The organism is Telluria sp. ZT3P39 (assembly GCF_059685935.1).
Map to the genome: position 1 here is coordinate 1 of NZ_JCASIH010000018.1, position 57406 is coordinate 57406.

The window sequence follows — 57406 nt, forward strand, 5'->3', positions numbered from 1 at the left end:
TCAGGGGAAGAGTGTCGGCAAGCATTGGCCGCAGGTTAACAGAGTCGCCATGCGTTTACAACAGCCTGGACGTCAGCGGCATCTTAACTTAACGGCATTAGGGTCAGAGTCGAATTACAGGAAACTTTCGAGAGTTTCCAATTAATTCGACTCTGACCCTCATTGATTTTGAGGCCAGGATCGCCAGTTTGCGGACGTAGCGGCAATAAAAGAATCAGATCAATTGAGCCGACTAAATAATCGCGAGAATGACCTGAAATTGAAGCAAAAATAAAGAGGGTCAGAGTCGAATTACCGAGCAACTTTTAAAAGTTGTCAAACAATTCGACTCTGACCCCAATTAATTTTTGGATCAAGACCTTTTAGGCAATTAGGGTCAGAGTCGAATTGCGGGAAATTTTTGAAAGTTTCCCGACAATTCAACTCTGACCCCAATGGGTTAGAAGAAGTGGCGCCAGTCTTCGAGCCAGCCGGGGAAGGCGGCGGCTTCCATGGGGTTGGCGATGTGGTAGCCCTGGGCGTAGGTGCAGCCGAGGTTTTGGAGGAAGTCCCAGTCCTGGCGGGTTTCGACGCCGACGGCGACCGACATGCGGTCGAGGCTGTGCGCCAGGCTCAGGCAGGAGCGCAGGACGGTGCCCAGGGGGCGGCGCTTGGAGGCGCCGTCGACGAAGCTGCGGTCGATCTTCAGTTCGGTGAAGGGGATGCGCGCCAGCAGCTGGAGGTTGGAGCTGCCGGTGCCGTAGTCGTCGATCGCCAGGCCAAAGCCCATCATGCGCAGACGCACCAGACGTTCGATGAAATGCGGGTCGGTGTTGAGAACCGAGGACTCGGGCATCTCGAAGGTCAGGTATTCGGGCAGGATGCGGTGGCGGCCGATGCAGGCGGTGATCTGGCGCACGAACGATGGATTGGCCAGCGTCTCGGGCGCGAGGTTGATCGACATCGCGATCGGCAGGCCCTGGTCCTGGAAGGCGCGGCAGTGCTCGGCCGCCATCTCGATCATGCTCCAGTCGAGGAAGTCGACCCGGTTGTTCTGCTCCAGCGCGTCGATGAAGGAGCCGGGACCGAGCACGCCATGCTCGGGATGGCGCCAGCGCGCGAAGGCTTCCAGGCCTTTGACCTGGCCGGTGGCCAGTTCGATCTTGGGCTGGAAGAAGGGCTCGAACTGGCGCTTTTGCAGGCCGATGCCGATTTCCTGGAAGCTGAAGCGTGGGCCCGCAGGCCGCTCGTCCAGCTTCACCAGCGGCGTGTAGTTGTCGAGCAGGGGTTTGAGCTTGGCGGCCGTCACCGGCTTGGCGATCGACCCGAGCAGCTCGACGCCATAGGCCTGGGCCAGGGTCTCGACCGAGAACAGCAGGCTCGATGGCTGGGCGCCCGTGACCACCAGGCGTACGCCGCCGCCCATTGTCCCGAGGTTGCGGATCAGCTCCAGGCCGTCCATCCCCGGCAGCGCCAGGTCGACGATCGCGACGTTCACTTGCGGCGTGAAGCCCGCTTCCATGCGCTGCAGCGCCATGTGCCCGTCCGGCACGTCGGTGACGCGGCTCGCGCCCATTTGGCCGAGCAGCTCCACCAGCGTCCTGCGCTGGGCTGCGTCGGCTTCCGCCACCAGGAAATGCAAATGCGCGATGTCCATCTCTACTCCATTGTGTCAACCGCCAGATTACCCTGAAGGCCTAGCCGGCGTCTACGATTGAAGTTGGCGCAGCTGTTCGAAAAAACACACCGCGGCGCAGGCCGCGACGTTCAGCGACTCGACCTTGCCCGCATGCGGCACCGCCACCCGGTGCGTCGCCAGCTCCAGCAGATCGCCGGAGACGCCCTGCCCTTCATGGCCCAGCACCCAGGCCACCGGCCGGCGCAGGTCGAGCGCGTACAAGCGCTCGCTGGCATAGCCGCTGGTGGCCAGCACCGGCACGTTCGCCTCGCGCACCAAAGGCGCCAGCTCGATGTTCTCGAAGATGTCGAGCACGAAGTGGGCGCCCATGGCCGCGCGCAGCACCTTGGGCGACCAGCAGAAGGCCGTGCCGGGGCTGCAGTACACCTGCTTGATGCCGCTGGCGGCGGCGCTGCGCAGGATCGAGCCGACGTTGCCCGGGTCCTGCACGCCGTCGAGCAGCACGCAAGATTCGTTCAATCCGGGCGCTCTGGACGGCACCGGCGACTCGACCACGAACACGAGGTGCACGCCGTTCTCGACCTGGCTGATCGCGCCGAACATCGCATCCGGCAGTGCCGTGACATGGGCATGCAGGGCTTCGACGCGCTCGATGATGGCCGCGACTTCCGGATTGGCCAGCGCGTCTTCCGACACCACGCAGTGCTCGGGCGCGCCGCGCAGGTCCAGCCAGCTCTGGCAAAGGTGCACGCCGTCCAGCAGGCTGCGGCCGGCTTTTCTCCGCGCCTGCGAGCTGGTCGCGAGCGCCTTGAGCTCTTTATAGAACGCGTTGTCGCGTGAAGTGATGCTCTTCATGCGAACGCAAACATATCCTGCTGCAGCAGCTCGCGCACCGGCGCGAACGAGCGGCGATGCACCGGCGAGGGTCCGTGCTGGCGCAGGCGCTCCAGGTGCAGCGCCGTGCCATAGCCCTTGTGCTGGTCGAAGCAGTATTGCGGGTATTGCGCATGAAGCTGCACCAGCAGCGCGTCGCGCGCAGTCTTGGCAAGAATCGAGGCGGCCGAGATCGCGTGCACCTTGTCGTCGCCTTCGATGACGGCGTGGGCGCGCACGGCCATCGGCGGGCAGCGGTTGCCGTCGATCAGGGCGATGGTCGGCAGGGTCTGCAGCGCTTCCACCGCGCGGCGCATGGCCAGCATGGTCGCGTGCAGGATGTTGAGGGTGTCGATCTCTTCACAGGAGCATTCGGCGATGGCCCAGGCCAGCGCATGCTCCTTGATCAGCGGGGCCAGCTCGTCGCGGCGCGCCCCGGTCAGCTTCTTGGAATCGCGCAGGCCCTCGATCGGCCGCTTCGGGTCGAGGATCACGGCGGCGGCGAACACCGGCCCGGCCAGCGGCCCGCGGCCGGCTTCGTCCACGCCGCAGACGATGTCCAGGTCGGTGAACGGGCGCAGCCTCGGCGGCAGGCCGGGATAAAAATTGACTCTCTTTTTACTCATTTCTTTCGTCCGATCACGCGAAGGACCGCCTCCGCGCTCGCCTGTGCGCTGTTGCGCAGCAGGCTGTGGTGCATCTCGGTGAACCGCCGCGCCAGTTGTTCGCGACCGCTGGGGTCGTCGAGCTGTCGCCAGATGGCATCGGCCAGCGCCTGCGGGGTGGCCGCATGCTGAAGATACTCCGGAACGACGAATTCGCGCGCCAGGATGTTCGGCAGGCCGATCCACGGCTGGTAACCCATGTGCCGCATGATTTCCCACGAGGCCCGCATCACCTTGTAGGCAATCACCATCGGCTTCTTGAACAGCGCCACTTCCAGCGTCGCCGTGCCGGAGGCGACCAGCACCGCGTCGGCGGCGGCGATGCAGGCATGCGAGTCGCCGTCGATGAGCCGCACCGGCACGTCCGCCAGCCCGGCCGCGTTGACGATCTCGGTATAGTAGGCCTTCTGGCGCTCGCCCGCCATCGGCGCGATGAACACCAGGCCCGGGTCGCGCGCCGCCAGCAGTTTGGCGGCCGCCACGAAGGGCTCGGCCAGGTACTTCAGCTCGCCCATCCGGCTGCCCGGCATGATCGTGACCACGCGCGCGCCCGGCGCGACGCCAAGCGAGGCGCGCGCTGCCGCCACGTCCGGCGCGAGGGGAATCATCTCTGCCAGCGGATGCCCGATATACGTCACCGGCACGCCGGCGGCACGGTAGATCGCTTCCTCGAAGGGGAAAATCACCAGCATGTGCGAGACCGCGCGCTTGATTTTCTTGATACGCCCGCCGCGCCAGGCCCAGATCTGCGGGCTGACGAAGTGCACGGTCGGGATGCCCTGGCTGCGCAACTGCTCTTCCAGCCCGAGGTTGAAGCCCGGATAGTCGGCGCCGATGAAGGCCGCCGGACGCTCGAGCAGCAGTCGGTCGCGCAGGCGGTTCTGGATGCCCTTGATTTCGCGGTAGCGCGGGATGATCTCGAACAGGCCGCGCACGGTGAGCGTGTCCATCGGGACGTCGGATACCAGCCCCTGCTCCATCATCTTCGGTCCGCCGATGCCGTGAAAGCGTGCGTTCGGGAGGTGTGGGCGCAGGCCTGCCATCAGGCGCGCGGCAAGCATGTCGCCGGACACCTCGCCGGCGACCAGGGCCAGCGAAATCTCGTTCAACTGCGCCTCAGCGGACGATGCCACGGGTAGCCGTGCCGAGGAATTCGCGCATGGCGCGGATCTCTATAGCAGCCGCCGGCAGCAGCGTTTCCTGCTCCAGCAGGGCGGCCTTGGCTTCTTCCAGCGTCAGCCCCGAGCGGTACAACAGCTTGTAGGCGGCGCGGATGCCGTCGATCTGCTCGCGCGAGAACCCGCGGCGCTTCAGGCCTTCGATGTTCACGCCGCGCTGGCCGGCCGGGTTACCCGAGACCAGCACGAACGGCGGCACGTCCTGGGTCAGGCTGGTGTACATGCCGATGAAGGCATGCGCGCCGATCTTGCAGAACTGGTGCACGCCGGCGTAGCCCGACAGGATGGCGTGGTCGCCCACGTGCACGTGGCCGGCCAGCTGCGCATTGTTCGAGAAGATCGTGTGGCTGCCCACCTGGCAGTCGTGCGCCAGGTGCACGTAGGCCGAGATCCAGTTGTCGTCGCCCAGGCGCGTGACGCCTTCGTCCTGGGCGGTGCCCAGGTTGAAGGTGACGAACTCGCGGATGGTGTTGCCGTCGCCGATCTCCAGGCGGGTCGGCTCGCCCTTCCACTTCTTGTCCTGTGGCGCGGCGCCGATGGAGCCGAACTGGAAGAATGTATTGTCCTTGCCGATCGTCGTGTGGCCTTCGATGACCACATGCGGGCCCACCACGGTGCCCGCGTCGATCTTCACGTGCGGGCCGATGATCGAATACGGGCCGACCTCGACCGAGCTGTCCAGCTCCGCCTTCGGGTCGACGATCGCGCTCGGGTGAATCTTGCTCATCTTACAGCCCCGCTGCCGCTGCTTCCGGACCCTTCATGGTCGCCTCGGCCGCGCCACGGATCGTGCACATCAGCTCACCCTCGACCGCGACCTTGCCGTCCACGGTGGCCACCGCCTTGTACTTCCAGATGCCGCGCGAGACGCGCAGGATCTCGACTTCCATCTTGAGCTGGTCGCCCGGCTCGACCGGACGCTTGAAGCGCGCGTTGTCGATGCCGACGAAATACACCACCGAATTCTCGTCCGGCTTGACGTCCATGGTCATGAAGGACAGGATCGCGGCGGTCTGCGCCATCGCTTCGATCATCAGGACGCCCGGCATCACCGGCTTGTGCGGGAAGTGGCCGTTGAAGAATTCTTCGTTGGCGGTGACGTTCTTGATCGCGGTGATGCGCTTGCCCAGCTCCACGTCCAGCACGCGGTCGACCAGCAGCATCGGATAGCGGTGCGGCAGGTATTCCTTGATTTGGGTGATGTCCAGGGTTTTCAGGTCGTTGCTCATTTTTGCTCTGTTAGAGTTTTAATTGTTTTTTCAAGGGTGCGCAGCTTCTCGCGCATCGATGCCAGGTTGCGCACGATGACCGCGCTACGCTCCCACTCGGCGTTCTTGGCCAGCGGGTAGAAACCGGTGTACTGGCCCGGCTCGAGCACCGAGCGCGAGACCATGCTGCCCGACGAGATATGGACGTTGTCCCCGATCTCGAGGTGGCCCAGCACCATGGCGGCGCCCCCAAACGTGCAATGCTTGCCGATCCTGGCGCTGCCGGCCACGCCGACGCAGCCGGCCATGGCCGTGTGCGCGCCGATGCGGCAGTTGTGGCCGATCTGGATCTGGTTGTCCAGCTTCACCCCGTCTTCGATGACGGTGTCGGCCAGGGCCCCGCGGTCGATGGTGGTGTTGGCGCCGATGTCGACGTCGTCGCCGATGACCACGCGTCCGGTCTGCGGGATCTTGATGTACACGCCCGCCTCGACCGCGAAGCCGAAGCCGTCGGTGCCGATCACGGCGCCCGAATGGATGATGCCGCGCGCACCGATGATGCAACGCGCGTGGAAGGTCACGTTCGGGAACAGCTGGGTAGCGGCGCCGATGCGTGCGTCACGGCCGACGAAGCAGCCCGCACCGATGACGGCGTGGGCGCCGACGATGGCGCCGGCCTCGATGGTCGCATGCGGGCCCACATGGACGGTCGGGTCGATGGTCGCACTTGGGGACACCACGGCGCTGGCGTCGATGCCCGGGCTGGGCGGCGTGCTCGCCAGCGACTCGAACAGCTGCGCGGTGCGGGCGAAGTAGGCGTAGGGGTTGGTGGTGACGATGCGCGCGCCCTCGAAGGTCGCGGCAACCGTCGGGTCGTCCAGCGGCGACAGGATCAGCGCGGCGGCGCCGCTCTGGGCCGCGAGCGCGCGCAGCTTGCTGTTGCTGAGGAAGCTGATGTGGGTGGCGCCGGCGCTGTCGAGCGGCGCAATGGCCGTCACCTCGAGATCGGGGTCGCCCACCAGCTGTCCGCCGAAGCGCTCGACCAGCTCGGCCAGTCGGATGCCCATGTTGGTATGTCGGGTGTCGGTCAAAGTGATACGTGTCCTTGCTGGTCGGCCGGCTTATTTGTCCAGCAGCTTGAGGATCTTGTCGGTGATGTCGATGCGCGGGCTCGACCAGGCAGCTTCGGCCAGCACCGCGTCCAGGCGCTCGGCCTCGGCCACCTGCTCGATGATCTTGAAGGCGCGTGCCGCGATCGCGGCGCGCTCTTCGTTCTTGCGCTGCATGAGGTCTTCGGTGAACTCGCGCTGCATGCGCTGCACGTCTTTCTCCATGTTGAACAGTTCGCGCGCACGGCGGGTGCGCTCGACGTCGTTCAGGGCGGCCGCTTCGCCGTCGAATTTCTCCGACATCTGCTTCATCTTGGTGACCGTTTCCTCGACCGCCTTCTGGCGCCTGAGGAATTCGGCCTGGATGCGGGCATCGGCCGTCTTGGCCATCTTGGACTCGGTCATCAGCCGCTCGGTGGCCACGTAGCCGATCCGGCTCGGGGCCGGCTGGACCTGGGCCTGGGCCGCCACCAGGGGCGCCGCGCACAGTGCGGCGATCAGCAGTGTACGAGGCAAGGAGGCTATCAGCGTTTTCAAGATCATTCTCCGCAAATCGGTTGAAGCCGATGGTGGCCGGTCAGAAGCCGGTACCCATCTGGAACTGGAAGCGCTCGAGGCGGTCGCCCGTCAGCGCGTTCAAAGGCTTAGCATAACTCAACTTGAGCGGGCCGACCGGCGAAATCCAGGACAGGCCGATACCTGCCGAGTAGCGCATCTGGTCGAGGCGGATCTTCGACTGCTCCTGCCAGACCTGGCCGCCGTCCAGGAAGGTGAACCAGCGCAGGCTGCGGTCGGCGCCGCTGCCCGGGAACGGGAACTGCAGCTCGGCGTTCACGATGAGGCGCTTGGAGCCGCCCACGGCGTCGTAGTAGAACGGATCGACCACGCCCAGCGACGAGCTTTCGTAGCCGCGCACCGAGCCGATGCCGCCGGCGTAGAAGTTCTTGAAGACCGGGTAGTTGCTGCCGCCGATGCCCTTGCCGTAGTCGAGCTCACCGCGCAGCGCGAGCGTCATCCAGCGGGTGACCGGACGCCAGTACTGGTGCTCGTACACCATGCGGTAGTACTTCGAATTGCCCAGTGCATCGATCTCGAGGTTGGCGCGCTGGAAGCGGCCGCGGGTCGGCGTCACCGCGCTGTCGCGGGTGTCGCGGCCCCATGCCGCGGTCAGCGGGATGGCATTGGTCTCGGCCTTGCCGATACCGCTGGCAGGACCGCCGTTCTGCGCCACGAAGGTCTGGTAGATCTGCGGCGAGGTCTGGTCGGTCTCGATCTGGGTGCGTTCCAGGCCGGCGCCGAAGTAGACGGTGTCCGATTCCGAGAACGGCACGCCGAAGGTCATGGTGCCGCCGGTCTGGCGCACGGTGTACAGGCCCAGGTTGATCGCCGGCGGACGCGAGGTGCGCAGGTAGAGCTGGAAGGCGCGCGAGATGCCGTCGTCGGTGAAGTACGGGTTGGTCTGCGAGAACGCGATCGTGCGGTTGTACTTGCTGGTGTTGAGCTCCAGGCCGATCGTGTTGCCGCTGCCGGCGAAGTTGGCCTGCGAGATCGACGCGGTGAAGGTGAACTTCTCCGACTGCGAGAACGCACCGCCGATCATGAAGTTACCGGTCGGTTTTTCTTCGACGATCATGTTGACGTCGACCTGGTCCGAGGTGCCCGGCGACTCCGGCGTCTCGATCTTGACTTCCTTGAAGTAGCCGAGGCGGTCGACGCGGTCGCGCGAGAGCTTGACGCGGTTGGCGTCGTACCACGAGCTCTCGAACTGGCGGAATTCGCGGCGGATCACTTCGTCGCGCGTCACGGTGTTGCCCGAGATGTTCATGTGGCGCACGTAGGCGCGCTTGCCCGGATCGACGAAGAAGGTGAAGGCCACTTCGCGCTTGTCGCGGTTGATCTCCGGGTTGCCGGTGACGTTCGCGAAGGCATAGCCGAAGGTGCCCAGGCGGTCGGCGATCAGCTTGTTGGTCGCTTCCATCGCTTCGCCCGAATAGGTCTTGCCCGGCTGGAGCAGGATCAGCTGTTTCAGCTCTTCCTCGCGGCCGAACATCTCGCCTTCGAGCTTGACGCCGGAGACGGTGTACTGCTCGCCTTCGGTAACGTTGATGGTCAGGTAGATGTCGCGCTTGTCCGGGGTGATCGAGACCTGGGTCGATTCGACGTTCGCTTCCAGGTAGCCGCGGTTCAGGTAGAACGACTTGATGTTCTCCAGGTCGCCGGTGAGCTTTTGCTTGGAATACTGGTCGGCTTTCGAATACCAGGTCAGCCAGCCCGACTTCGACAGCTGCAGCAGTTCAAGCAGCTGCTTGTCCGAGAACGTCTTGTTGCCCACAAAAGTGATGCCCTTGATCTTGGCGACGTCGCCCTCGTCCACGTTGAACATGATCGTCACGCGGTTGCGCTCGATCGGGGTAACGGTGGTCGTGATCTTCACGCCGTACAGGCCATGCGACAGGTACTGGCGCTTGAGTTCCTGCTCGGCGCGGTCGACCGAGGCCTTGTCGAAGATCTTGGTCTCGCCCACGCCGATTTCGCGCAGGGCCTTGACCAGCATGTCTTTTTCGAATTCCTTGGTGCCGGTGAAGTCCACCGACGAGATGGCCGGACGCTCCTCGACCAGCACCACCAGCACGCCGTTTTCTTCTTCCAGGCGGATGTCCTTGAAGAAGCCGGTCGCGTACAGCGCCTTGATGGCGGAGGTGGCCTTATCGTCGTCGAAGGTCTCGCCCACGCGCACCGGCAGGTAGCTGAACACGGTGCCCGCTTCCGTACGCTGGATACCCTCGACGCGGATGTCCTTCACCACGAACGGGTTGACGGCAAGTGCGTTGCCGGCGCAGAGAGCCAATACGGCTGCGCCAATCAAGCTGCGGCGGATGAACGGCAGGGCAAAACGATCAGGTTGTGAATTCATTGGCTGGATCTGTGGGTCAGTCATTGGACAACATTGCATATTGTTTTTGCCGGCGGGCGCGCTGCAGTTAGGGCAACTGCTAGAGCAACCGCACCAGGTCATTGAAGACGGCGAGCGCCATCAGCACGAACAGCAGGCCGACCCCGAAGCGTTGTGCGAATTCTCCCACTCGCGCAGGCAGGGGGCGCCCGGTCAAAACTTCCAGCGAATAATACAGTAAATGACCACCATCCAGAACCGGAATTGGTAACAAATTCATTACGCCTAAGCTAATACTAATAAATGCAATGAACTGCAAATAAGTGGCCAGGCCGACCCGCGCAGTCTGTCCCGCATAGTCGGCAATCGTGATCGGGCCGGTGACATTCTTCCAGGAGGCTTCCCCGGTAATCATCCGGCCGATCATCTTGAGGGTCATGGTACTGGTTTCCCAGGTGCGCTCCACGCCCTTCACGACGGCGTCGACCGGGCTTGAGGACACCGTCACCATCTCGACCGGCTGCGACAGCAGTACCTTGGCCACGCCGCGGCCGCTGGCCTTGTCAAGTTCCGGAGTGACCGTGACCTGCACGATGCGTCCGCCGCGCTCGACCTCGATCGGGACCGCGCGCGCAGCCGAGGCGCGCATCATCTCGGTGAAGGCCAGGCCGTCGTCGACCGGTTTGCCGTCGGCGCTGCGAATCAGGTCGCCCGGCTGCAGGCCGGCGCGCTCCCCTGCCCCGCCCGGCATGACTTTTTCGATCCGCGCCCGCGCGCGCCACAGGTCCAGGCCGAGCGCCTTCATGACGTCGGCTTCGGCATCGAGTCTGGCAATGCTCGCTGCCGGGATCACGGCGTGATAGCTTCCGCCGCCCTGGGCGCGCAGCTCGAGGCGCGCGTCGCCCTTGTCGACGGTGGCATGCACCAGTTGCCAGCGCAGTTCGCTCCACGACGCAACCGGATTGCCGTTGACGGCAACGACGGTGTCGCCGCCGCGCACGCCGGCCTGCTGGGCCACGGTTCCTTGCGGCGCGGTACGCAGGCGCGCCGAGGGCTCCTCGACGCCGTGCATGAACAGCGCGGCCATCAGGACGATGGCGACCAGGAAGTTCGCGATCGGGCCGGCGGCCACGATGGCGATGCGGCGCCAGACGCTCTGGTGGGTGAATTCGCGGTGCAGCTCGGAGTCGTCCTTCGGCGCTGTTTCCGGGTCGCGGCTGTCGAGCATCTTGACGTAGCCGCCCAGCGGCAGCATGGAGATCGCCCACTCGGTCTGGTCGGGACCGAAACGGCGCGACCACACCACCCGGCCCATGCCGACCGAAAAGCGCAGCACCTTCACGTTGCACAGGCGGGCCACCGCATAGTGGCCCAGCTCGTGCAGCACGATCAGCGGGCCGAGGGCCAGCACGAAGGCCAGCACCGTATAGATCATGCCCATGTCCTTACCCCCGCAGTTTGACGATGAAGCCGCGCGCGGACTCGCGCGCCCGCGCATCCTGCGCCAGCACCGCCTCCATCGAGGGCGCCGGGCCGTGCGGCACGGCGTCCATCACGCGCGCGATCACGCGGTCGATGTCGCGGAAGCCGATCTCGCGGTCGAGGAAGGATTGCACGGCGACTTCATTCGCCGCGTTGAGCAAGGCCGGTGCCGTGCCGCCCGCGCGCAGGGCGTCGAAGGCCAGCGCCAGGCATGGGAAACGCTGGAAGTCAGGCTGGTAGAACTGCAGCGCGGCCATTTGCGTGAGGTCGAGCTGGGGCACGCCTGACGCGATCCGCTCGGGGAAGGCCAGCGCGTGCGCGATCGGGGTGCGCATGTCCGGGTTGCCCAGCTGGGCCAGCACCGAGCCGTCCACGTAGGAGACCATCGAGTGGATCACGCTTTGCGGGTGGATCACGACTTCGATGAGGTCGGCCGGGGCGCCGAACAGCCAGTGGGCCTCGATCACTTCCAGGCCCTTGTTCATCATCGTGGCCGAGTCGACCGAGATCTTGCGGCCCATGACCCAGTTCGGATGCTTGCAGGCCTCGTCGGGCGTGACCTCACCTAAAGTCTCGACCGCGCGATTGAGAAAAGGGCCGCCGGAGGCGGTCAGCAAGACCTTGGCCACGCCGGCCGCCTGCGGATCGCGGGCGTAGTTCAGCGGCAGCGACTGGAAGATCGCATTGTGCTCGCTGTCGATCGGCAGCAGCGTCGCCTTGTTTTCACGGACCGCGTCCATGAACAGCTGGCCGGACATGACCAGCGCTTCCTTGTTCGCCAGCAGGACCTTCTTGCCGGCACGGGCCGCGGCCAGTGCCGGGGCCAGGCCGGCGGCGCCGACGATGGCGGCCATCACGGTATCGACCTCCGCACACGAGGCGACGTCGCACAGCGCCTGCTCGCCGTACTCCACTAAAGTCGGCAGGCCGGCAAGCAGCTGGGCCAGGCGCTGCGCGCTTTCCGCCGTACCGACCACCGCGCGCGCCGGCTTGAAGCGGCGGCAGGCGTCGGCGAGTTCTTCCACGCGGCCATGGGCCGTGAGCGCATACACGCTGTACTGCTCGGGATGACGGGCGAGCACGTCGAGGGTCGAGGCGCCGATCGAGCCGGTGGCGCCCAGGATGGTGATGCGTTGCATGGTTGCTTCCTTACTAGAGCCAGGCGCCGATCAGGGCCGCCAGTGGCAGGACCGGGACGAGCGCGTCGACGCGGTCCAGCACGCCGCCGTGGCCGGGCAGCAGGTTGCTGCTGTCCTTCATGCCGGCGCGGCGCTTGAGCTGGGATTCGAACAGGTCGCCGACCACGCTGGCCGCGACGATGAGGATGAGTACCGCGATCAGCGCCCCCCAGCCGAGGCTGGCCTGCACGCGCGCGGCAAAGGTTTGCGCCATCAGGTCGCTGCCCAGCACGATGCTCAAGCAGGCGATGACCAGCACCGCGATGCCCCCGCCAATCGCGCCTTCCCACGACTTGCCCGGCGAGATCGACGGCGCCAGCTTGCGCTTGCCGAAGGCCTTGCCGGAGAAGTAAGCGAAGATGTCGGCGACCCAGACGATGGCCATCACCGACAGCAGGTAGAGCGGCGAATACGAGAACAGGGTGACGATCGCGGCGAAGCAGCCGACCACCGCGATGGCGTAGACCAGGCTCAGGAAGGTGTTACCGGTGCTGTTCAGCGGCGGCAGGCCGAGCTTGAGCGAGGGGGCGAAGCGCAGCGCCCAGACCAGCACGCTGATGGCGAACCAGAAGGTGGTATTGGTGCTGGGCGAGACAAAGAAGGCGTAGACGAAGGCCGCGGTCCAGAAGGCTGCGATCACCGGCGCCATTTTGGTGCCCGGGTTGAACAGGCGGAAGCATTCCCAGATCGCCGCGCCGAAGAAGGCTGACACCACCACCGCGAAGGCCATGAAGTTGTTGAGGTACAGGACCGGCAGCAAAACTGCCAGCAGCACGAGCGCGGTGAGGATCCGGGTTTTGAGCATCGGGTGTCTTATGTGGTGGTCTTTTTGGCGACCTGGTCGCCGGTCTGGCCGAAACGGCGCTCGCGGTTCTGGAAGGAGCCGATGGCGTCGTCCAGCGATCCCTTTGAAAAGTCTGGCCAGAAGGTCTGGGTGAAGTAGAGCTCGGAATACGCCAGTTGCCACAGCAGGAAGTTGGAAATGCGCTCTTCCCCGCCGGTGCGGATGAACAGGTCGGGTTCGGGCGCATAGGCCATGGCCAGGTGCGGCGCCAGCATCTCTTCGGTGTACTCAAGCACGCCAGGGTTGGCCGCCACCATCTTGCTGGTGGCCTGCATGATGTCCCAGCGCCCGCCGTAGTTGGCGCAGACGCTGACCGTCAGGCGGCTGTTGTTGGCCGTGCGGCGCTCGGCCGCGGCGATCATGTCCTGCAGCTTGGCGTCGAAGCGGCTGAGGTCGCCCACGACTTTCAGGCGGATGTTATTGGCGTGCATTTTCGACACTTCGCGCTCGAGCGCCGTGACGAACAGGCGCATCAGCAGCGAGACTTCTTCGGCCGGGCGGCGCCAGTTTTCCGACGAGAACGCGAACAGGGTCAGATATTCGACGCCGCGTTCGACGCAGGCCTCGACGACGCCGCGCACCGCCTCCACGCCCTTGACGTGGCCGGCCACGCGCGGCAGCAGGCGTTTGGTCGCCCAGCGGCCATTGCCGTCCATGATGATGGCGATGTGGCGCGGTACGGCGAGCGCTTCGGGTACGGCTGTGGTCGAACTTTTGAACATTGGTGCATCCAGCAGGGCTGAGGGCGGTTGGCTGAACCAGGGCCGCCACAGCCGGTCTTAAAAGGGACTCGGACCGGCCGCAGCAATGCCGGGGCCGGTCCGCCTTGGCGCTCGCGCGCCAGGTGTTACACGGTCATGATGTCTTTTTCTTTGTCGGCCAGCAGCTTGTCGATCTCGGCAACGAACTTGTCGGTCAGCTTCTGGATTTCGTCGGACGAGCGGCGCTCGTCGTCTTCCGACGCGGCCTTGTCTTTCACCAGCTTCTTCACGGCTTCGTTGGCGTCGCGGCGAATGTTGCGCACGGCGATCTTGGCATCTTCGCCTTCGTTCTTGGTCAGCTTGACCATTTCCTTGCGGCGCTCTTCGGTCAGCGGCGGGGTCGGCACGCGGATCATCTCGCCTTGACTCGACGGGTTCAGGCCCAGGTCGGAGTCGCGGATCGCGCGTTCGATCGCTGCGGCCATCTTCTTTTCGAAAGGCTGCACGCCGATGGTGCGGGCGTCGATCAGGGTCAGGTTGGCGACCTGCGAGATCTGGGTCGGCGAACCGTAATAATCGACCATCACGGAGTCGAGGATGCCGGCGTGGGCGCGGCCGGTACGGACCTTGGCCAGGTTGGCACGCAGGGTCTCGATGGACTTTGCCATGCGCTCCTGGGCGTTTTTCTTCACATCAGCTAAGGACATGCTGCTCTCCTGTTTTTCTTGATTCAAAAGGTTCAACTACATTCAAACTCAGACGTGTACCAGTGTACCTTCGTCTTCACCCATCACCACGCGGAGCAGCGCACCCGGCTTGACGATCGAGAACACCTTGATCGGCAGCTTCTGGTCGCGGCACAGCGCAAACGCGGTGGCGTCCATCACCTGCAGGTGCTTGGAGATCGCTTCGTCGAAGGTGATCGATTCGTAGCGGGTGGCGTGCGGGTCCTTGTTCGGGTCGGCGCTGTAGACGCCGTCGACCTTGGTCGCCTTCAGGACGATTTCGGCCGAGATTTCCGCGCCGCGCAGGGCAGCGGCGGTATCGGTGGTGAAGAACGGGTTGCCGGTGCCGGCGGCGAAGACGACGACCTTGCCTTCCTCGAGGTATTGCAGGGCTTTCGGGCGCACGTAAGGCTCGACCACCTGCTCGATGGCGATGGCCGACATCACGCGCGCGGTGATGCCCACATGGCGCATCGCGTCGGCCAGGGCCAGCGCGTTCATGACGGTGGCCAGCATGCCCATGTAGTCCGCGGTGGCGCGATCCATGCCCTGGGCGCCCGGTGCGACACCGCGGAAGATGTTGCCGCCGCCGATCACGACCGCCACTTCCACGCCCAGCTTCGCCACTTCCGCCACGTCGGCCACCATGCGGTCGATGGTCGCGCGGTTGATGCCGAACTGGTCGTCACCCATCAGCGCTTCGCCAGACAGTTTGAGGAGGACTCGTTTGTAGGCTGGTTTTGTCATGATGAAGCGGCTCCTAAGTTGTGTTCGTATTCGGGTCTGACCGGCGCTGGTTTGCTGGTCTCATCTGTGTGCGACAGATGGGGATGGGTGGTGCGGCTGCGTCTCGACCCGCGGCGAGCCAAGGCCCGCGCACACCACCCACCTGCAAAAACGGGCCTTTCGGCCCGCTGTTGATTACTGCTTGTTGGCAGCCATCTGTGCTGCGACTTCTGCTGCGAAGTCGTCTACCTTCTTCTCGATGCCTTCGCCGACGACGTACATCGTGAACGACTTCACGGTGGCGCCTGCGGCCTTGAGCATCTGCTCGACCGACTGCTTGTCGTTCTTGACGAACGCCTGGTTCAGCAGCGAGACTTCTTTCAGGTACTTCTGCACCGAACCGTCGATACGCTTGGCGACGATCTCGGCCGATTGCGGCTGCTTGCCTTCGGCAGTTGCCTTGTCGGCATCTTCCTGGGCTTTCAGCTTGGCAACCGAACGCTCTTTTTCGATCATTTCAGCAGGCACCTGGTCCGACGACAGCGACACCGGCTTCATGGCCGCGATGTGCATGGCGACGTCCTTGCCGACCTGCTCGTCCGCGCCTTCGAACTCGACCATCACGCCGATGCGGGTACCGTGCAGGTAGGACGCCAGCTTGCCGGTGGTCTCGAAACGCTGGAAACGGCGAACGGTCATATTCTCGCCGATTTTACCGATCAGTGCCGTACGCACGTCGTCGAAGGTTTTGCCTTCGTGCGGGATCGCGGACAGGGCGGCGACGTCGGCCGGGTTCTGCTCGGCGACCAGGCGCGCGGCCAGGTTGACCATGGCCAGGAATTCTTCGTTCTTGGCGACGAAGTCGGTTTCGCTGTTGACTTCGACCAGCGCGCCGACGTTGCCGGAGATGTAAGTGGCGACCACGCCTTCGGCGGTCACGCGATCGGCTGCCTTCGATGCCTTGCCGCCCAGCTTGACGCGCAGAATCTCTTCTGCACGGCCCATGTCGCCATCGGCCTCGGTCAGTGCTTTCTTGCATTCCATCATCGGCGCGTCGGTCTTCGCGCGCAGTTCACCCACCATCGCTGCAGTAATTGCTGCCATGTTGTTTTCTCCTAATTTGGTGTAGAAAGTGCGGTCGTCCAGCGGACAGCCACACGATGTTTGATTGCTGAATCTTGTACTTAAAAAAAGGGGGGCTCGTGCCACGGCTCGGCGCCCCCTTCGATCTCACGGCAGGACTGGCCTGCCGCTCAATTATGCTTGCTCGGAAACTTCGACGAAGTCGTCGCCGCCGGCTGCCTTGACCATCTCGGCAACTTCGTTGGTGGCGTTGGCACGGCCTTCCAGGATCGCATCGGCAACGCCGCGTGCGTACAGGGTGATGGCCTTCGACGAGTCGTCGTTACCCGGGATCACGTGGGTGACGCCTTCTGGCGAGTGGTTGGTATCGACGATGCCGATGACCGGGATGCCCAGCTTGCCGGCTTCGGTGATGGTGCCCTTGTGGTAGCCGACGTCGACGACGAAGATCGCGTCAGGCACGCCGCCCAGGTCCTTGATGCCGCCGATCGACTTTTGCAGCTTGATCATTTCGCGCTGGAACATCAGGCCTTCTTTTTTCGACAGCTTCTCGACCGAACCGTCTTCGATCTGGGCTTCCATTTCCTTCAGGCGCTTGATCGAGGTCTTGATGGTCTTGAAGTTGGTCAGCATGCCGCCCAGCCAGCGCTGGTCGACGTAAGGCACGCCGGCGCGCTGCGCTTCAGCAGCGATGATGTCGCGGGCCTGGCGCTTGGTGCCGACCATCAGGATGGTGCCGCGGTTGGCCGAGATCTGCTTGATGGTCTTCATCGCATCCTGGTACATCGCCATGGTCTTTTCCAGGTTGATGATGTGGATCTTGTTGCGATGACCGAAGATGAACGGTGCCATCTTTGGGTTCCAGAAACGGGTCTGGTGGCCGAAGTGAATACCGGCTTCCAGCATTTCGCGCATAGTAACGGACATGAATTTCTCCAGGGTTAAGTCTTGAATGTGGCCAGTCACCGTTTAGGCACCCTTTGTCGGCCACACTCGCGATTTCATTTAAAAAGATGTTTTTTACAACATTGCTCGATGCGAATATGAGCAACCCGAGATTCTAGCGGGATTTAAGTTTGTTATCAAGCGCGGCGTGGGGCCGATTGCTGATAATGCGTTTACCCGTAGGGTGGGCGGCTTTGCCGCCCGCGCGTTCAAATCCAGCATGAACGGGCGCGGCGTTCATTCGAGCGATGGTTGAACGCGCGGGCGGGGGACCCGCCCACCCTACAACTGCAACAACATCCCTTATAATGACGCGATATTGCACAGGCAACTGTGCCCCACTTTTTTTGCATACGACATCCATTATGTCCATCTCCATCAAGACCCCTGAAGAAATCGAAGGCATGCGCCTGGCCGGCCGCCTCGGCGCCGAAGTGCTCGACTACATCACGCCTTTTGTAAAGCCCGGCGTGACTACCGGTGAGCTCGACCGCCTGTGCCACGAATACATGAGCAACGTGCAGGGCACGACCCCGGCGCCGCTGAACTACGCCCCGCCCGGCTACACCCCCTACCCGAAGGCGGTCTGCACCTCGGTCAACGACGTGATCTGCCACGGCATCCCGGGCGACAAGGTGCTGAAAAGCGGCGACGCGCTCAACATCGACGTCACCGTCATCAAGGATGGCTTCCACGGCGATAACAGCCGCATGTTCCTGGTCGGCGAGCCGTCGATCCTGGCGCGCCGCCTGTCCGAAGTCACCTATGAATGCATGTGGCTGGGCATCGCCAAGGTCAAGGCCAGCGCCCACCTGGGCGACATCGGCCACGTGATCCAGCAGCACGCCGAAAAGAACGGCTACAGCGTGGTGCGCGAATTCTGCGGCCACGGCATCGGCCGCGTGTTCCACGAAGAGCCGCAGGTGCTGCATTACGGCCGTCCGGGCACGCTGGAAAAGCTCGAGGCGGGCATGATCTTCACCATCGAGCCGATGATCAACGCCGGCCGCCGCGAGATCAAGGAAATGCCTGACGGCTGGACCATCAAGACCAAGGACCGCAGCCTGTCGGCGCAGTGGGAGCACACCGTGCTGGTCACCGAGACCGGCTTCGAGATCCTGACCCAGTCCGCCGGCACCCCGCCGCCGCCCGCCATCGTGCTGCCGCTGCTGGAGCAAAGCGCCGCGGTCGCGGCTTGAGTCAGCCAGGTCATGGGACAGCCTCTAACGGTCGACGGCTCGCGCACGCACCTGCGCCAGCGGCTCAAGGCCGAGCGGCAGGTCCTGATCGACGCCTTCCACCAGGACGGCAAGCCTGAAAAGCTGCTGCGCGGGCTGAGCGCCTGCGTCGACGGCGTCCTCGCCGATGCCTGGCTCGCCGCCGGCCTGCCCGCGGGCTCCGCCCTGGTGGGCGTGGGCGGCTACGGGCGCGGCGAGCTTTTCCCCTACTCCGACGTCGACCTGCTCATCTTGCTGGGCCAGCCGGCCGATGCGATCACCCAGGCCAAGCTCGAGTCGCTGGTGCAGCTGTTCTGGGACCTGGGGCTGGAAATCGGCCACAGCATCCGCACGATCGACGAATGCCTGGTGGAGTCCGCTGCCGACATCACCGTGCAAACCAGTTTGCTGGAAGCGCGCCTGGTCACCGGCGACGCGCCCCTGTTCGCACAGTTGCAGGCGCGCTACCGCGAAGCCATGGACCCGCAAGCTTTTTTTCGCGCCAAGACCGCCGAGATGCGCCTGCGCCATGCCAAGTTCGAATACACCGCCTTCTCGCTCGAACCGAATGTCAAGGAAAGCCCGGGCGCGCTGCGCGACCTGCAGGTGATCCTGTGGGTAGCCAAGGCCGCGCGCCTGGCCGAATCCTGGAGCCAGCTCGCGCGCGGCAAGTTCATCACGCGCACCGAGGCGCGCCAGCTGATGGAGAAGGAATACGCCTTCAAGGACATCCGCGTGCGCCTGCACCTGCAGACCAATCGGCGCGAAGACCGCCTGGTGTTCGACGTGCAGACCCCGATCGCCAAGACCTTCGGGCTGGAAAACCATGAGGGCCGGCGCGCCAGCGAATTCCTGATGCAGCGCTATTACTGGGCGGCCAAGACGGTCACCCAGCTCAACACCATCCTGCTGCAGAACATCGAAGCCCAGCTGTTCCCGCGCCCGTCCTCGGCGGCGCCACTCAACGCCTATTTCAACGAGGTGAACGGCTTCATCGACATCGCTGCGGGCGACATCTTCGAGCGCCATCCGCCGGCGGTGCTGGGCATTTTCGTGGCGATGACCGAACGCCCCGACATCAAGGGCATGACGGCGCGCACCATCCGCGCGCTCTGGCATGCGCGCAACTGCATCGACGACGCCTTCCGCGCCGACCCGTTCAACAAGGCCCAGTTCCTGCGCATCCTGCAGGCCCCGAGCGGCCTGGTACACGCGCTACGGCGCATGAACGACATGGGCGTGCTGGGGCGCTACCTGCCGGCCTTCCGCAGCATCATCGGCCAGATGCAGCACGACCTGTTCCACGTCTACACGGTGGACCAGCACATCATGATGGTGGTGCGTAACCTGCGCCGCTTCACGATGCCCGAGCACGCGCACGAATACCCGTTCTGCAGCCAGCTGATCGCCAATTTCCACGACCGCTGGCTGCTGTACGTGGCCGCCCTCTTCCACGACATCGCCAAGGGCCGCGGCGGCGACCATTCCGAGCTCGGGATGATTGACGCAGAAGACTTCTGCCGCAGCCACGGCCTGTCGCAAGCCGATACCGAACTGGTGGTCTTCCTGGTCCAGCAGCACCTGACCATGTCGACGGTGGCGCAAAAGCAGGACCTGTCCGATCCCGACGTGGTCCAGGCCTTTGCCGCCCTGGTGAAAGACGAGCGCCACCTGAGCGCGCTCTACCTGCTCACGGTCGCCGACATCCGCGGCACCAGCCCCAAGGTGTGGAACGCCTGGAAGGCCAAGCTGCTGGAAGACCTGTACAAGACCACGCTGCGCGTGCTGGGCGGCGAGCCGCACAGCGCCGACCGCGAGCTGCGCGTGCGCCAGAAGGAAGCCCTGGCCACGCTGCGCCTGTTCGGCCTGGCTGCCTCCGCCCACGAAGCGCTGTGGCAGCAGCTCGACGTCGCCTATTTCCTGCGCCACGACGCCTCCGACATCGCCTGGCAGACGCGCGCCCTGATCGACAAGGTCGACAGCTCCCGCCCGGTAGTGCGCGCGCGCCTGGCGCCGATCGGCGAAGGCCTGCAGGTGGCGGTCTACATCAAGGACCAGCCGGACCTGTTCGCGCGCATCTGCAGCTATTTCGACCGCAAGAATTTCTCCATCCTGGACGCCAAGATCCACACCACGCGCCACGGCTATGCGCTCGATACCTTCATGGTCACCGAGGAAAACTTCGCCGGCAGTTACCGCGACATCATCAGCCTGATCGAGCACGAACTGTGCGCCCTGCTGCTCTCGCAGGACCCGCTGCCGCCGTTCAGCCGCGGGCGCCTGTCGCGCCTGTCGCGCACCTTCCCGATCACGCCGACCGTCGACCTGCGCCCGGACGAGCGTGGCCAGTTCTACGTGCTGTCGGTGGCGGCGAATGACCGCACCGGCCTGCTGTACGCGATCGCCAGCGTGCTGGCGCGCTACCGCATCAACCTGCACACCGCGAAGATCCTGACCTTGGGCGAGCGCGTCGAAGACGTGTTCCTGGTCGACGGCGCGGCCCTGAACAACCCGCGCGTCCAGGTCCAGCTCGAGACCGAGCTGCTCGATGCGCTGAAAATCTAGCCTCCCCTTTTTACTCCTACTTTTTACTGTTTCCCGATGACTGAACCGCTCCGCCTCTCCAAACGTATGTCCGAACTCGGCCTGTGCTCGCGCCGCGAAGCCGATGAATGGATCGCCCGTGGCTGGGTGCGCGTGGATGGCCAGGTGGTCTCGGAACTGGGCAGCAAGGTGCTCCCTGGCCAGCGCATCACCGTCGAGCGCCAGGCCGCTGCCGAGCAATCCAAGCGTGTGACCATCCTGATCAACAAGCCGATGGGCTATGTGAGCGGCCAGGCAGAAGACGGCTACACGCCGGCGGTCGCCCTGATCAAGCCCGAGAACCGCTGGCCGGACGACCCGTCGAAAGAACAGTTCCATCCGACCCAGCTGCGCAGCCTGGTGCCGGCCGGGCGCCTGGACATCGATTCGGTGGGCCTGCTGGTGCTGACCCAGGACGGCCGCATCGCCAAGCAGCTGATCGGCGAGACCACCTCGGTCGAGAAGGAATACCTGGTGCGGGTGCAGTACACCAAGCCGGGGAAGCTGCCGGACACCGACCTCAAGAAACTGTGCTTCGGTCTGTGGATGGACGGGAAACCCCTGCTGCCGGCCAAGGTGCGCTGGCAGAACGACGACCAGCTCAGCTTCACGCTGAAGGAAGGCAAGAAGCGCCAGATCCGCCGCATGTGCGACATGGTCGGGCTCAAGGTGGTAGGCCTCAAGCGCGTGCGCATCGGTAAGGTCAAGCTGGGCGACCTGCCGGTGGGACAGTGGCGTTACCTGCTGCCCGAAGAACAGTTCTAAGCCCAGGCAATCCTGGCACAACGCCGCGGCGCCGCGATCGAACGGTGCATCAGGTAGCGCGTGCCCGGCAGGTAAAGCGAGCCGGCAAACGCCAGGTCGCGCCACCAGCCATTGCCATCCAACTGGAAGCACGGCGTCAGCGCGCGGCTGAGCGCCTGGTAGGCGCGCACCGTGCGCAGGCGGCCGGCGCTGTAACGCTCCAGTCCCTTTACAGCTCCGTGCTGCGCCACGTTCGTGGCCAGCGCCAGCGCATCCTGCACCGCCAGCGTACTGCCCATGCCCAGTTGCGGGCTCATGGCATGCGCCGCGTCGCCGACAATGGCGATCGGCCCTGCCGCCAGGCGCTGAGGGCGTGCGTGGCAATACGCGGCGAAGGCGAACTGCTCGTGCGAATGGATGCGCTCGACAAGCGGCCTTGACTCCGGCCAGAGGGCCAGCAGCTCGCGCTTGAAGTCCCCGATGGGAGCCGCGCGCCAGGCGCCGACCTGGTCGCGGTGCAGGCTCCAGAAAAACGAGACGCGCAAGGCGTCCGGCAGGCGCTCGGTCGGCATGATGCCGAACATGCGGCGCGTGCCGCCATAGCGTTGCAGGAGTTCGGTGGGCGCGTGCCAGGACGGCAAATCGATCATCGACCACAGGGCGCCCCAGGCATACGGCGTCGCAGCCGTCGCCAGGCCGCATTGTCCGGGCAGACTGGAGGTCGCGCCGTTGGCGATGACGACGATGTCGAATGCGCGCGCCGCCCCGTCCACCTCGATGATGCCGCGCGCGCCCTCCTCCCGCACACCGGCGACGTCCGCGCCGAAATGCAGGCCGGCGCCCAGGCGCAGGCATTCCTGCTGCAGCACCTTGCCCAGCGCCGAGCGGCTCACGGCGCGCGCCCCTTGGCCCCGATAAGCGATGTCGACCAGCTTCCAGCCGCGGTGGTTCAAGCCCACCAGCCGTTCGATCGGCAGGCTGGCCGCCTCGAAGGCCTGCGCCACGCCCAGGTCTTCGAGCGCGGCCACGCCTTGCGGCAGGATCAGGACGCCCGCACCGAGCGTGGCCAGCGACGGATGCTTTTCGAAGACCTGCACCTCATGGCCGCTCCGGGCCAGGGCGATGGCGGTGGCCAGGCCCGCGGTGCCGGCGCCGACGATGCCGACACGGCAGGGCTTGAGGTTCGATCGCTGCATCCCGGTTCTCCATACGAAGGCGTCGCGACAGCCGCTTGCCTGCAGCTCTACATTATAGGCGTGCGGCGTGCGGTGCTGGATGTGAGCGGACGCAGGAGCGCCGATGGCGCGCAGATCATCCGGTGGCGGCTCAATAACGCGACTAACCGACAGCGGATCACTGATCCGAAGGTAGCGCCTTCACCTCCTCACCCGTTGGAGGATACAGCGGATGAGTCATACCGCAAGACGGCAACTGTCCATTGCCACCAACTCTATTGACCGGAGCACTTGATCTTTTGTTTGACGTGGTTCAACTGACCTCGCGAAACTAAATTCCTTTTCAACAGCCCAACTAAGCTTGCTGGATGACAGTTAGGGAATCGAGATCACATGCCTGAAATCATACGTATGGGGGACGCTACTAGCCATGGCGGGAAAGTGATCGAGGGCTCCCCTATCGATATTTGTATGGGCAAACCCATCGCTTTCATCGGACACAGAGTGCAATGCCCGAAATGTAAACGTGTCTTCCCAATTGTCGAGGGTGCTCCCACGACAACTTTTTACGGCAAAGGCGTCGCTTTAGCCGGCATGCATACGGCTTGTGGCGCAGTTCTCATAGCGAGTCAGTTTTCCGACATTGTGGAACTCGGGGGTGGTGGCGCTGCAGCGAGTAATGCCTCCAAGGGCGCAAGTCCGGTTGCCGTCAGTCCTGCTGCGTCTGCCAGCATCAACGCCGCATCGGCGACAGCAGATACTGTCGAGCGCCAATTCGACGACAGGTTTGTCTTGCAGGACGCCGAGACTGGCGAGCCGATTGCCTTCGCCGAATACGCTATTCGACGTGCATCCGGCGAGATCGAACACGGCACATCTGACGGCGACGGTCGCACCCATCTACTTTCCGCAACGGCGGCGGCCGAAATCATCGAGATCTACGTTTAGAGGAGAATATGGGACCCGACACCGTCACTTCGCCAAGCGGAAAGACGCTGCAGCGGCGCACATCGAGGACAACCACCCCGAAGGAAAGCAACGAAGCTAAAATTATCCGCATCAGGCAGGACAAGGCTACCCGTCTCGCGGAAAACGAGGCCTTGCTCGCCAACCGCAATATAAATGCCTTTTTGAAGGCGATTGCCGAGGCGGAGGGTGGTGGCTACGATTTCAAGTATGGCGCCGTGAAAGGAAAGAAGAAGGATCCTTGGCGTTTCTCCGATTACTCTACCCATCCCGGCCCGGGCTTCGGAGGGCGCACCACAGCGACTGGCATGTACCAGATCACCATTGATACATGGCGTCAACACGGCGGCAAAATGGGGCTGACGGACTTCTCGCCGAAAACGCAAGACTTGATCGCGATCGAAATCATTCGCTCAGTGGGCATGGTCGACAAGATCAAAGCTGGCGACGTGGCCGGTGCGATGAGTCCTGTCGCGAGAAAATGGGCTGCTTTACCCAAGGGTCCGGGTCAGGGCAATCACTATCCGGCTCAGCCCTTCGAGAAGTACGAAGTTTTTCTTCAAAATTACCACTCCGCTGGAGGGACAGGCAAATGAACTTAACCCGCCTCCTTGTCATCACAGTCGCCGCAATGATCGCATTGCCGGCAAACGCCGCGGACCCCATACGACCCGTTGCCGAGAACCAGTCGGAAAAAACACCGAGCATTTCAAACTTGCGCCTGAAAGTTGGCGAGTCATTCCTTGAAGTGCGCTCCCGACTGGTGAGCTTTGGATGGAAACCGGCTCGAATGCACAGCAATGACGCTTATGAATACGATGGAGCAGAAAAACGATTGGCCGAGCGTGGATTCCTCGAAGTGGACTCATGCTCCTTCGACGCCGGAGCAAACTGCATCCTCTACTATCGAAAAGCTGCGAAGTGCTTACGGCTCGATACTGTAGGCGAGCAGGTAAACTTCATGAAGGTTACACGTTGGACAGGCGAGTGTCCGTCAGATGCGAAATAAGCTTGGCTATAGACACGCTGAATGGAATTAGCCTGACTTCTAATTGTGAGACGTAATCCTAGCCGCGCCTGCGGTCGGCGAGGAACTGCTGCGCGCGCGGATGCTGCGGATTGGCGAAGAAGTCTTCCGGCGTGGCGCGCTCCAGGATGCTCCCTTCGCTCATGAAGAGCACCCGGTCCGCGACCTCGCGCGCAAAGCCCATCTCGTGGGTGACGCAGACCATCGTCATGCCGCCCTGCGCCAGCGAGCGCATCACCTGCAGCACTTCACCGACCATTTCCGGATCGAGCGCGCTGGTGGGCTCGTCGAACAGCATGATCGGCGGGCGCATGGCCAGCGCGCGCGCGATCGCCACGCGCTGCTGCTGGCCGCCCGACAGCTCGCTCGGGTAGGCATCGCGCTTGTGCGCCAGGCCCACCTGCTCGAGCAGGCTCATTGCATGCTCGCGCGCTTCCTTCGGCGTGGACCGCTTCAGGTTGACCGGCGCCAGCGTGCAATTCTCGAGGGCGGTCAAGTGCGGGAACAGGTTGAACTGCTGGAACACGAAACCGATCCCCGCGCGCAGCGCATTCACGTCGCTACCCCTGGCATGGATGTCGCGGCCGTCGATGGCGATGCTGCCGCCATCGATGTCTTCCAGCCGGTTGAGGGTGCGGATCAGGGTGGACTTGCCCGAGCCGGACGGCCCGCACAGCACGACGACTTCATTCTTTTCCACGCGCTCGCTGACATCCACGAGCGCGTGGTAGTCGCCGTACCATTTGTTGACTTTATCGAGAACGATCATCGAGGGCTTTCTTTTAAGCGAGCTGCGTGTCGACCCGCAGGGCGCGGCCTTGCAGGCGGCGCTCGGCCAGGTAGGCCAGGCGGGACAGGCCGAAACAGAGGATGAAATAGGTCAGCGCCAGGATCAGGTAGACCTCGACCGCTTGCGTGAACACCAGGGTGTTGACCTGGGTGGCGATGAAGGATACTTCCGACAGGCCGATGATGTAGCCGAGCGAGGTAGCCTTGATGGTCGAGACCAGCTGGCTGACGATCGACGGCAGGCCGTTACGCAGGGTTTGCGGCAGCACGACGAGGCGCAGCGCCTGCGGGTAGTTCAAGCCCAGCGAGCGGGCGCTTTCCAGCTGGCCCTTGGGCAGCGCGCGCAGCCCGGCCGCGACGATTTCGGCCAGATAGACGGCGTCGAACAGCACCAGCACCATCAGCATCGTGGTCGCCTGCCCCGTCTTGACGCCGGTAACGGCCGGCAGGAAGAAATAGGCCCAGAACACCACCAGCAGCAGCGGCACGGCGCGCACCACCTGCACCAGCGCGCCCACCGGCCAGCGGATCGCGCGGTGGCGGCTGACGCGCGCCACACCCAGCACCAGGCCGAGCGGCATCGCCAGCAGCAGCGCCGCGCCGGACAGCAGCACGGTGAGCGTCAGGCCGCCCAGCGGGCCGTCGGGATACTGGCCGACCAGGAAATAGAGCCAGTAGGTATCGATCAATTCGAGCACAGTGTCCTCATGCCGGACGCACCGGATAGCGCCGCTGGAACAAATGCGCGGCGAAGGAAATCAGGAGCGACACCGTGAGGTAGGCCAGTGTGGCAAAGGTAAACGCTTCGACGCTGCGAAAGCTTGCGGTTTCCACGCGCGCGGCCTGGTACATCATCTCGGCCGCGCCGATGACGGTGGCCACGCTGGTGTCCTTCCACAGGTTGACGGTCTGGGACAGCAGCGGCGGCGTGGCGGCGCGCAGGGCCTGGGGCAGCAGCACCAGGCGCACCGTGGCCAGGCGTCCGAGGCCGAGCGACCTGGCCGCCTCCAGCTGGCCGGGCGGCACGGCGCGGATACCGCTGCGGATGTCCTCGGCCATGTGCACGCCGCTGTAGAGCGACAACGCGATGACCGCGCACACCGCTTCCGGGTTGTGCGCGTACAGGAATTCGCGCGCGGCGTCCGGCAGCAGTTCGGGAAAGGCGAAATACCAGAACAGCAGGTGCGCCAGCAGCGGCACGTTGCGGATGCCTTCGACGATGGCGGCACCCGGCACGCGCAGCAGCGCATAGGGGGCGGTGCGCATCAGGGCCACCAGCGCGCCGAACGGCAGCGCGAACGCGAAGCTGGCGGCGGTCAGCTGGAGCGAGAGGACGAGGCCCTGCACCAGCCAGTCGTGATACTGGCCGGACTGGATGATGGCGGGATCGAAGAACGGCAAACCGGTGGTCCGAATCTACAGGTCAGATCTTGTCGGTGGTGATCTTGAACTGGCGCTTGGCGATGTTGGCACGGGTGCCCGGGCCATACCATTTATTGAACAGCTGTTCGGCCGCGCCGCTCGCTTCCAGTTCGCGCAGGGTCCCGTCGACGACCGCCTTCAGGCTCTTCTCGCCCTTGCGCAGGCCCATCGCAATCGACTCGGTCCCGATGCTGGTCGGCAGGATCGTGAAGCCCTTGGCGGCCGGCCCCAGCTTGCCGTAGTCGGCCAGCAGCGAGGATTCGTCGTTCACGTAGGCGACACCCTTGCCCTGGCGCAGTGCCTGGAAGGCCTGCTGGGTGTTTTCGAAGGTCACCACCTCGGCACTCGGCACGGCCTTGCGGATATTGGTTTCCTGGGTGCCGCCGCGGACCGTCACCACCTTCTTGCCGGCCAGCTGGGGCAGCGCGGTGACGCCGCTGCCGGCGCGCACCATCACCTTCGAGCCGGTGACGAAATGGGTCAGCGCGAAGTCCACCTGCGACTCGCGTTCCTTGTTGTGGGTGAGCGTGGCGGCCAGCACGTCGACGTGGCCCTGCTGCAGTTCCGGGATGCGGCTCGATACCGACATCTGCCTGAACACCGGCTTCACGCCGATCTTCCTGGCCACCGCGGTGGCCAGGTCGATCTCGTAACCGACCAGCTGGCGCGACTTCGGCTCGATGAAGCTGTTTGGCTCATCCGTGCCCAACACGCCGAACACGATCTCGCCCTTCTTCCTGATGTCCGCGAGCTGGTCGGCATGGGCCGCGCTTGCAAGCAGGTTGGCGGACAGGGCGACGGCGCCCAGCAACAGATGACGGCGAGTGAACATGGGATTCTCCATACGGCGAAATAGCAATCGAACGAGTATATGGCAAGCCTCGCCTTGCACGAACGATCAATTTGCCATAAGAAAATGCCGTCTCGACTATAAGGACCGGCCCCGGCCCACCGTGCGCCAGCCGTCCCATGATAAAGTCATAACAAGCTCATGGATTGAACGCGGAGACACAATGCTGGTCGTCACATACAACGTCAATGGCATCGGCGCCCGCATCGGCGCCCTGCTGGAATACCTCGAAGAGCGCCAACCCGACGTGCTCTGCCTGCAGGAGCTCAAGGCCCCACAGGAGAAATTCCCCGAGCAGGCCATCCTCGATGCCGGCTACCACGCGATCTGGCATGGCCAGAAAAGCTGGAACGGCGTGGCCATCCTGACCCGCGAAGGCCCGGCGCAGGAACTGCAGCGCGGCCTGCCGGGCGACCCGCTGGACGAACAAAGCCGCTACATCGAGGCGGCCTACCAGGGCGTGCTGGTGTGCGGGCTCTACCTGCCGAACGGGAACCCGGCGCCGGGCCCGAAATTCGACTACAAGCTGGCCTGGATGGAGCGCCTGATCGCGCGCGGCGAGGAACTGCTGGAAGCAAAAGTGCCGGTGGTGATGTGCGGCGACTTCAACGTGATTCCGACCGACCGCGACGTCTACAAGCCGGAGCGCTGGGTCACCGACGCCCTGTTCCGCCCGGAGACGCGCGCCGCCTTCGAGCGCCTGATGTCGCAGGGCTGGCTTGATTCGCTGCGCAGCATGCATCCGGATGAGACCATCTATACCTTCTGGGATTACTTCCGCAACGCCTTCGGGCGCGACGCCGGCCTGCGCATCGACCACCTGCTGCTCAGCCCTTCCCTGGCGCCGGCCCTGCGCGCCGCGGGCGTGGACCGCTTCCAGCGCGCGAAGGAAAAGCCGAGCGACCATGCGCCGACCTGGGTCGAACTGGACCTCGATGCCGTCGTGCAGCCGAAGGGCAAGCGCTGACCGGAAGTTCCACTACCAGAGCGCGGTGCGGTACCATGCGGGTCCCTACATAAGCTGCTTCGACCCATGCTCACGCCCGAACAATTCCTTGGCTTCCTTACCGCAGCGATCCTGATCACGCTCTCGCCCGGCCCGGATAACATGATGGTGCTGGGCGTGGGCATCGCCAAGGGCCGCGCGCGCGGCATGGCCTTCGGCCTGGGCTGCGCGCTGGGCTGCCTGAACCACACGCTGCTGGCCGTGGTGGGCGTGAGTGCCCTCATCGCGGCCTCGCCCACGGCCTTCACCGCGCTCAAGGTCGCGGGCGGCCTGTACCTGATCTGGATCGGCATCCAGGCCCTGCGCAGCCGCGGCGGCGCGCAAGTCGCGGCCGGCGTCCCGGACGAATCGGCGCGCCAGCTGTTCTTCAAGGGGCTGCTGGCCAATGCCATCAACCCGAAGGTGGTGCTGTTCTTCCTGTCCTTCCTGCCGCAGTTCGTGGTGGCCTCGCGCGGGGATGCGAACTGGCAGATCGCGTGGCTGGGCCTGAGCTTCACGTTGCAGGCGGCGGTGCTGTTCGGGCTGCTGGGCTATTTTTCGGGATCGATCGGGCAGTGGCTCAATCGCACGCCGCGGGCGGGCATGTGGCTGGATCGGGTGGCGGGGGCGATTTTCGTGGGGCTGGGACTGCGCCTGATCGTGGCACGCTGAGACGCATCCTTCAGCCCGCGCCCCTGATCCGTCGTACCCACGAAGGCGAGAACGACGGTTTTCAAGCTAACGAACCTGGTCCTACAGCGTGATGCTGACCTTGCCAGATAGCTGCTTGCGCGCCGCAACCGGCACTTCGAGCAGCTGGTGCTTGCCGTTCCAGACGAATTTCACGGCCCGCCCATCGACCGTCACGGCGCGCGGCTTGACGCCCACGTTGTGCACCTTCAGCGAGAAGCCGCGTTCCTGCGGCACCGAGGCCTTGCCGGTCTCGGTCTGCAGCTGAATTTCCAGCGTGCCGGATGCGAACCTGCTCGCGAAGCGCACGATCTCGTACTTGCCCTTCTCGAAGGCGTCGGCGGTCTCGCCGTCGTCGTCGTACATTTTGCCGGTGCTGGCGGTGACCGACGCGTCGTGGTAGTAGTGCAGGTCGATACTGCGCGTCGAATAGTCGCGCGTGCTCTGCACGACCTTGGCCATCGGGATGAAGGCGCCGGCGCGCACGAACACGGGGATGTGCGCCTCCACCGGCTTGACCACTTCCAGGATGCCGCCGAGGTGCTTTTGGCCCGTGTGGAAATCGAACCAGACGCTGTCCTTGACCGGGAAGCGCACTTCCTGGCGCGTCGCGCCAGGTTCAGTCACCGGCGAGACCAGGAAGTCGCGGCCCCACAGGTAGGTGGACGACAGCGTGGCCGCGTCGTCTTCCTCGAACATCACGGGACGCATCAAGGGCGTGCCGGTCTGGTTGTTGTCGAAGGCGAGCGTGTAGTTATACGGCAGCATGGCATAGCGCAGCCAGACCGCTTCGCGGGCCAGCACCTTGGTACGCTCGGAGCGGAACACCGGCTCGGGCGCCACGTCGTCTTGCGCATGCGGGCGGAACACCGGCTGGAACACGCCGTACTGCAGCCAGCGCACGTACAACTCGTCGTCCAGCACCGCATTGGCGAAGCCGCCCAGGTCCGAGTGCATGTAGGCCAGGCCCTGCATGCCCATCTGCAGCGAGATCTCCATCTGCGATTGCAGGCCGCCCCAGCCGCGGTTGACGTCGCCCGACCACGGGATCATGCCGAAGCGCTGCGAGCCGGAATAGCCCGCGCGCATCAGGATGAAGGGGCGCTCGTCCGGGAAGTTCTTCTTGTAGCCGTCGAAGATCAGGCGCGCCCAGTCGTGGCCATAGATGTTGTGCACTTCATCGGCGCCCTTCTCGGCGTTGGCGCCATGGCGCACCCAGGATGGATGCACTTCCGGTTCGCCCAGGTCGCCCCACCAGCCGGCCACGCCGCCGTCTTTCAGGCCCTTGTAGATGTCCCAGAACCAGTCGCGTCCTTCCGGGCGGTACAGGTCGACGATGCCGGTGTTCCCGAAATAGAAATCGTATCTGGCCGGCTGGCCGTCCGCACCTGTCGCCAGCGCCTTGCGCGCGGCCGCCTCCTCCCAGCGCTTCGACGTGGTCAGGATGAAGGGCTCGGTGATGACGATGGTCTTCACGCCCTTCTTCTTGAAGTCCGCCATCATCTTCTCGGCGGTCGGGAAGCTGTCGCGGTCCCAGGCCAGGTTGCCCATCGTGTCCTTGACGGTCTTCCCGAACCAGAACAGGTCGAGCACGATGGCATCCAGTGGAATCTTCTCGTCGATGAATTTGTCGACCACGGCGCGGGTCTGGGCTTCGGTCTTGTAGCCGAAACGGCTGGCGAAGTTACCGAAGGCCCAGCGCGGCGGCAGCGGCTGGCGTCCGGTCAGGGCGGTGTAGTTCGCCATCACGCCATCCCAGGTGTCGCCCGCGACCACCTGATAGGTCTTGCGCCCGCCGATCACCTCATAGCGCAGGCTGCCGTCCTTGCGGCTGTCGAAGTCGAGGAAGCCGGTCTGCGGGTTGTCGAAGTGGATCGCGTATTTTTTCGAGGACAGCGCGACGGGAATCGTGAAGTTCAGCAGCTTCGAGGTCGCGCCGTAGCCGTAGTCGGCGCGGTTGTACAGCTGGAAGCGGTTGCCGCGGCGGTTCATGCCCACTGCGCGCGCGCCGGCGCCGTACAGCGCTTCGTTTTCATCCAGCGCGAATTCGATGGTTTCGAACTTGTCGCCGCGGCTGTAGCCGCCCTTCTCGGCCACCAGCGGCTTGCCCTTGTACAGGTAGCTGATCCTGAACGGATTGCGGTCGACCACCACCGTGATGCCGGCGGTAGCAAATTCGACGCGCCTGTCGTCGACCTTGAAGACCGGACGCACGTTGACCGGCGCCAGTACCACCGCATGCGAGGACGGATCGAGGCGCTCGCCATTCGGAATAAAGGTGGTTTCGACCACGTTGGCCGAATACGGCTTGATCAGGTAGCGGCCGTCGTTGGTGACCAGTTCCAGCGTATTGTTCTTGTGCGACACCTGCTCGAGCCGCCGGTCGGCGTTCTGGGCAAGGGCGAGCGGGCTGGCGAGCAGGCACAGGGCCAGGCGGACGAACGGTGCAGTGGTCATGGAATCCGGTGGTCGAGAGTTGTCGAAAGAGGCTAGCCAGAAGCATGCCAGAATTCCGGCGCACGAAACAGGGGCCGTGTAACAAAATTACATAAGCACCTGGCACCCGCCGGCCACTGTCAAGATTGCTTCTTCCATGCGGCTCGCGTAGCATCGCGCGGTCGCCGGGACACCGGCAGAGAAAAATAATCCAAGGGAGACCAATGAAGAACGACATTCCGCTGGCGGCTGGCCAGGGAGTGAGCCAAACGCGCTCATTCATGACCGTGGCGCTGATCGAACTGTGGGAGCGTTTCGGCTACTACGGCATGCAGGCGCTGATCGTGTATTTCATGGTGCAGCGCCTCGGCTTCGAGGACAGCCGCGCCAACCTGGTATGGGGCGCGGCGGCGGCCCTGATCTACGTGGCGCCGGCCATCGGCGGCTGGATCGGCGACCAGGTGCTGGGCACCCGCCGCTGCATGGTCCTGGGCGGCTTGATCCTCACCCTCGGCTATTGCCTGATGGCGGTACCGACCACCAATACCTGGATGACCTTCTCGGCGCTGGGCGTGATCGTGGTCGGCAACGGCCTGTTCAAGCCGAACACCGCCAACCTGGTTCGCAAGATCTATGAAGGCGACGACTCCAGGATGGACAGCGCCTTCACCCTGTACTACATGGCCGTGAACGTCGGCTCGACCTTCTCGATGCTGGCCACGCCCTGGATCAAGGACTACGTCAACGCCACCTACGGCGGCAACCTTGGCTGGCACGTGGCCTTCGCCGTGTGCAGCGTCGGCCTGACCATCGGCCTGCTGACTGTTGGCGTGCTGCGCAAGAGCGTCAAGCATATCGGCTCGCCGCCGGACGCCCGCCCGCTCGACAAAGCCAAGCTGCTGGCCGTGCTGGCCGGTGGCGTGGTGGCGGTGGCGGCATCGGCCGTCATCCTCGAATACCAGGACCTGGCGCGCGCCTTCGTCTACATTGCCGGCATCGTGGTGCTGGGAATTTTCTTCCACCTGATCCGCAGCAGCGCACCGAGCGAGCGCGCCGGCCTGATCGCCGCGCTGGTGCTCACCCTGCAGACCGTGTTCTTCTTCATCTTCTACCAGCAGATGTCGACCTCGCTGTCGCTGTTCGCTCTGCGTAACGTCGACCTGGAGTTCACGGTACTGGGCAGCCACCTGTGGACCTGGTCGCCGGCGCAGTTCCAGGCGCTCAACGCCATCTGGATCATGGTCCTGAGCCCCGTGCTGGCCCTGATCTACACCCGCGCCGGCAGCAGCGGCAAGGACTTGTCGATCGCCGCCAAGTTCGCACTCGGTTTCGCGGTGGTGGCGGCCGGCTTCTTCACCTATGGCGTGGCCGGCCAGTTCGCAACGAACGGCCTGACCTCGTCCTGGATCATGATCGCCGGCTACGGGCTGTATTCGCTGGGCGAGCTGCTGGTGAGCGGCCTGGGACTGGCGATGATCGCGCGCTACGTGCCGGCGCGCATGGGCGGCTTCATGATGGGCGCCTACTATGTCGGCGTCGGCATCTCGCAATACCTGGGCGGCGTGGTGGCGAACATCGCCAGCGTCCCGCGCGACATGGTCGACCCGCTGCAGACGCTGCCGGTGTACACGAACCTGTTCAACAAGCTGGGCATCGCGGCGATCGTGTGCACGCTGATTGCGCTGGCGGCGCTGCCGCTGATGCGCAGGTTGACGGCGACGCACCACGCGCACCAGTAACACGTAGGGTGGGCGGGGTAATTTCGGGCAATGCCCGGAATTACAAACGCCCGCGCGTTCAAATCCGGTCGAGAAGAAGCGACGCGATTTTTCACAGGATGGTTGAACGCGCGGGCGGCGAAGCCGCCCACCCTACGGTAAGATGGCGGATCAGATTTTACGGATACCGGCATGCTCACCCCCCACGCCCTCCAGGTAGCCCAGCGCGTCCACGCCATCGAACCCTTCCGCGTCATGGAAATGGTCAAGGCGGCCAATGAGATGAAGCGCAGCAGCATCGACGTCATCAGCATGAGTGTCGGCGAGCCCGACTTCACCGCGCCCGAGATCGTGGCGCAGGCCGCGATCGACGCCATCCGCGGCGGCATCACCCAGTACACCGACTCGCTCGGCCTGCGCGAGCTGCGCGAGGCGATTGCCAAGCACTACGCCGCCGTGCATGGCCTGGACATCGATCCGCGCCGCATCGTCGTCACGGCCGGGGCCTCGGCAGGGCTGCTGCTGGCCTGCGCGGCGCTGGTGGCCGAGGGCGACGAAGTGCTGATGCCCGACCCCTGCTATCCCTGCAACCGCCATTTCGTGTCCAGCTTCGGCGGCAAGCCGGTCTTGATTCCCGCGTCCAGCGAGGACCGCTACCAGCTCAGCGCCGCCCACGTCGACGCCCACTGGAGCGCGCGCAGCCGCGGCGTGCTGGTCGCTTCGCCCTCGAACCCGACCGGCACCTCGATGACTCCTGGCCAGCTGCGCGACATGCTCGCCGCGGTGCGCCGCCGCGGGGGTTTTGCCATCATCGACGAGATCTACCAGGGCCTGACCTACGACCACCAGCCCGTCAGTGCGCTGGCGCTCGACAGCGAGGTCATCACCGTCAACAGCTTCTCGAAATACTTCAGCATGACCGGCTGGCGCCTGGGCTGGCTGGTGGTGCCGGACGCGCTGGTGCCCACGTTTGAAAAGCTGGCGCAGAACCTGTTCATCTGCGCCCCGACCGTGGCCCAGCAGGCAGCCCTGGCCTGCTTCACTCCGGAGGCGCTGGGCATTTATGAGGAACGCCGGCGCGAATTCCAGCGCCGCCGCGATTACCTGGTGCCGGCCCTGCGCGAGCTCGGCTTCCAGGTGCCGGTGATGCCGGACGGGGCCTTCTACGTGTATGCGGACATCAGTGGGCTACAACATGCGCACAAGGACGACAGCACGGCGTTCGCCTGGTCGCTGCTGCGCGAGGCCCATGTGGCGATCGTGCCGGGCGACGATTTCGGGTTTGCGGCGCCGAGCCGCCACGTACGGTTCTCGTACGCGACGCGGCTCGAGCGCATCGAGGAAGCGGTAGCGCGCATGGCGCGCGTACTCAAGTAACAGGGATGGCTCAGGCGCCCTGCCGGGCTTCGCGCACTTCGCGCGCCTCGGCCACCAGTTCGAGCAGGGCATCCGGCGCCGCGGGCTTGACCAGGTAGCGGTTGAAGCCCGCTTCGATCGCGCGGTCGCGGTCTTCGCACTGGCCGTAGCCCGACAGCGCGATGGCGAAGGGCTGGTCGCCCTGCCGGGTGCTGCGCAGCTGCTCCATCACTTCCAGCCCATCGATGCCCGGCAAGCCGATGTCGCAGATCACGATATCGTAGGGCCGCGCCTGTGCGGCAGCCAGTCCGGCATGGCCGTCATAGGCGACCATCACCTCGTGGCCGGCCAGCTCGAGCAGCGCGCGCAGGGTGTCGCAGGCGTCCACGTTGTCTTCGATGAGCAGGATGCGGCAGGCGTCTTCGGCTGCGCTGGGGCCCGCCGGCACATCGAGTGCGGGGGCGTCGGCGCAGGACAGCGGCAGGCGCACCGTGAAGGTGCTGCCCTGCCCCTCGCCGCGGCTGGCGGCGGCTACTGTTCCGCCATGCATGCTGACCAGGTTGCGCACCACGTTCAGGCCGATGCCAAGGCCGCCTTCGGAGCGCGCCAGCGAGCGCGGGCCCTGGATGAACAGGTCGAAGATTTGCGGCAGCATCTCGGCCGAGATGCCGGTGCCGTTGTCGCCCACTTCGACCACGACCTCGTCCCCGGCGCGCCAGGCGCGCAGCACGATGCGCCCGCCGTTGCCGGTGTATTTCGAGGCGTTGCCGAGCAGGTTGGCAAACACCTGGGTCAGGCGCACCGGGTCGCCTTCGATGGCCAGCGGCAGCTCGGGCAACTCGACCTCGAGCTGCTGGCCGCGTTCGCGGATGCGCGGCGCGACCGTTTCGACGGCCTGGTCGAGCGCGGCGGAAAGCGCCAGCGGGCGCACCGCCAGCGTGATCTTGCCGCTGCTGATGCGGGCGGCGTCGAGCAGGTCGTCGAGCAGGCGCGCCATGTGGTCGACCTGGCGCCGCACCACGCCGGCCACGTGGCCCAGCTGGCTCGTCGAGCCGGAGGCGCCGATGCTCTGCAGCAGGCTGGCCGACATGGAGAGCGGCGCGAGCGGGTTGCGCAGCTCGTGCGCCAGCATGGCGAGGAATTCGGTCTGGCGGCGGTTGGTGGCTTCGGCCAGCTCGCGCAGCGACTGCGCGCTGACGGTGGCCATCACCAGGTTCTCGTTGGCCTCGCGCAGCTGCGCGATCTGGCCTTCGAGTCGGTCGCGTTCGCGCACCAGGATGCGGGCATGCGAGAGTTCGGCCTCGAGCACCGCGATGCGGTGGTGCAGGTCCTGCTCGCACAGCAGGCCGCCAAGCGTAGGTTCGTCGTCCATCAGGAAACGTTGTTCAGAGCCGGCAGTCGATTCATCGTACGTTCCCATGACGTGAGCTCATTCGCCCGAATTCGCGTGGTCGGCGCGTCCGAACAGGATCCCGTTGACGGGGGCGGCGATCGGATCGATGTCGATGCCCTCGTTGGTAATGCGGTATTCGCGCAGGTCGGGACTATGGCTGCTGCCGCGTACCTTGACCACCGCCATGTAGCGGCGCACCTGGCCATCCGCCTCGGCATAACGCATCGCCACGATGGCGTCCGTGATATAGGACATGTCGCCGCGCGCAAAATTCATGTTGCGCGTACGCTCGTCCAGGCCGATGGTGAGCAGCACGGTTACGCCGCGCCTGGCCAGGCTGCTCAGCATGCGGAACACCCCTTCGCGCAGGTTGCGGATGCATTCCGGCGCCAGGTAGAGCGGCACTTCGGACAGCGAATCGATCACGACGCGACGCGCGCCGGTGCGGTCGATGGCCGACAGCAGCTCGTCTTCGAGTTCTTCCATCGTCAGGTCGAGATGGCGGCTCTCGACCACCGTCACCTGGCCCGCACGGATCATCGCGGCCATTTCGGCATTGCGCAGGCGCGCCGTGCCCTTTTCGAAGGACAGCACGACACCGGCCTCGCCACTGGCGACGCCGGCCTGGAGGAAGCGCGTGCCCATGATGGTCTTGCCGCAACCGGTCGGCCCGACGGCCAGTATCGAATGGCCTTGCGGCAGGCCGCCGTGCAGCAGGTCGTCCAGGCCCGGGGTGCCGGTCGCGATCCGCTTCGGATCGGTATCGACCGGCGCGCCTTCGTGCAGGTCGGCCGCCAGCGGCGGCAGCAGGCGTGGATAGATGCGCAAGCCGTCCGAGGTGATGCGGAAGGTGTGCGAGCCGCCCATGTGGGCCTGGCCGCGCATCTTGACCACGCGGATCTTGCGCACCACAGCGTCGCCTTCTTGCTGCTGGCTCATGGCCAGCATGCCGTCGGCCACCGTCATGATCGGATTGGCCTCGACCTCGTTCTGCTGGTATTCGCCGATCAGGAAGGTGGTCGCCATCCAGCTCGTCATGCGCGTGCCGAGCTCCTGCACGAAATACTGCAGGTCGCTGGCGCCCTCGCTGCCTGGGCGGCCGGTCTGGATCACGGAACGGAAGGAATCGACGAACACCAGGCTCGGGGCGAAGTCCTCGACTTCCTTGGTGATGCGTTCGAGCACGCCGCTGAAGTCGCCCGCGCGCAGGTCGGCGGTGAGGTTGACGTAGCGGATCGAGGTGCCGACCTTGTCCATGTCGAAGTAGGAATACTGCTGCTGGTAGCGCAGCATCTTCAGCGGAGGCTCGCCCAGCACCGTGAAGAACAGCGCGCGCCGGCTTGGGCCGGCCAGCGCGAACATGATCTGGTGGGCCATCGTCGTCTTGCCGCAGCCCGGAGCTCCGCTGATAACGTTGAACGAAAACTCGTTCAAGCCGCCGCCCAGGAGAACATCCAGCCCCGGTACGCCCGTTGCCAATTTCCCCAAGGTCACTTTATCGGTCATTTATTTCTGCTCCTGTACATTCGTCGGCTCGTCAGCACTGCCTGTCGCTGACGCGAGCAGGCGCTGGGTCAGCGCCTCTCCGATGAGCGTTGCGAGTAGTTGGGTGAAGGTCTGCAGCAAGCTGCCGTTGGCGGCGGCGGCCCGTCCCGACTCGACCGCAGCGAGGCGTTCGGCCAGCAGGTCGAAGAGCTGCTCGGGAGACCGGCAAGGCTGTGGCGGGGCCAGCCAGGCGTGATCGGGACCGACCATGTGGACGGCGCGCCCGAACAGGGCGCAAAACCCGCTCTCGCCGATCAGCGGACAAAGCTGCAGCGCGATGCGCCGCCAGGGCTGCAATAATTCGTCGCTCCCCGGGGTCAGGTCAAGCGCGCCCTTGCTGGTGGTCATGTCGTCGTCAAGGAACAATGAATACGGATGGTGATTGCCGCTGCGTGTCGCTCGGCCCCCGGCCGGGGGCACGGGTGGCCGCCAAGGCAGGCCGGTCCATCGCGGATTATACCTTGCCGACAAAGCAAATTGTCTTTTCTGCCAACAACAATCCGGAAACATGTTCATTCGTGCCAATTTGCGACATCCCCGCTAAGATAGGTATCGCCGAGCAATGTTGCTCATTGAAACGCGGGGAAACCATGATTAAAGAATTGGGCGCCGTACTGCCGACAGCTTGTGTACTGCTGAGCCTTGCCATTTCTCCTGCGGAAGCAGCCACGAGCGCGGATACGCGTTTCAAGATAATCTACACGAAAGAGTGGAAATGGCGCGTCACGGAACGGCTCGCCCGAGCCGATGACGACCGCGGCGTGAGCGCCTCGATGGCGCGGGTCGATGCACCTGCGCAGGACGCGCGCCGGCGCTACTGGGAAGGCATCCTGAAGGAACTCGACGCGATCCGCCCCGCCGACCTGTCCCCCGGCGAGCGGGTCAATTTCGCCGTCTACCGCGCCCAGGTTGCCTCCCTGCTCGACGCCCAGCGCTTCCGCGAATACGAGCAGCCGGTCAATGCCGACAGCGCCTTCTGGACCGACGTCACCTTCGGCGCGCGCCGTCCGTTCAAGACGCTCGAGGATTACCGCAACTACCTCAAGCAGCTGGCCGCCCTGCCCGGCTATTTCGCGCAGGAGACGGACAACATGCGCGCCGGGCTGGCGCGCGGCTTCACGCCGCCACGGGTCACGCTCAGCGGGCGCGAGGTCGCACTGAGCTCGATCATCGATGCGAAGACGCCGCAGGAGACGGTGTTCTTCACGCCCTTCAAGACCTTCCCGGCATCGGTGCCGGCGGACGAGCAGGAGGCCTTGCGGGCGCAGGCCGCCGCGCTAATCCGCGATGCGGTGCAGCCGGCCTACCGCAGCGTGCTGGCCTTCTTCCGCGACGAATACGTGCCGAAGGCGCGCACCACGCTCGCGGCCACCAGCATGCCGGGGGGCCAGGCCTATTACCAGTCGAAGATCGTCGAGTTCACCACCACCAATCTCAGTGCGGACCAGATCCACAGCATCGGCCTGGCCGAGATGGCGAAGATCCGCGCCGAAATGCACGGGATCATGAAGAAGGTGAAGTTCGAGGGCGACCTGCCGGCCTTCCTGCAATTCCTGCGCACCGACCCGCAGTTCTATGCCAAGACTCCGCAGGAACTGCTGATGCGCGCTGCCTGGACCGCCAAGAAATTCGACGCCAAGGCCGACCAGTATTTCGGCTACCTGCCGCGCCGCCGCTTCGCGATCCTGCCGGTGCCCGATGACCAGGCCCCGTTCTACACGGCCGGCCGCGGCGGCCCGGGCAGCTATTGGGTCAACACCTACAACCTGCCGGCGCGCGCGCTCTACAGCCTGCCGGCCCTGACCCTGCACGAATCGGCGCCGGGCCACGCCTTCCAGATGCCGGTGGCGCAGGAACAGAAAGGCATACCCAACTTCCGCCGCGCCTACATCTCGGCCTTCGGCGAAGGCTGGGCGCTGTACGCCGAGCGCCTCGGCACCGAGATGGGCATCTACGAAACGCCGTACGAGGAGTTCGGCATGCTCAGCTACCAGGCCTGGCGCGCGTCACGGCTGGTGGTCGATACCGGCATCCACGCCAAGGGCTGGACCCGCGAGCAGGCGCAAAGCTATCTGATGGAAAACACCGCGCTGTCGAAGCACGAAGTCGAGACGGAAGTGGACCGCTATATCTCGTGGCCGGGGCAGGCGCTGTCGTATTACCTCGGTCAGATGGCGATCCAGGAAGCGCGGGCGCGGGCGGAGAAGGCGCTGGGGGCGAAGTTCGATATCCGGAACTTCCACGATACGGTGCTGCAGCTGGGATCGGTGCCGCTGCCGGTGCTGCAGCAGCGGATCGATGTGTTCATTACGGAAGGGGGCAAAAGCCCTTACCCGAAGGAGTCGTAATTCGTAGGGTGGGCGGGTCTCCCGCCCGCGCGTCCAAACCCAGCCCGCAGACACGCTGGCATGATTTGAACGCGCGGCTATTCAAAGACCTTCAATTTCAGCTGCACCGACACCCCGCCATACAAGCGATCGCGGTAGGTCGGAATAATCCCCACATTCACCCCCACCCGCCGGTACTCGTAGGTCAGCGTCGGTATCGCCGCCGGAAACCAGCCGCCGCGGCGCATGTTCGGGTAGCCGTCGAAAGCCGCCAGCGCCAGTCCGGCCCGCACCGGCCCCAACGCATACGGCTGCCAGATCACGCCCGCGTAATTCGACCATTGCCGGTCGCTGTTATGAAAGCGCCCAGCGGTTGCGGCCATGGTGCCGCTGAAACGGTATTCAAACGCGAGGCCCTTGTTGGCCCCGTTCAGGTGCTTGTCGCTGTCGAAGTGGGCCGTGGCGAAACCGGAGTCGAGCCAGAACTCGCTTCTCGGCGCCGGGTCGATTTTCGTGAACCAGTCGCCGGCATGCGCGCCAGGCGCAGCCAGGAGCAGCGCCGCTGCGATCAAGGATGCGCGCATCAATCGTCCGCCTTCGAAACGAGCCCCGGGAACATCACCTCGGTGAAGCCGAATCTGGAAAAATCGCGGATGCGCATCGGGTAGAGGATGCCGAGCAGGTGGTCGACCTCGTGCTGCACCACGCGCGCATGGAAGCCCTCGGCGTCGCGCACGATCGGCCTGCCGTACTGGTCGACGCCTTCGTAATTCAGCCTGGTGTAGCGCGGAACGCTGCCGCGCAGGCCCGGCACCGACAAGCAGCCTTCGAAGCCCTCTTCCATCTCGCTTGACACCGGCGTGAGCACCGGATTGATCAGCACGGTCTCCGGCACCGGCGGCGCGTCCGGGTAGCGGCCGTTCTGGGCGAACCCGTAGATCACCAGTTGCAGGTTGACGCCGATCTGGGGCGCGGCCAGGCCGGCGCCGTTGGCCGCATGCATGGTCTCGAACATGTCGGCGATCAGGGCATGCAGTCCGGGCGTATCGAACTCGGTGACCTTCTCGGCCACGCGCAGCAGGCGCGGGTCGCCCATGCGCAGGATCTCGCGTACGGTCATGGCAGCTTTCCTTGTTCCAGCAATGCGGCAAGGCTGGCGCGGAAGCCCGCGCCGGTTTCCGGGTGCTTCAGCCCCATCGCGGCGGTGGCCTGCAGGTAGCCGAGCTTGGAGCCGCAATCGTAGCGCTGGCCTTCGTAACGGTAGGCCAGCACGCGCTCGGCCTGCATCAGCGCGGCGATGCCGTCGGTGAGCTGGATTTCGCCGCCGGCGCCGGTGCCCAGGTGTTCGAGGTAGCTGAAGATGGAGCCCGACAGCACATAGCGGCCGACCACGGCCAGGGTCGAGGGTGCAAGCTCGGGCGCCGGCTTCTCGACGATTTCCGACACGACTTCGAGGCCCGGTCGGTAGCTGTCGGCCTTGACGATGCCATACTGGCGCGTGTGTTCGCGCGCGACGTCCTGCACCGCAAGGATGCTGGAACGCTCGTAGGAATACAGATCGGTCATCTGCGCCAGCACCGGTCTGGTCCCAAGCGGGGTATCCATGAAGTCGTCCGCCAGCAGCACGGCGAAGGGCTCGTCGCCGATCACGGGACGCGCGCACAGCACCGCATGGCCCAGGCCCAGCGGCGCCGACTGGCGAATATAAATGCAGGTGACGTTCTTCGGGATCACGCCGCGCACGACCTCCAGCAGCGCATGCTTGCCGGCCGCTTCCAGCTCGGCCTCGAGCTCGTAGGCCTTGTCGAAATGGTCCTCGATGGCGCGCTTGTTGCGGCCGGTGATGAAGACCAGCTCGGTGATGCCGGCGGCCACGGCTTCTTCCACCGCGTACTGGATCAGCGGCTTGTCGACGATCGGCAGCATTTCCTTGGGCTGCGCCTTGGTGGCGGGCAGGAAGCGGCTGCCGAGGCCAGCCACGGGGAATACGGCTTTGCGGATCAGGGTCATGGGTTCACCTCCGTGTTTCATCAAGCTTCGAGCAAGGCCAGCAGGCCTGCTTCGTCCAGCACGGTGACGCCGAGTTCTTCCGCCTTGGCGAGTTTGCTGCCCGCCTCGGCGCCGGCGACCACGTACGAGGTTTTCTTCGATACCGATCCGCTCACCTTCCCGCCGGCCGCTTCGATCATGGCGCCGGCCGCATCGCGGCTCAGGGTCGGCAAGGTGCCGGTCAGGACGAAAGTCTTGCCGGAGAAGCGGCCCTCGACTTGCGGGGCTTCTTCTGGCAGTTGCGCCAGCAGTCCGGTGCGCAGTTGCGCCAGCGCGGCAAGCCGCCCGCGGTTGCCCGGCCGAGCCATCCATTCTTCCAGCGAATCAGCCACCGTGGCCGGCAGGCCGAAGACCTTGAACACGTTCAGGTGGCTGAGCGAGTCGAGCGTCTGGCCCGCCGCGAGCAGCTGGCGCGCGCGCGGCTCGGTGAGCTTCGGGATGCCGAGGGCCGCCAGCAGGTTGACTTCTTCCAGCTTCTCACGCAAGGCCGGCCTGGGCGGATGCTCGCCCTGCGGCGATACGCCGGCGGCCAGCAGCGCATTGATCGCCTGCTGGTTTTTTTCTTCCGCGAAGAATTCGGCGATGGCCTCGGCGACGGTGCCGCCGATGTCGGGCAGCACGCGCAGCAGCGCGGCGGGCGCCTGGCGCACCAGGTCGAAGCGGCCCAGCCAGTCGGCCAGGGTCTTGGCGGTCGACTCACCCACGTGGCGGATCCCGAGCGCGAACAGCAGGCGCTCGAGCGGCGGGTTCTTGCTGGCGGCGATGGCCTCCAGCAGGTTGTCGGCCCACTTGGTGGCCACCTTCCCGTTCTTGACGGTCTCCGGGGTGGTCCCTTCGCGCTCGTCGGCGAGCCGTTTCATCTTCAGCAGGTCGTCCAGCGTGAGCTTGTACAGGTCGGCCACGCCATGAATCAGGCTGCATTCGACCAGGCTGTCGATATAGCGGTCGCCCAGGCCTTCGATGTCCATCATGCGCCGGCCCGCGAAGTGGCGGATCGCTTCCTTGCGCTGGGCCGCGCAGCTCAAGCCGCCGGAGCAGCGGGCAACCGCCTCGCCCTCTTCGCGCACGACGTGCGAGCCGCAGACCGGGCAGGTCCTGGGCAAGACATAGCGCGCAGGCTCGGGCGCCGGGCGGCGCTCCAGCACCACGGCCAGCACCTCGGGAATGACGTCGCCCGCGCGGCGCACGATCACGGTGTCGCCCACGCGCACGTCCTTGCGCAGGACTTCGTCTTCGTTGTGCAGGGTCGCGTTGGTGACGGTCACGCCGCCGACCGATACCGGCACGAGGCGGGCCACCGGCGTGATGGCGCCGGTGCGGCCCACCTGGACGTCGATGGCCGTGACTTCGGTCAGCGCTTCTTCGGCCGGGAACTTGTGGGCCAGCGCGAAGCGCGGCGCGCGCGAGACGAAACCGAGCTGCGCCTGGTCGGCCACCCGGTCCACTTTATAGACCACGCCGTCGATCTCGTAGGGCAGGCTGCTGCGGCGCTCGCCCACGGAGCGATAGAAATCGAGCAGGCCGTCTCGCCCCTGCACGATGGCGCGTTCTTTCGCCACCGGCAGGCCCAGGCGCACGAACCAGTCCAGCACCCCGGAATGCGTCTCGGGCAGCTCGGCGCCCTCGAGCAGCCCGATGCCATACGCGAAAAAGCGCAGCTTACGCTGGGCCGTGATGCGCGCGTCCAGCTGGCGCAGGCTGCCCGCCGCCGCATTGCGCGGGTTGGCGAATTCCTTTTGCCCGGCCTCCCGCTGGCGCGTATTCAGGCTGGCGAAATCGGCTTTGAACATCAGGACTTCGCCGCGCACTTCCAGCACGGCCGGGATATCGTCGCCATGCAGGCGCAGCGGGATCACCCGGACGGTGCGGATATTCGCGGTCACGTCCTCGCCCGTATAGCCGTCGCCGCGGGTGGCGGCCTGCACGAACAGGCCGTTCTCGTAGCGCAGGCTGATTGCCAGGCCGTCGAATTTCAGTTCGGCGTTATAGGCCACCTGCTTCGCTTCCAGGCCTTCGCGCACGCGGCGGTCGAAATTGTCGACGTCGTCAATTTCGAAGCCGTTGTTCAGCGAGAGCATCGGCACCGAGTGCGTGACCTGCCTGAATTCGGGGATGGGCGCGGCGCCCACGCGCGAGGTCGGCGAATCGCTGGTGACCGCCTCGGGGTGCGCGAGCTCGAGCTCCTGCAGCTCCCGGAACATGCGGTCGTACTCGGCGTCGGGGATGGTCGGCGCATCGAGCACGTGGTAGTTGTAGATGTGGCGGTTCAGTTCCTCGACCAGCCACGCCATCCGCGCCGGCGGGCCGGCCTGCTTCGTCACGCTCATCGTTGCCTGGCCTTTCGCTTATACGAACAGGCGCAGCGCGCGGGTGGACCCGGCCGGGATGTCCGCCGCTTCCATCTCCTGGTAGAACTCCCCTACCTGGCCCTTGATCTCGTCCAGCGCTTCGTCCGACAGCGGCTGCTCGAAATCGTCGACGATGGTGGCGTCCAGGCGCAGCACCAGCTCCTTGGCACACTTGACCATCGCGCCGAAGCCGTCGCGCGCCGGGGCCACGCAAGGCACGTCCAGCAGCAGGGTCAGGCGGCTGGTCGCATCCGCGCCCAGGGTGACATTGGTCGACAGCGTGAACAGCACGCCGCCCTGGCCATCAGGCATCGAGAAGCGGCCGTCCGGGCGCACGTCGAAGCCCTGCTTTTCCAGCGCCCCGATCAGGGTCGTGACCTGCCATGCTTCGCCGTTGGCGGCCAGGTTCACGCCCAGCTGGGCGTCGTGGCCCGCGACGAAGCGGTGCAGCGTGCGTGCTTCGCTCATCACTTCGATCATGTCCGGCACTTCCGGCTCGGCGCCGATCTCGTCGGCCACCGCGCGCAGGCGGGTCACCAGTTCGGAATACTCGATTTCGTTCAGGGCCGTGGTGCGGGTCGCCATCTGCACGCCGGCCTGCAGCTTGGTGTACACGCCGCCATGGACGATCGGTTCCCAGTCGCCGCTGACGGCAAAGCCGATGTAGTGGATCGGCTTGTTGCCGACCCGGCGCAGTTTTTGCAGGGCCGGCAGGATCTTGTCGCCGCGGACCGCGCCTTCGAAGTTCAAGGGGATCAGGCAGTCGATCAGCGGATCGACCAGGCTTTCGGCCAGTTCGGCCGGCGGGGTGTTCGGCAGGGTGCCGGGCAGCGGCGCCACCGGCGCGTTCGAGGCGGCGGCATAGCTCGCGGCCGGGGCAGCCGGCGCAGGTGTGACCGAAGGCCCGTCGGCCGGCGGCGCGCCGCGGCCCGGGACGGACAGCTCGGGGTCGACGTCGAGCGGCGCCAGCGGCGTTTCCGCGCCGAGGTCGAGCACCGGCTCCTGGCGCTCGACGGGGGTGTCGCCGCTGCGCATCAGGACGTCGTCATGGTCCGAGGCAAAAGCGCGTTCGACGCTCTTGCGGGCCTTGTACTCCTGCCACTTGTTGTAAGAGATGACGCCGACGACGAAGACGCCGCCCGCTGCGATCAGGCTCATTTGGAAATCAGTCATGCTGCTTGTGCCTCAGTAGCGAAGTTCGCGGCGGACTCCATGTCCACCGCCACGATGCGCGATACGCCCTGCTCCTGCATCGTCACACCGATCAGTTGGTTGGCCATCTCCATCGCGATCTTGTTATGCGAGATGAAGAGGAATTGGGTATGTTCGGACATGCGCTTGACCATGCGGCAGAAGCGCTCGGTATTGGCGTCGTCCAGTGGCGCGTCAACCTCATCCAACAGGCAGAATGGCGCCGGGTTCAGGCGGAACATCGAAAACACCAGGGCGGTGGCGGTCAGCGCCTTTTCACCGCCCGAGAGCAGGTGGATGGTCGCGTTCTTCTTGCCCGGCGGCTGGGCCATCACCTGCACGCCGGAGTCCAGGATCTCGTCGCCGGTCATCACCAGCTTGGCGTTGCCGCCCCCGAACAGGATCGGGAACAGTTCCGAGAAGTGGGTGTTGACCCGGTCAAACGTATCCTGCAGCAGGTCGCGCGTCTCGCGGTCGATGCGGTGGATCGCGTCTTCCAGCGTATTGATGGCTTCCTGCAAATCGTTGTTCTGCGAATCGAGATAGCGCTTGCGTTCGGTGGCCTGGGCCAGCTCGTCCACCGCCGCCAGGTTGACCGCCCCCAGCGCGGCGATGGCATTGGTCAGGCGCGTGACCTCGCCTTGCAGGTATTGGGGCTTGAGCTCCGGGTTGAGCTTCTCCGCCAATACCGCTTCGTCCGCGCCGGTGGAGGCCAGCGCTTCGGCAAACTGCTCCTGGTTCAGGCGCGCGGCCTGTTCCTTGAGCTGCATCTCGGTGATGCGGTCGCGCTGCGGCTGCAGGCTTCGCTCGTTGCCCATCCGCGCTTCTTCCGCCTGGCGCAGCTGGAGCGTGATCTGATCGAGTTCATGGCGGGCGTCCGACAGCGCGCGCTCCTGGGTGGTGCGGCGGTCCAGTAATTCCTGCAGGCCTTCATGGGCGGTGCCCGCTTCCAGCGCTTCGAGTTCGAGCTTGCCGGCGCCAAGGCTGGCGCCCACCTGCTCGGCCTGGCCACTGGCGGTGGCGATGCTGCGGCGCAGCTCCTCGATCTTGCTGCGCTGCGCACGCTCCGCGAATTGCGCCTCCTGGGCGCTGCGTTCCAGGTCGCGCAGCTTCTGGCGCGCGTCGGCCAAGGCCTGTTCCTTGTCCATGAAGGCGGTCTGGCCGTCTTCGTGGGCGCCCTGCAGCTCCGCCAGCTCCATATCGAGCTGCTCGAATTCCTGCTCGGCCTCGGCCGCGGCCTGGCGCTGCTCCGCTTCCTGCGCGGCGATCTCGGACAGGTCGGCTGCGATCTGGCCGCTCCTCTGGTTGAAGCGCGCTTCGATCTCGCTTTGCTTGAGGACCTCGATCTGCAGGGCATGCACTTCGCGCTGCAGCATCCCGGAGCGCTGGCGCGCATCCTGCAAGCGGCGCGTCAATTCGCTCACGGCGGCGTCGGCGCGCGTGGCGCGGCTGCGCGCTTCGTCCGCCAGCAGCGCCTGGGCCCGCAACTGCTTGCCGGTGTTCTCGATGTCGTGCTGGCGCGCCAGCATGCCGTCCTGCTCGGCGTCCGGCGCGTGAAAGCGCACGCTCGACTGCGTGACCAGGTGGCCCTGGCGCGTGACGAAGCTGCCGCCCTGCGGCAGGCGCGCACGCATGGACAGCGCTTCGGCGGCGTCCTGCGCCACGTAGACGTGGTGCAGCCAGTCATTGAGCACGCCGCGCACGCCCGGATCGTTCAGGCGCAGCAGGCTCGCAAAAGGTTTCAGGCCGGGGGTGTCGTCGACCGCGGCAGGCGCAGTCGGCGCCGGCGAATACAGGGCCAGGCGCGCCGGCGGGGTATCGCCGAAGAAGCCGTTGGCCCAGTCCAGGTTCGACATTTCCAGGGCGCCGGCGCGCTCGCGCAGCACGGCTTCGAGTGCGGTTTCCCAGTCTTCTTCGACGTCGAGCTTTTGCCACAGGCGCGGCAGGCCGGCCAGCTCGTGCTTTTCCAGCCAGGGCTGGACCTTGCCCTGGGTTTGCACGCGGTCCTGCATCTGGCGCAAGGCTGCCAGGCGCGCGTCCAGCTTGGCGGAGGCGCTCGACTCCTGCTGGACCTGGGCGTGCGCCTCGCGGCGTTCGGCCTCGACCGCCTCCTGGCGCGCGCTGGCTTCGTCCAGCAGCATGGTCTGCTCTTCGAGCGCCATCTGCTTTTCCTCGAGTTGCTGGCGCAGGTTGTCGAGGGTGGCGCCGTCGGGCAGGTTCAGGGTATTGCGCTCTTGCTGCAGGCGCTCGCGCCGTGAAGCCAGGTTGGTCAGGATGCTTGATGCGTTACGCTGGTGGGCGCTGGCCAGCTCGATGCGCTGCTGTACACCCATGATGCGGGCGCGCGATTCGTTGGAGCGCTCCTGGCTCTCGCGCCACGCGGTTTCGAGTTCGGGCACGCGCTCGCCGTGCGCCTCCACCGCCATCTGGGCCGCTTCGGCGCGCGCGCCGAGTTCTTCCAGCGTGAATTCGGCTTCCTCGAGCTGCTCCTGGTATTCCTGGCGCTGCGCCAGCCATTGGTCGCGTTGCGCGGTGAGCGTGCCGAGCTGGTTCTGCAGCCGGGTGCGCGACTCGACCACGAACTTGATCTGCGCCTCCAGGCTGCCGATCTCGGAATTGGTCTGGTACAGCGCGCCCTGGGCCGTGTGCAGGCGGTCGCCGGTGGCGAAATGCGACTGGCGCAGGTGCTCGAGGTCGAGCTCCACGCTGCGCAGCTTGGCGGTCTGGGCTTCGAGCTCGGTCTGGGCTTCTTCCATCTCGCGGAAATAGCGCAGCTGCTCGGTCTTCGCTTCGTTCTTGCGCAGCAGCCAGAGCAGCTTCTGCTTTTCTTCCTGGTCCGCCTGCAGCTGGTGGAAGCGGTTGGCCACCACGGCCTGGGCTTCGAGCTTTTCCAGGTTGGCGTTCAGCTCGCGCAAGATGTCCTCGACCCGCAGCAGGTTCTCGCGCGTATCGGACAGCCGGTTTTCGGTCTCGCGGCGGCGCTCCTTGTACTTGGACACGCCGGCCGCTTCTTCGAGGAAGACCCGGAGCTCTTCCGGGCGCGACTCGATGATGCGCGAAATCATGCCCTGGCCGATGATGGCGTAGGCGCGCGGACCGAGGCCGGTGCCGAGGAAAATGTCCTGGATGTCGCGCCGGCGTACCGGCTGGCCGTTGATGTAATAGGTGGAAGTGCCGTCGCGCGTGAGGGTGCGCTTGACCGCGATCTCGGCATACTGGCCCCACTGCCCCGCGGCCTTGCCGTCGCTGTTGTCGAACACCAGCTCGACCGAGGCGCGGCCCGAAGGCTTGCGGTAGGTGGAGCCGTTGAAGATCACGTCCTGCATCGACTCGCCGCGCAGCTCGGAGGCCTTGGATTCGCCCAGCACCCAGCGCACGGCGTCGATGATGTTCGACTTGCCGCAGCCGTTCGGGCCGACCACGCCGACCAGCTGGCCGGGCACCTGGAAATTGGTGGGATCGACGAAAGACTTAAATCCCGACAATTTGATGGAGGAGAGGCGCACGTTGCTTCGGTGGCTAATGAGTCGTCAAAGACCGCATCATACCATCTGTTGCTTGCTTTTCGGCCAAGATGCAAGCTTGCGAAGCAGGCAATTGTTTGCCTTCCGTTTCAGCCGGCGCGCTCGGCCAGCATCGGGTCGTTCATGGCGGCTTCGCCGGCGGCCTGGGTCAGCACCCGGCCGACCACGCCCTCCGGCGCCAGCACCCGGATACTGCCGGTGCGGAAGGACTCGAGCAGGCGCTCGGCCGGCAGTGAAAACGCTTCCTGGCGGCCCGCGCCGGAGAAGATGAACAGGGTGCGCAGCGGGCTGACCCAGGCCAGTTTCACCTTGCGCACGCCGCTGCTCCCGGTGAATTCGACGCGCATGCCGCGCTCCAGGCTCGCCAGGGTGGCGGCGGCCGGATCAAGCGCCATCTCCTCTTCTTCCTGCGCGCCGGCCTGTTCGACGGCGATGCGGCGCAGGGCGTCCAGCTGGGCCGCCTCCACCGCCAGCTCCAGCTGGCGGTCGGGCGCGAGCTCGATCGGGGCGCGCACGATCGTCGCATGGCATTCGGCCAGCTCGGCGAAGAACTGCAGGCGCTCGGCGTCCTGCCATTTGACGGCGTCGAGCCATTTGTTCAGGGTAGTGAGCAGGCCTGGGAGGCGCGCGATCAGGGCCTTGCGCCCTTCCTGCGTGGTCTTGGGCTTGACGCTCCAGACCAGGTCGTCCATGGCGCGGGTGGCGTTGTCGACCGCGCCCGGCTTGCTGTCCTCGATGGTGTAGGCCAGCGTCAGCACCGGGGTCCAGCGCTGTTCCAGGAAGGCGCCGACCACGGCGACCACGTCTTCGCCGGCCAGGCGCAGCGCCACCGCCTTCCTGGCCGAGCGGCCGGCGGCGGCCTGCTTTTCCTGGCGCGTGGCCTGGGCGATCGGCCCGGCGATCGCCGCCTGCTGGGCGTGCTCGCGTTCGGCGATGCTCGCCTCCAGGTCGGCCACGGCGGCGGCGAAAGCTTCCGGCTGCCCCCCGCGGCCTACCTTCTCCACGCTGCTGCGCATGGCGCGGAACACCGGATCGTCCGGGCTGCCCGGCTGCTCCCAGCCCACGTTCGACAGCAGGTCGAGCATGCGCCGCGCCGGATGGGTTTCTTCGAAAAAGAAGCTGCGGTCGTGCAGCGCGGCCTTCAGCACCGGCACCTGCAGGAAGGCGATCAGCTCGCGCGTCTCCTGTGGAATCGCCTCGTCCAGCAGCACGGTCTCGAAGATGCGCGACAACAGGTCGAGCGTGGTTTCATCGCCGCGCGACAGGCTGCCCTGGGGGAGGCTTTGCTTGAGGCGCGGCAGGTAGAACACCTCCTGCGCCTGGCCGCCGGATGCGAAGCCGGCGGCGAATTTCTCCAGCATGCCCATCAAGGGCGCCGCCTGGCCGGGCAGCGGCGCCGCGAAGCCGGCTGCCGGGGACGACACCGTTGCCGGTCCCGCAGCAAAGCCGGCCGCGCCGCTGGGACGCCAGCCGCCGCTGCCCTGCGGCAGGTTGGCGATCAGCGGAATATCGAGTTCGGCGCTCTGCCCCGCGTCGGCCGCGCCGAACAGCTGGCGCAGTTGCTGCGAGACGGCGGCGTCGCGCCGGGCCCGCGCCGCCCGGGCGCTGGCGCTGTCGTCGGTCTTGGCGAAACGCTCGCCATCATGTCGGGACGCGCGCGCCGGCTTGAGCCTGTCGTTCAGGGCCGCCAGCAGCGGCCCGAGGTCAAACACGAGGCCGGGACGCAGCAGCGGCATGAGCAGGCCATGGGCCTGCGGGTCGGGCTCGAACTCGCACCAGGCGTCCTGGATCGCGCGCAGGAAGACTTCGGGACGGAAGGGATTGTGCGCCGCGCGCACCAGTTCGCGGCCCAGCAGCATGCCGAGCCGCACGCCCAGGCTGGCCAGCGCTTCGGACTGCTGCAGGTCGAACGGGCGGCTGGTGCCGGCAAAGGCGAGCTGGCTGTCGACTTCTTCGAGGGGAACCAGGCTCAATGTCACCGGGGCGGCTGGCGCCGTCTTGAGCCCGGGCGCCAGCTGCGCGGCTTCCTTCTTCAACGCCGCTTCGATGGCGGCCGAGGCCAGGTGCACGAAGACGTAGGCGTTCTCTTTCAGCAGGTTGCCCGAGCGGATCCGGATGCCGGCCTGCTGCGGATCCAGGCCGGCCGCGGTCATGTCGAGCAGCGCCGACACGATGCGGGCGGCCATGTCCTTCAGGCCGTCGGCGGCCTGGCGCGCCGCGATACCGACGAGCTCGTCCAGCGTCGCCTGCTGCGTGGCGGCGGCCTTGCGGACGGCAGATGTCTGGGTCGGGCTGGACATGGGGTCGACGATGGGGGGTATCCCTGCATTCTGCCACAATATTTCCAACTAGCAACTAAAAAAATGAACAAGGGCATTGATCCGTTCGGCATGTCGTATCGCGCCGACACATCGACCCTAAATAATGCCTTGAGTATGTCGGCGGCTGTCCTACACTGGATCACGCTGTGATCCGATACCGATCGTCAGGACCGGCCCGCATGATGGGTCGACCGGAATTGCTGCGGTATCGATCCGCAGCTCGGCAACCAGCTATTTTCCCACATTGAAAGGACATCTTCATGGCCTCGAATCAAGGAAAGAAGGGCTCGCGTTCGGGCTCCCAGAGTGGCAGCCAGCAAAGCAGTAACAGCGCCGGCAGCAGCAGCAGTGGCAGCAAGCAGTCCGGTTCGGGCTCGGGTTCGGCATCGGGTAGCGGCGCCGGCACCCGCGGCGGCACGCCGGAGCAGCACGCGGAAGCCGGTCGCCAAAGCCACAAGAACGACAAGAAGCGCTGACGCAAGTCATCCGGGCAGGCCCTCAACTGCCCGGGACAGCGCAAGACTCCAGCCCGCCCTCACCCGATGGCGGGCTTTTCATTGGGCCTCAGATATTGCGCAGCACCGCGCCCTTGGGCGGCTTGAAATCGGCGATGTCGTGCACCAGCCCTGCCGCTTTCGCGTCGCGCGAATTCAGGTGCAGGTCGGAGTACTGGTGGATGGCCCACTGCTCGGGCGTGAGCTCTACCGACTTGCGCAGCAGCGTCTCGGTGCGCGCATCGTCGGCGCGCAGGCCTTCGACGATGATGTTGAGCGCATCCGGGCGCGAACCGGGCGAGGCCGTCGCGTGCGACTTGTGCACCATGAAGCGGGCCGTCTCGCTGCAATAACGCCGGGTCCCGGCCAGGAACAGCGTGACGGCGATCGACGCGACCGCGCCGCCGTTGTACATCACGAAGGTGATCGGGGAATTGGCCAGGAAATTATGCAGGCACAGGCCGTCGCTGACATAGCCGCCGTTGGACTGCACCATGACGTGGGCCGTCTCGATGCCGTCTTCGGTCATGGCGGACACTGCCTCGAACACGCGGTGCACCATGTCGCTGTTGACGTCCCCGGACAGGGTAAACCAGGCTTCCTTCGGTCCTTGCGCTTTGTCTTCGCTCATAGTCTTTTCCCACTGCAAAGTATGTAAGTTAAGTGTAGCAAAACAGGTGCAAACCCTCCGCCTGCCCTGCACCAATAGTGCGCAGCAATACTTTTCAGCAAGCCAAACGCCTCTTGTAACATGCCCTGGGCACCCCTGCTTTGGTTGACAGCAAACCAAGGCTGGCATATTCTCCACAGTCTTGACCGGGAGAGCGCAGGCCTACCTGCCGCCGAAGGGGCACTACCCACAAACTCTCAGGCAAACGGACTGGTCAAGGGGCAGCAGCGCATGGCGCGGCCGGCCCAACTCTGGAGAGCGGCCGCTGCCTTTGCAGGCGGCCCACCGAAGGGGCAGGCGGCTTCGCTGCTATCTCTCAGGTACCAAGGACAGAGGGGATTCAAGCACCCAACAGGCGTGCCCGTACCCCTATTACTGTCCCGAGGATTCCATGACGCTCAAAGCGACCCCGCTCAATTCCGCACACCGCGCCCTCGGCGCCAAGATGGTCGACTTCGGCGGCTGGGACATGCCGGTCAACTATGGCTCCCAGATCGAAGAGCACAACGCTGTCCGCACCGACGCCGGCATGTTCGACGTCTCGCACATGTGCGTGGTGGACCTCAAGGGCGCCAACGTGCGCGCTTTCCTGCGCGGCCTGCTGGCCAACAACGTCGACAAGCTGCAGGTTCCGGGCAAGGCGCTGTACTCGTGCATGCTCAACGTGGACGGCGGCGTGATCGACGACCTGATCGTCTATTACTTTGCCGAAGACTGGTTCCGCCTGGTGGTCAATGCCGGCACCGCCGAGAAGGACGTGGCCTGGATGAGCCAGCAGAACGAGGCTAGCAAGAGCGGCGTCACCATTACCCAGCGCCGCGACAAGGGTGTGGAAAATGCGGACCCCATCGCCCTGATCGCCGTACAGGGCCCGAACGCCCGCGCCAAAGTGTGGCAGGTGCTGCCGACCACCCAGGCCGCTTCCGAGCCGCTCAAGCCGTTCAACGTGGTCATCGTGCCGGATACCGAGTTCGGCGAAGTCATGGTCGCTCGCACCGGCTACACCGGCGAAGACGGCTTCGAAGTGGGCGTATCCGCCTCGAACGTCGAAGCGCTGTGGAACGCCTTTGTCGCCGCCGGCATCAAGCCGGCCGGCCTGGGTGCGCGCGATACGCTGCGCCTGGAAGCGGGCATGAACCTCTACGGCCAGGACATGGACGACAGCGTCAATCCGCTGGACGCCGGCCTGGCCTGGACAATCGACCTGGTCTCGGAGCGCGACTTCATCGGCAAGGCCGCCTTGCAGGCCAAGGGCCAGAACGCGAACTTCGTCGGCCTGATCCTGCGCGAAAAAGGCGGCATCCTGCGCGCCCACCAGAAAGTGATCTCCGCCGCCGGCAACGAGGGCGAAATCACCAGCGGCACCTTCAGCCCGAGCATGCAGCAGGCGATCGCGATCGCGCGCGTGCCGCTGGATGTGGCCATCGGCGACACCGTGCACGTCGAGATCCGCGATAAAAAGCTCGCTGCCAGCGTGGTGAAGCTGCCGTTCGTCCGCAACGGCAAAGTCCTCGCAGCCTGAAAACAAGAATTGTTATACTGTCCGCCTCACCTACTGGAGCTTTTACATGAACATTCCAACCGACCTGAAATACACCGATTCCCACGAGTGGGTGCGCCGCGAGGCTGACGGCACCGTGACCGTCGGCATCACCGAATACGCGCAGGACGCACTGGGCGACATCGTGTTCGTCGAACTGCCGCAGGTCGGCAAGGCATTCACCGCCGGCGGCGACGCCGCGGTGGTCGAGTCGGTCAAGGCCGCCAGCGACATCTACGCTCCGGTCGCGGGCACCGTCACTGCAGTGAACCAGTCGGTCGCCGATGCACCGGACTCGATCAACTCGGACGCCTTCGGCGCCTGGCTGTTCAAGCTGCAGCCGTCGGATGCCGGCGCGATCGACAAGCTGATGAGTGCTGACGATTACGCCAAAGCCACCGGCAACTGATTGCCGTAGGGTGGGCGGCTTCGCCGCCCGCACGTTCAACCGTAAAATGCGTCGCCGCAGTGCATGCCTGATTTGAACGCGCGGGCGGGAAACCCGCCCACCCTACAAAAGACCCCTACGCAGCACCATCTCCACTACCCCGGCGCCCCGCGCCACTTCTTCTCCTGGCCCCTACCATGACCCGCACCAGCCTCACCCAACTTGAACTGCGCGACGCGTTCATCCCGCGCCACATCGGCCCGTCCGCATCCGAACAGGCAGCCATGCTGTCGACCCTGGGCTACGCCACGCGCGCCGCCCTGATCGATGCGGTCGTGCCCGCGAACATCCGCACCAAAGAGACGCTGGACCTGGGCCAGTTCGTCGAGCCGCGCTCGGAAGAAGAAGCGCTGGCGACCTTGAAGGCGCTGGCCTCGAAGAACCGGGTCATGAAGTCGATGATCGGCCAGGGCTACTACGGCACCCATACGCCGAAGGTCATCCTGCGCAACATCTTCGAGAACCCGGCCTGGTACACCGCCTACACGCCTTACCAGCCGGAGATCTCGCAGGGCCGCCTGGAAGCGATCCTGAACTTCCAGCAGATGATCACCGACATGACCGGCATGGGCATCGCCAACTCGTCGATGCTGGACGAAGGCACGGCCGCGGCTGAAGCGATGACGCTGATCCAGCGCGTCGGCAAGTCGTCGTCGAAGGTCTTCTACGTGGCCGACGACGTGCTGCCGCAGACCCTGGAAGTGGTGCAGACCCGCGCCGAGCCGATCGGCGTCGAAGTGCGCGTCATTGCCGCCGCCGACATCGAGAAGCTGGAAGAATCCTGCTTCGGCGTGCTGCTGCAATACCCGGGCGTGAACGGCGAAGTGCGCGACTACCGCTCCGCCGTGGAGCACCTGCATGCGATGGGCGCGATGGTGGTGGTCGCCGCCGACCTGCTGGCCCTGACCATGCTGGCCGCGCCGGGCGAATGGGGCGCGGACGTGGTCGTCGGTAACAGCCAGCGCTTCGGCGTGCCGCTCGGTTTCGGCGGCCCGCACGCCGGCTACCTGGCCACCCGCGACGAATACAAGCGCAGCATGGCCGGCCGCCTGGTTGGCGTGACGGTCGACGCGCAGGGCAACCAGGCCTACCGCCTGGCGCTGCAGACCCGCGAACAGCACATCCGCCGCGAAAAGGCGACCTCGAACATCTGTACCGCCCAGGTGCTGCTGGCCGTGATGGCCGGCATGTACGCGGTCTACCACGGCCCGGATGGCCTCAAGCGAATCGCGCAGCGCGTGCACCGCCAGGCCGGAATCCTGGCCATGGGCCTGAAGCAGCTCGGCGTCGAAGTGGTCAGCCAGACCTTCTTCGACACCTTGAGCATCGCGACCCCGGATGCAGCGGCGCTGGTGGCCGCCGCCGCCGAGCAGGGCATCAACCTGCGCCGCATCGACGACAAGCACGTCGGCGTATCGCTGGACGAAACCACCACCCGCGACGACCTGGCCCTGCTGTTCTCGGTGTTCGGCAAGGGCAAGACCGTCGACATCGATGCGCTGGACGCCGACGCGCAGGACGCCTACCCGGCTCCGCTCGCCCGTACCAGCGCCTACCTGACCCACCCGACCTTCCACCGCTACCACGCCGAGCACGAGATGCTGCGCTACCTGCGCAGCCTGGCCGACAAGGACCTGGCGCTGGACCGCACCATGATCCCGCTGGGTTCGTGCACCATGAAGCTGAACGCGACCTCGGAAATGATCCCGGTCACCTGGCCCGAGTTCTCCAGCATCCACCCGTTCGCACCCGAAGACCAGACCGTCGGCTACCGCGAGATGATCGACCAGCTGGAAGCCATGCTGTGCGCGGCCACCGGCTATGCGGCGATCTCGCTGCAGCCGAACGCCGGCTCGCAGGGCGAGTACGCGGGTCTGCTCGTGATCCAGAAATACCACCAGTCGCGCGGCGAAGGCCACCGCAACATCTGCCTGATCCCGTCGTCGGCGCACGGCACCAACCCGGCATCGGCCAGCATGGTCGGCATGCAGGTGGTGGTCACCGCCTGCGACGAGAACGGCAACGTCGACCTGAACGACCTGCGCGCCAAGGCCGAACAGCACAGCGCCAACCTGGCCTGCGTGATGGTCACCTACCCATCGACCCACGGCGTGTTCGAAGAAGGCATCAAGGAACTGTGCGAGATCGTCCATGCGCACGGCGGCCAGGTGTATGTCGACGGCGCCAACATGAATGCGATGGTCGGCGTGGCCGCACCGGGCGCTTTCGGCGGCGACGTCAGCCACCTGAACCTGCACAAGACCTTCTGCATCCCGCACGGCGGCGGCGGTCCTGGCGTCGGCCCGATCGGCGTCGGCGCCCACCTGGCCCCGTTCCTGCCGAACCAGCTCTCGACCGGCTATGTGCGCA

At 65.3% G+C, this 57406-nt stretch carries 50 protein-coding genes and 2 riboswitches (1 of these 52 cut by a window edge); of the genes, 15 read left to right on the forward strand and 35 right to left on the reverse strand.

What is annotated here, in order from left to right:
* Nucleotides 1-439: 439 nt before the first annotated feature.
* From AC56LR_RS16015 to rpsB, 17 genes are all read right to left on the reverse strand, one after another.
* A complete protein-coding gene (locus AC56LR_RS16015) occupies nt 440-1636 on the reverse strand; it encodes an EAL domain-containing response regulator (protein WP_497131818.1) in 1197 nt (398 codons plus the stop codon).
* A gap of 51 nt (nt 1637-1687) precedes the next feature.
* Nucleotides 1688-2473 (reverse strand): TrmH family RNA methyltransferase, encoded by a 786-nt coding sequence (locus AC56LR_RS16020; RefSeq protein WP_497131819.1) that lies wholly within the window; start codon nt 2471-2473, stop codon nt 1688-1690.
* Entirely contained in the window at nt 2470-3117 is a 648-nt protein-coding gene (gene rnhB, locus AC56LR_RS16025; protein ID WP_497131820.1) for a ribonuclease HII, read from the reverse strand. Before rnhB ends, AC56LR_RS16020 begins: the two co-directional genes overlap by 4 nt.
* Nucleotides 3114-4289, reverse strand: a complete 1176-nt coding sequence (gene lpxB / locus AC56LR_RS16030; RefSeq protein ID WP_497131821.1) for a lipid-A-disaccharide synthase — start codon at nt 4287-4289, stop codon at nt 3114-3116. The genes rnhB and lpxB overlap by 4 nt, the downstream gene beginning before the upstream one ends.
* Nucleotides 4273-5061, reverse strand: a complete 789-nt coding sequence (gene lpxA, locus AC56LR_RS16035; protein WP_497131822.1) for an acyl-ACP--UDP-N-acetylglucosamine O-acyltransferase — start codon at nt 5059-5061, stop codon at nt 4273-4275. Before lpxA ends, lpxB begins: the two co-directional genes overlap by 17 nt.
* Nucleotide 5062: 1 nt before the next feature.
* Nucleotides 5063-5563 (reverse strand): 3-hydroxyacyl-ACP dehydratase FabZ, encoded by a 501-nt coding sequence (gene fabZ / locus AC56LR_RS16040; protein WP_497131823.1) that lies wholly within the window; start codon nt 5561-5563, stop codon nt 5063-5065.
* Complete coding sequence (gene lpxD / locus AC56LR_RS16045) at nt 5560-6609, reverse strand: UDP-3-O-(3-hydroxymyristoyl)glucosamine N-acyltransferase (RefSeq protein ID WP_497131886.1); 1050 nt, start codon at nt 6607-6609, stop codon at nt 5560-5562. The genes fabZ and lpxD overlap by 4 nt, the downstream gene beginning before the upstream one ends.
* Nucleotides 6610-6663: 54 nt before the next feature.
* Nucleotides 6664-7167 (reverse strand): OmpH/Skp family outer membrane protein, encoded by a 504-nt coding sequence (locus tag AC56LR_RS16050; protein WP_497131824.1) that lies wholly within the window; start codon nt 7165-7167, stop codon nt 6664-6666.
* A 61-nt stretch (nt 7168-7228) separates the two neighbouring features.
* On the reverse strand, nt 7229-9565 hold the full coding sequence (gene bamA, locus AC56LR_RS16055; protein WP_497131825.1) for an outer membrane protein assembly factor BamA: 2337 nt from the start codon (nt 9563-9565) through the stop codon (nt 7229-7231).
* A gap of 79 nt (nt 9566-9644) precedes the next feature.
* Nucleotides 9645-10985, reverse strand: a complete 1341-nt coding sequence (gene rseP / locus AC56LR_RS16060) for an RIP metalloprotease RseP (RefSeq protein WP_497131826.1) — start codon at nt 10983-10985, stop codon at nt 9645-9647.
* Nucleotides 10986-10989: 4 nt separating this feature from the next.
* Nucleotides 10990-12165 carry a 1-deoxy-D-xylulose-5-phosphate reductoisomerase gene (ispC, locus tag AC56LR_RS16065; protein WP_497131827.1) on the reverse strand — a complete coding sequence of 392 codons (1176 nt, stop codon included), beginning with the start codon at nt 12163-12165 and terminating at the stop codon, nt 10990-10992.
* Nucleotides 12166-12178: 13 nt separating this feature from the next.
* Complete coding sequence (locus AC56LR_RS16070; RefSeq protein ID WP_497131828.1) at nt 12179-13009, reverse strand: phosphatidate cytidylyltransferase; 831 nt, start codon at nt 13007-13009, stop codon at nt 12179-12181.
* 8 nt (nt 13010-13017) lie between these two features.
* Complete coding sequence (uppS, locus tag AC56LR_RS16075; protein ID WP_497131829.1) at nt 13018-13770, reverse strand: polyprenyl diphosphate synthase; 753 nt, start codon at nt 13768-13770, stop codon at nt 13018-13020.
* A gap of 125 nt (nt 13771-13895) precedes the next feature.
* Nucleotides 13896-14456 carry a ribosome recycling factor gene (gene frr / locus AC56LR_RS16080; protein WP_489872991.1) on the reverse strand — a complete coding sequence of 187 codons (561 nt, stop codon included), beginning with the start codon at nt 14454-14456 and terminating at the stop codon, nt 13896-13898.
* A gap of 48 nt (nt 14457-14504) precedes the next feature.
* Nucleotides 14505-15221, reverse strand: coding sequence for a UMP kinase (gene pyrH, locus AC56LR_RS16085; RefSeq protein ID WP_171080541.1), 717 nt, complete (start codon nt 15219-15221; stop codon nt 14505-14507).
* Between the two features lie 174 nt (nt 15222-15395).
* Nucleotides 15396-16304, reverse strand: a complete 909-nt coding sequence (gene tsf, locus AC56LR_RS16090; protein WP_497131830.1) for a translation elongation factor Ts — start codon at nt 16302-16304, stop codon at nt 15396-15398.
* 153 nt (nt 16305-16457) lie between these two features.
* Nucleotides 16458-17210: a 30S ribosomal protein S2 gene (rpsB, locus tag AC56LR_RS16095; RefSeq protein WP_489872994.1), complete on the reverse strand. Its 753-nt coding sequence runs from the start codon at nt 17208-17210 to the stop codon at nt 16458-16460.
* A 383-nt stretch (nt 17211-17593) separates the two neighbouring features.
* Here rpsB and map point away from each other — a divergent pair, with 383 nt between their 5' ends.
* Genes map through AC56LR_RS16110 form a run of 3 tightly spaced genes read left to right on the forward strand, consistent with a single transcriptional unit; the run spans nt 17594 to nt 21793 of the window.
* A complete protein-coding gene (map, locus tag AC56LR_RS16100; RefSeq protein WP_497131831.1) occupies nt 17594-18427 on the forward strand; it encodes a type I methionyl aminopeptidase in 834 nt (277 codons plus the stop codon).
* Nucleotides 18428-18439: 12 nt separating this feature from the next.
* Nucleotides 18440-21010, forward strand: a complete 2571-nt coding sequence (locus tag AC56LR_RS16105) for a [protein-PII] uridylyltransferase (RefSeq protein ID WP_497131832.1) — start codon at nt 18440-18442, stop codon at nt 21008-21010.
* A 36-nt stretch (nt 21011-21046) separates the two neighbouring features.
* A complete protein-coding gene (locus AC56LR_RS16110) occupies nt 21047-21793 on the forward strand; it encodes a pseudouridine synthase (protein ID WP_497131833.1) in 747 nt (248 codons plus the stop codon).
* On the opposite strand, the gene AC56LR_RS16115 is transcribed toward AC56LR_RS16110, so the two are convergent.
* Nucleotides 21790-22968, reverse strand: coding sequence for an FAD-dependent oxidoreductase (locus tag AC56LR_RS16115; protein WP_497131834.1), 1179 nt, complete (start codon nt 22966-22968; stop codon nt 21790-21792). The two genes, AC56LR_RS16110 and AC56LR_RS16115, sit on opposite strands and share 4 nt — an antisense overlap.
* A gap of 372 nt (nt 22969-23340) precedes the next feature.
* On the opposite strand from AC56LR_RS16115, the gene AC56LR_RS16120 reads away from it, so the two are divergent.
* The 3 genes from AC56LR_RS16120 to AC56LR_RS16130 are packed head-to-tail and all read left to right on the forward strand — an operon-like array spanning nt 23341 to nt 24922.
* Nucleotides 23341-23895 carry a PAAR domain-containing protein gene (locus AC56LR_RS16120; protein WP_497131835.1) on the forward strand — a complete coding sequence of 185 codons (555 nt, stop codon included), beginning with the start codon at nt 23341-23343 and terminating at the stop codon, nt 23893-23895.
* Between the two features lie 8 nt (nt 23896-23903).
* Nucleotides 23904-24509, forward strand: a complete 606-nt coding sequence (locus AC56LR_RS16125; RefSeq protein WP_497131836.1) for a lysozyme family protein — start codon at nt 23904-23906, stop codon at nt 24507-24509.
* The gene (locus tag AC56LR_RS16130) at nt 24506-24922 is read left to right on the forward strand and encodes a hypothetical protein (RefSeq protein WP_497131837.1); all 417 of its coding nucleotides are present in this window, start codon (nt 24506-24508) and stop codon (nt 24920-24922) included. The genes AC56LR_RS16125 and AC56LR_RS16130 overlap by 4 nt, the downstream gene beginning before the upstream one ends.
* A 58-nt stretch (nt 24923-24980) precedes the next feature.
* Here AC56LR_RS16130 and AC56LR_RS16135 read toward each other — a convergent pair whose 3' ends face one another.
* The 4 genes from AC56LR_RS16135 to AC56LR_RS16150 are packed head-to-tail and all read right to left on the reverse strand — an operon-like array spanning nt 24981 to nt 27983.
* Nucleotides 24981-25709 carry an amino acid ABC transporter ATP-binding protein gene (locus AC56LR_RS16135; RefSeq protein WP_497131838.1) on the reverse strand — a complete coding sequence of 243 codons (729 nt, stop codon included), beginning with the start codon at nt 25707-25709 and terminating at the stop codon, nt 24981-24983.
* A 13-nt stretch (nt 25710-25722) separates the two neighbouring features.
* Entirely contained in the window at nt 25723-26427 is a 705-nt protein-coding gene (locus AC56LR_RS16140) for an amino acid ABC transporter permease (RefSeq protein WP_497131839.1), read from the reverse strand.
* 7 nt (nt 26428-26434) lie between these two features.
* Nucleotides 26435-27130, reverse strand: coding sequence for an amino acid ABC transporter permease (locus AC56LR_RS16145; protein ID WP_497131840.1), 696 nt, complete (start codon nt 27128-27130; stop codon nt 26435-26437).
* 22 nt (nt 27131-27152) lie between these two features.
* Complete coding sequence (locus AC56LR_RS16150; RefSeq protein WP_497131841.1) at nt 27153-27983, reverse strand: ABC transporter substrate-binding protein; 831 nt, start codon at nt 27981-27983, stop codon at nt 27153-27155.
* A gap of 181 nt (nt 27984-28164) precedes the next feature.
* Between AC56LR_RS16150 and xth the strand changes: the two genes are divergently transcribed.
* Together xth and AC56LR_RS16160 are read left to right on the forward strand one after the other, a co-directional pair.
* A complete protein-coding gene (gene xth / locus AC56LR_RS16155) occupies nt 28165-28968 on the forward strand; it encodes an exodeoxyribonuclease III (RefSeq protein WP_497131842.1) in 804 nt (267 codons plus the stop codon).
* Between the two features lie 66 nt (nt 28969-29034).
* The gene (locus tag AC56LR_RS16160; protein WP_497131843.1) at nt 29035-29658 is read left to right on the forward strand and encodes a LysE family translocator; all 624 of its coding nucleotides are present in this window, start codon (nt 29035-29037) and stop codon (nt 29656-29658) included.
* An 81-nt stretch (nt 29659-29739) separates the two neighbouring features.
* Here the strand turns inward: AC56LR_RS16160 and AC56LR_RS16165 are convergent, their stop codons facing one another.
* Complete coding sequence (locus tag AC56LR_RS16165; RefSeq protein WP_497131844.1) at nt 29740-32133, reverse strand: glycoside hydrolase family 31 protein; 2394 nt, start codon at nt 32131-32133, stop codon at nt 29740-29742.
* A gap of 203 nt (nt 32134-32336) precedes the next feature.
* Between AC56LR_RS16165 and AC56LR_RS16170 the strand changes: the two genes are divergently transcribed.
* The gene (locus AC56LR_RS16170; protein WP_497131845.1) at nt 32337-33851 is read left to right on the forward strand and encodes a peptide MFS transporter; all 1515 of its coding nucleotides are present in this window, start codon (nt 32337-32339) and stop codon (nt 33849-33851) included.
* Between the two features lie 171 nt (nt 33852-34022).
* Complete coding sequence (locus tag AC56LR_RS16175; protein ID WP_497131846.1) at nt 34023-35207, forward strand: pyridoxal phosphate-dependent aminotransferase; 1185 nt, start codon at nt 34023-34025, stop codon at nt 35205-35207.
* A gap of 10 nt (nt 35208-35217) precedes the next feature.
* Here AC56LR_RS16175 and AC56LR_RS16180 read toward each other — a convergent pair whose 3' ends face one another.
* From AC56LR_RS16180 to AC56LR_RS16195, 4 genes are all read right to left on the reverse strand, one after another.
* Nucleotides 35218-36558 carry a hybrid sensor histidine kinase/response regulator gene (locus AC56LR_RS16180; RefSeq protein WP_497131847.1) on the reverse strand — a complete coding sequence of 447 codons (1341 nt, stop codon included), beginning with the start codon at nt 36556-36558 and terminating at the stop codon, nt 35218-35220.
* Nucleotides 36559-36615: 57 nt separating this feature from the next.
* Nucleotides 36616-38085, reverse strand: a complete 1470-nt coding sequence (locus tag AC56LR_RS16185; RefSeq protein WP_497131848.1) for an ATPase domain-containing protein — start codon at nt 38083-38085, stop codon at nt 36616-36618.
* Nucleotides 38086-38472, reverse strand: coding sequence for a hypothetical protein (locus AC56LR_RS16190; RefSeq protein WP_497131849.1), 387 nt, complete (start codon nt 38470-38472; stop codon nt 38086-38088).
* Between the two features lie 106 nt (nt 38473-38578).
* Complete coding sequence (locus AC56LR_RS16195; RefSeq protein ID WP_497131850.1) at nt 38579-38815, reverse strand: hypothetical protein; 237 nt, start codon at nt 38813-38815, stop codon at nt 38579-38581.
* Between the two features lie 70 nt (nt 38816-38885).
* On the opposite strand from AC56LR_RS16195, the gene AC56LR_RS16200 reads away from it, so the two are divergent.
* Nucleotides 38886-40472, forward strand: coding sequence for a DUF885 domain-containing protein (locus tag AC56LR_RS16200; RefSeq protein ID WP_497131851.1), 1587 nt, complete (start codon nt 38886-38888; stop codon nt 40470-40472).
* A gap of 77 nt (nt 40473-40549) precedes the next feature.
* Here AC56LR_RS16200 and AC56LR_RS16205 read toward each other — a convergent pair whose 3' ends face one another.
* The 7 genes from AC56LR_RS16205 to AC56LR_RS16235 form a co-directional block, all read right to left on the reverse strand.
* Nucleotides 40550-41035: a hypothetical protein gene (locus AC56LR_RS16205; protein WP_497131852.1), complete on the reverse strand. Its 486-nt coding sequence runs from the start codon at nt 41033-41035 to the stop codon at nt 40550-40552.
* Nucleotides 41035-41571: a peptide deformylase gene (def, locus tag AC56LR_RS16210; protein WP_497131853.1), complete on the reverse strand. Its 537-nt coding sequence runs from the start codon at nt 41569-41571 to the stop codon at nt 41035-41037. Before def ends, AC56LR_RS16205 begins: the two co-directional genes overlap by 1 nt.
* A complete protein-coding gene (galU, locus tag AC56LR_RS16215; RefSeq protein WP_497131854.1) occupies nt 41568-42461 on the reverse strand; it encodes a UTP--glucose-1-phosphate uridylyltransferase GalU in 894 nt (297 codons plus the stop codon). Before galU ends, def begins: the two co-directional genes overlap by 4 nt.
* 20 nt (nt 42462-42481) lie before the next feature.
* Entirely contained in the window at nt 42482-44827 is a 2346-nt protein-coding gene (ligA, locus tag AC56LR_RS16220) for an NAD-dependent DNA ligase LigA (RefSeq protein ID WP_497131855.1), read from the reverse strand.
* 18 nt (nt 44828-44845) lie between these two features.
* Entirely contained in the window at nt 44846-46021 is a 1176-nt protein-coding gene (locus AC56LR_RS16225; RefSeq protein WP_497131856.1) for a cell division protein ZipA C-terminal FtsZ-binding domain-containing protein, read from the reverse strand.
* Nucleotides 46018-49545, reverse strand: coding sequence for a chromosome segregation protein SMC (smc, locus tag AC56LR_RS16230; protein WP_497131857.1), 3528 nt, complete (start codon nt 49543-49545; stop codon nt 46018-46020). The genes AC56LR_RS16225 and smc overlap by 4 nt, the downstream gene beginning before the upstream one ends.
* A gap of 107 nt (nt 49546-49652) precedes the next feature.
* Entirely contained in the window at nt 49653-51863 is a 2211-nt protein-coding gene (locus tag AC56LR_RS16235; protein ID WP_497131858.1) for a DUF1631 family protein, read from the reverse strand.
* A 281-nt stretch (nt 51864-52144) separates the two neighbouring features.
* Between AC56LR_RS16235 and AC56LR_RS16240 the strand changes: the two genes are divergently transcribed.
* A complete protein-coding gene (locus AC56LR_RS16240; protein WP_497131859.1) occupies nt 52145-52360 on the forward strand; it encodes a hypothetical protein in 216 nt (71 codons plus the stop codon).
* Between the two features lie 88 nt (nt 52361-52448).
* On the opposite strand, the gene AC56LR_RS16245 is transcribed toward AC56LR_RS16240, so the two are convergent.
* Nucleotides 52449-53009: an ATP-dependent Clp protease proteolytic subunit gene (locus tag AC56LR_RS16245; RefSeq protein ID WP_497131860.1), complete on the reverse strand. Its 561-nt coding sequence runs from the start codon at nt 53007-53009 to the stop codon at nt 52449-52451.
* Between the two features lie 176 nt (nt 53010-53185).
* Nucleotides 53186-53271, forward strand: a riboswitch (glycine riboswitch).
* A gap of 18 nt (nt 53272-53289) precedes the next feature.
* A riboswitch (glycine riboswitch) is annotated at nt 53290-53391 on the forward strand.
* 48 nt (nt 53392-53439) lie between these two features.
* Between AC56LR_RS16245 and gcvT the strand changes: the two genes are divergently transcribed.
* From gcvT to gcvP, 3 genes are all read left to right on the forward strand, one after another.
* Complete coding sequence (gcvT, locus tag AC56LR_RS16250; protein ID WP_497131861.1) at nt 53440-54570, forward strand: glycine cleavage system aminomethyltransferase GcvT; 1131 nt, start codon at nt 53440-53442, stop codon at nt 54568-54570.
* Nucleotides 54571-54616: 46 nt separating this feature from the next.
* Nucleotides 54617-54997 carry a glycine cleavage system protein GcvH gene (gene gcvH, locus AC56LR_RS16255; RefSeq protein ID WP_497131862.1) on the forward strand — a complete coding sequence of 127 codons (381 nt, stop codon included), beginning with the start codon at nt 54617-54619 and terminating at the stop codon, nt 54995-54997.
* A gap of 176 nt (nt 54998-55173) precedes the next feature.
* Nucleotides 55174-57406 carry the 5' portion of an aminomethyl-transferring glycine dehydrogenase gene (gcvP, locus tag AC56LR_RS16260; RefSeq protein ID WP_497131863.1) on the forward strand. 650 nt of this gene lie beyond the right edge of the window, so only the first 2233 of its 2883 coding nucleotides appear in the window; the start codon lies at nt 55174-55176; its stop codon lies off the right edge, out of view.

Bases quoted from the DNA above. Each gene is read 5' to 3' on its own strand.
- AC56LR_RS16190 (WP_497131849.1), bottom strand. From the start codon at position 38,472: ATGACCACCAGCAAGGGCGCGCTTGACCTGACCCCGGGGAGCGACGAA.
- AC56LR_RS16235 (WP_497131858.1), bottom strand. From the start codon at position 51,863: ATGTCCAGCCCGACCCAGACATCTGCCGTCCGCAAGGCCGCCGCCACG.
- bamA (WP_497131825.1), bottom strand. From the start codon at position 9,565: ATGAATTCACAACCTGATCGTTTTGCCCTGCCGTTCATCCGCCGCAGC.
- rseP (WP_497131826.1), bottom strand. From the start codon at position 10,985: ATGGGCATGATCTATACGGTGCTGGCCTTCGTGCTGGCCCTCGGCCCG.
- AC56LR_RS16175 (WP_497131846.1), top strand. From the start codon at position 34,023: ATGCTCACCCCCCACGCCCTCCAGGTAGCCCAGCGCGTCCACGCCATC.
- AC56LR_RS16240 (WP_497131859.1), top strand. From the start codon at position 52,145: ATGGCCTCGAATCAAGGAAAGAAGGGCTCGCGTTCGGGCTCCCAGAGT.
- AC56LR_RS16105 (WP_497131832.1), top strand. From the start codon at position 18,440: ATGGGACAGCCTCTAACGGTCGACGGCTCGCGCACGCACCTGCGCCAG.
- AC56LR_RS16015 (WP_497131818.1), bottom strand. From the start codon at position 1,636: ATGGACATCGCGCATTTGCATTTCCTGGTGGCGGAAGCCGACGCAGCC.
- frr (WP_489872991.1), bottom strand. From the start codon at position 14,456: ATGTCCTTAGCTGATGTGAAGAAAAACGCCCAGGAGCGCATGGCAAAG.
- AC56LR_RS16115 (WP_497131834.1), bottom strand. From the start codon at position 22,968: ATGCAGCGATCGAACCTCAAGCCCTGCCGTGTCGGCATCGTCGGCGCC.
- AC56LR_RS16160 (WP_497131843.1), top strand. From the start codon at position 29,035: ATGCTCACGCCCGAACAATTCCTTGGCTTCCTTACCGCAGCGATCCTG.
- gcvT (WP_497131861.1), top strand. From the start codon at position 53,440: ATGACGCTCAAAGCGACCCCGCTCAATTCCGCACACCGCGCCCTCGGC.
- AC56LR_RS16020 (WP_497131819.1), bottom strand. From the start codon at position 2,473: ATGAAGAGCATCACTTCACGCGACAACGCGTTCTATAAAGAGCTCAAG.
- AC56LR_RS16150 (WP_497131841.1), bottom strand. From the start codon at position 27,983: ATGTTCACTCGCCGTCATCTGTTGCTGGGCGCCGTCGCCCTGTCCGCC.
- lpxD (WP_497131886.1), bottom strand. From the start codon at position 6,609: ATGGGCATCCGACTGGCCGAGCTGGTCGAGCGCTTCGGCGGACAGCTG.
- map (WP_497131831.1), top strand. From the start codon at position 17,594: ATGTCCATCTCCATCAAGACCCCTGAAGAAATCGAAGGCATGCGCCTG.
- def (WP_497131853.1), bottom strand. From the start codon at position 41,571: ATGACCGTACGCGAGATCCTGCGCATGGGCGACCCGCGCCTGCTGCGC.
- AC56LR_RS16205 (WP_497131852.1), bottom strand. From the start codon at position 41,035: ATGCGCGCATCCTTGATCGCAGCGGCGCTGCTCCTGGCTGCGCCTGGC.
- pyrH (WP_171080541.1), bottom strand. From the start codon at position 15,221: ATGACAAAACCAGCCTACAAACGAGTCCTCCTCAAACTGTCTGGCGAA.
- rnhB (WP_497131820.1), bottom strand. From the start codon at position 3,117: ATGAGTAAAAAGAGAGTCAATTTTTATCCCGGCCTGCCGCCGAGGCTG.
- xth (WP_497131842.1), top strand. From the start codon at position 28,165: ATGCTGGTCGTCACATACAACGTCAATGGCATCGGCGCCCGCATCGGC.
- AC56LR_RS16125 (WP_497131836.1), top strand. From the start codon at position 23,904: ATGGGACCCGACACCGTCACTTCGCCAAGCGGAAAGACGCTGCAGCGG.
- AC56LR_RS16135 (WP_497131838.1), bottom strand. From the start codon at position 25,709: ATGATCGTTCTCGATAAAGTCAACAAATGGTACGGCGACTACCACGCG.
- AC56LR_RS16225 (WP_497131856.1), bottom strand. From the start codon at position 46,021: ATGACTGATTTCCAAATGAGCCTGATCGCAGCGGGCGGCGTCTTCGTC.
- tsf (WP_497131830.1), bottom strand. From the start codon at position 16,304: ATGGCAGCAATTACTGCAGCGATGGTGGGTGAACTGCGCGCGAAGACC.
- AC56LR_RS16165 (WP_497131844.1), bottom strand. From the start codon at position 32,133: ATGACCACTGCACCGTTCGTCCGCCTGGCCCTGTGCCTGCTCGCCAGC.
- ispC (WP_497131827.1), bottom strand. From the start codon at position 12,165: ATGCAACGCATCACCATCCTGGGCGCCACCGGCTCGATCGGCGCCTCG.
- AC56LR_RS16070 (WP_497131828.1), bottom strand. From the start codon at position 13,009: ATGCTCAAAACCCGGATCCTCACCGCGCTCGTGCTGCTGGCAGTTTTG.
- rpsB (WP_489872994.1), bottom strand. From the start codon at position 17,210: ATGTCCGTTACTATGCGCGAAATGCTGGAAGCCGGTATTCACTTCGGC.
- lpxA (WP_497131822.1), bottom strand. From the start codon at position 5,061: ATGAGCAAGATTCACCCGAGCGCGATCGTCGACCCGAAGGCGGAGCTG.
- AC56LR_RS16170 (WP_497131845.1), top strand. From the start codon at position 32,337: ATGAAGAACGACATTCCGCTGGCGGCTGGCCAGGGAGTGAGCCAAACG.
- AC56LR_RS16245 (WP_497131860.1), bottom strand. From the start codon at position 53,009: ATGAGCGAAGACAAAGCGCAAGGACCGAAGGAAGCCTGGTTTACCCTG.
- AC56LR_RS16185 (WP_497131848.1), bottom strand. From the start codon at position 38,085: ATGACCGATAAAGTGACCTTGGGGAAATTGGCAACGGGCGTACCGGGG.
- ligA (WP_497131855.1), bottom strand. From the start codon at position 44,827: ATGAGCGTGACGAAGCAGGCCGGCCCGCCGGCGCGGATGGCGTGGCTG.
- AC56LR_RS16180 (WP_497131847.1), bottom strand. From the start codon at position 36,558: ATGGACGACGAACCTACGCTTGGCGGCCTGCTGTGCGAGCAGGACCTG.
- fabZ (WP_497131823.1), bottom strand. From the start codon at position 5,563: ATGAGCAACGACCTGAAAACCCTGGACATCACCCAAATCAAGGAATAC.
- AC56LR_RS16110 (WP_497131833.1), top strand. From the start codon at position 21,047: ATGACTGAACCGCTCCGCCTCTCCAAACGTATGTCCGAACTCGGCCTG.
- galU (WP_497131854.1), bottom strand. From the start codon at position 42,461: ATGACCCTGATCCGCAAAGCCGTATTCCCCGTGGCTGGCCTCGGCAGC.
- AC56LR_RS16130 (WP_497131837.1), top strand. From the start codon at position 24,506: ATGAACTTAACCCGCCTCCTTGTCATCACAGTCGCCGCAATGATCGCA.
- uppS (WP_497131829.1), bottom strand. From the start codon at position 13,770: ATGTTCAAAAGTTCGACCACAGCCGTACCCGAAGCGCTCGCCGTACCG.
- gcvH (WP_497131862.1), top strand. From the start codon at position 54,617: ATGAACATTCCAACCGACCTGAAATACACCGATTCCCACGAGTGGGTG.
- AC56LR_RS16120 (WP_497131835.1), top strand. From the start codon at position 23,341: ATGCCTGAAATCATACGTATGGGGGACGCTACTAGCCATGGCGGGAAA.